This is a genomic window from Enterococcus rotai (assembly GCF_001465345.1).
Classification (GTDB): Bacteria; Bacillota; Bacilli; order Lactobacillales; family Enterococcaceae; genus Enterococcus_L; species Enterococcus_L rotai.
In genome coordinates this window covers 973,791-1,031,461 of sequence record NZ_CP013655.1, presented here as the reverse complement: position 1 = coordinate 1,031,461, position 57,671 = coordinate 973,791, and the positions used below count along the sequence as shown (strand labels likewise).

At 36.3% G+C, this 57,671-nt stretch carries 53 protein-coding genes, 1 pseudogene and 1 other annotated feature (1 of these 55 only partly in view); of the genes and pseudogenes, 40 read left to right on the top strand and 14 right to left on the bottom strand.

Features of this window, described 5'->3' with window-relative positions; all coding sequences use genetic code 11:
* The 16 genes from ATZ35_RS04835 to ispE form a co-directional block, all read left to right on the top strand.
* Positions 1-796, top strand: the 3' portion of a protein-coding gene (locus ATZ35_RS04835; protein ID WP_208929743.1) for a hypothetical protein. 590 nt of this gene lie to the left of the window's left edge; the window shows 796 of its 1,386 coding nt (coding positions 591-1,386); the start codon falls outside the window, past its left edge; its stop codon occupies positions 794-796.
* 111 nt (positions 797-907) lie between these two features.
* On the top strand, positions 908-1,387 hold the full coding sequence (locus ATZ35_RS04830; RefSeq protein ID WP_208929742.1) for a dCTP deaminase/dUTPase family protein: 480 nt from the start codon (positions 908-910) through the stop codon (positions 1,385-1,387).
* 103 nt (positions 1,388-1,490) lie between these two features.
* Positions 1,491-2,861 carry a DNA repair protein RadA gene (radA, locus tag ATZ35_RS04825; protein WP_010761995.1) on the top strand — a complete coding sequence of 457 codons (1,371 nt, stop codon included), beginning with the start codon at positions 1,491-1,493 and terminating at the stop codon, positions 2,859-2,861.
* Between the two features lie 89 nt (positions 2,862-2,950).
* On the top strand, positions 2,951-4,093 hold the full coding sequence (locus ATZ35_RS04820) for a PIN/TRAM domain-containing protein (RefSeq protein WP_208929741.1): 1,143 nt from the start codon (positions 2,951-2,953) through the stop codon (positions 4,091-4,093).
* The gene (gene ispD / locus ATZ35_RS04815; RefSeq protein ID WP_208929740.1) at positions 4,080-4,802 is read left to right on the top strand and encodes a 2-C-methyl-D-erythritol 4-phosphate cytidylyltransferase; all 723 of its coding nucleotides are present in this window, start codon (positions 4,080-4,082) and stop codon (positions 4,800-4,802) included. The genes ATZ35_RS04820 and ispD overlap by 14 nt, the downstream gene beginning before the upstream one ends.
* Before the next feature lie 9 nt (positions 4,803-4,811).
* Positions 4,812-5,285 carry a 2-C-methyl-D-erythritol 2,4-cyclodiphosphate synthase gene (gene ispF / locus ATZ35_RS04810; protein WP_208929739.1) on the top strand — a complete coding sequence of 158 codons (474 nt, stop codon included), beginning with the start codon at positions 4,812-4,814 and terminating at the stop codon, positions 5,283-5,285.
* Between the two features lie 15 nt (positions 5,286-5,300).
* Complete coding sequence (gene gltX, locus ATZ35_RS04805) at positions 5,301-6,758, top strand: glutamate--tRNA ligase (RefSeq protein WP_208929738.1); 1,458 nt, start codon at positions 5,301-5,303, stop codon at positions 6,756-6,758.
* 1 nt (position 6,759) lies between these two features.
* Positions 6,760-6,960, top strand: a binding site (T-box leader).
* A 124-nt stretch (positions 6,961-7,084) separates the two neighbouring features.
* Positions 7,085-7,633: a serine O-acetyltransferase EpsC gene (epsC, locus tag ATZ35_RS04800; RefSeq protein WP_208929737.1), complete on the top strand. Its 549-nt coding sequence runs from the start codon at positions 7,085-7,087 to the stop codon at positions 7,631-7,633.
* Positions 7,617-9,029, top strand: coding sequence for a cysteine--tRNA ligase (gene cysS, locus ATZ35_RS04795; RefSeq protein ID WP_208929736.1), 1,413 nt, complete (start codon positions 7,617-7,619; stop codon positions 9,027-9,029). The genes epsC and cysS overlap by 17 nt, the downstream gene beginning before the upstream one ends.
* On the top strand, positions 9,026-9,424 hold the full coding sequence (locus ATZ35_RS04790; RefSeq protein ID WP_208929735.1) for a Mini-ribonuclease 3: 399 nt from the start codon (positions 9,026-9,028) through the stop codon (positions 9,422-9,424). The genes cysS and ATZ35_RS04790 overlap by 4 nt, the downstream gene beginning before the upstream one ends.
* Positions 9,414-10,253 (top strand): 23S rRNA (guanosine(2251)-2'-O)-methyltransferase RlmB, encoded by an 840-nt coding sequence (gene rlmB, locus ATZ35_RS04785; protein WP_208929734.1) that lies wholly within the window; start codon positions 9,414-9,416, stop codon positions 10,251-10,253. The genes ATZ35_RS04790 and rlmB overlap by 11 nt, the downstream gene beginning before the upstream one ends.
* Before the next feature lie 69 nt (positions 10,254-10,322).
* The gene (locus ATZ35_RS04780; protein WP_208929733.1) at positions 10,323-10,853 is read left to right on the top strand and encodes an NYN domain-containing protein; all 531 of its coding nucleotides are present in this window, start codon (positions 10,323-10,325) and stop codon (positions 10,851-10,853) included.
* An 87-nt stretch (positions 10,854-10,940) separates the two neighbouring features.
* Positions 10,941-11,501, top strand: a complete 561-nt coding sequence (locus ATZ35_RS04775) for a sigma-70 family RNA polymerase sigma factor (protein WP_208929732.1) — start codon at positions 10,941-10,943, stop codon at positions 11,499-11,501.
* A 133-nt stretch (positions 11,502-11,634) separates the two neighbouring features.
* Positions 11,635-11,880 carry a Veg family protein gene (locus ATZ35_RS04770; RefSeq protein ID WP_086277839.1) on the top strand — a complete coding sequence of 82 codons (246 nt, stop codon included), beginning with the start codon at positions 11,635-11,637 and terminating at the stop codon, positions 11,878-11,880.
* Between the two features lie 215 nt (positions 11,881-12,095).
* Positions 12,096-12,677 (top strand): ATP-dependent Clp protease proteolytic subunit, encoded by a 582-nt coding sequence (locus tag ATZ35_RS04765; RefSeq protein WP_208929731.1) that lies wholly within the window; start codon positions 12,096-12,098, stop codon positions 12,675-12,677.
* Positions 12,678-12,860: 183 nt separating this feature from the next.
* Complete coding sequence (ispE, locus tag ATZ35_RS04760; protein WP_208929730.1) at positions 12,861-13,712, top strand: 4-(cytidine 5'-diphospho)-2-C-methyl-D-erythritol kinase; 852 nt, start codon at positions 12,861-12,863, stop codon at positions 13,710-13,712.
* A 69-nt stretch (positions 13,713-13,781) separates the two neighbouring features.
* Here the strand turns inward: ispE and ATZ35_RS04755 are convergent, their stop codons facing one another.
* Both ATZ35_RS04755 and ATZ35_RS04750 read right to left on the bottom strand, forming a co-directional pair.
* Positions 13,782-14,099 (bottom strand): type II toxin-antitoxin system RelE/ParE family toxin, encoded by a 318-nt coding sequence (locus ATZ35_RS04755; RefSeq protein WP_208929729.1) that lies wholly within the window; start codon positions 14,097-14,099, stop codon positions 13,782-13,784.
* Complete coding sequence (locus ATZ35_RS04750; protein WP_208929728.1) at positions 14,096-14,353, bottom strand: AbrB/MazE/SpoVT family DNA-binding domain-containing protein; 258 nt, start codon at positions 14,351-14,353, stop codon at positions 14,096-14,098. Before ATZ35_RS04750 ends, ATZ35_RS04755 begins: the two co-directional genes overlap by 4 nt.
* Before the next feature lie 227 nt (positions 14,354-14,580).
* Between ATZ35_RS04750 and ATZ35_RS04745 the strand changes: the two genes are divergently transcribed.
* The 6 genes from ATZ35_RS04745 (at position 14,581) to ATZ35_RS04720 (ending at position 21,879) form a co-directional block, all read left to right on the top strand.
* A complete protein-coding gene (locus ATZ35_RS04745; RefSeq protein WP_208929727.1) occupies positions 14,581-15,549 on the top strand; it encodes a metal ABC transporter substrate-binding protein in 969 nt (322 codons plus the stop codon).
* Between the two features lie 80 nt (positions 15,550-15,629).
* Positions 15,630-16,319 (top strand): metal ABC transporter ATP-binding protein, encoded by a 690-nt coding sequence (locus tag ATZ35_RS04740; protein WP_208929726.1) that lies wholly within the window; start codon positions 15,630-15,632, stop codon positions 16,317-16,319.
* A 248-nt stretch (positions 16,320-16,567) separates the two neighbouring features.
* Complete coding sequence (locus tag ATZ35_RS04735) at positions 16,568-18,190, top strand: PTS transporter subunit EIIC (RefSeq protein ID WP_208929725.1); 1,623 nt, start codon at positions 16,568-16,570, stop codon at positions 18,188-18,190.
* Positions 18,190-19,521, top strand: coding sequence for a 6-phospho-alpha-glucosidase (locus ATZ35_RS04730; RefSeq protein WP_208929724.1), 1,332 nt, complete (start codon positions 18,190-18,192; stop codon positions 19,519-19,521). Before ATZ35_RS04735 ends, ATZ35_RS04730 begins: the two co-directional genes overlap by 1 nt.
* Positions 19,522-19,585: 64 nt before the next feature.
* The gene (gene gnd / locus ATZ35_RS04725; protein ID WP_208929723.1) at positions 19,586-20,488 is read left to right on the top strand and encodes a phosphogluconate dehydrogenase (NAD(+)-dependent, decarboxylating); all 903 of its coding nucleotides are present in this window, start codon (positions 19,586-19,588) and stop codon (positions 20,486-20,488) included.
* A 2-nt stretch (positions 20,489-20,490) separates the two neighbouring features.
* A complete protein-coding gene (locus ATZ35_RS04720; protein ID WP_208929722.1) occupies positions 20,491-21,879 on the top strand; it encodes a gluconokinase in 1,389 nt (462 codons plus the stop codon).
* Between the two features lie 91 nt (positions 21,880-21,970).
* On the opposite strand, the gene ATZ35_RS04715 is transcribed toward ATZ35_RS04720, so the two are convergent.
* On the bottom strand, positions 21,971-22,693 hold the full coding sequence (locus ATZ35_RS04715; protein WP_208929721.1) for a MurR/RpiR family transcriptional regulator: 723 nt from the start codon (positions 22,691-22,693) through the stop codon (positions 21,971-21,973).
* Positions 22,694-23,133: 440 nt separating this feature from the next.
* Between ATZ35_RS04715 and ATZ35_RS04710 the strand changes: the two genes are divergently transcribed.
* From ATZ35_RS04710 to ATZ35_RS04690, 5 genes are all read left to right on the top strand, one after another.
* The gene (locus ATZ35_RS04710) at positions 23,134-23,970 is read left to right on the top strand and encodes a metal ABC transporter permease (protein WP_208929720.1); all 837 of its coding nucleotides are present in this window, start codon (positions 23,134-23,136) and stop codon (positions 23,968-23,970) included.
* Between the two features lie 266 nt (positions 23,971-24,236).
* Positions 24,237-25,064, top strand: coding sequence for a pur operon repressor (gene purR / locus ATZ35_RS04705; protein WP_010770370.1), 828 nt, complete (start codon positions 24,237-24,239; stop codon positions 25,062-25,064).
* Positions 25,065-25,230: 166 nt separating this feature from the next.
* Complete coding sequence (locus tag ATZ35_RS04700) at positions 25,231-25,479, top strand: type II toxin-antitoxin system Phd/YefM family antitoxin (RefSeq protein WP_208929719.1); 249 nt, start codon at positions 25,231-25,233, stop codon at positions 25,477-25,479.
* 3 nt (positions 25,480-25,482) lie between these two features.
* A complete protein-coding gene (locus tag ATZ35_RS04695; RefSeq protein WP_208929718.1) occupies positions 25,483-25,770 on the top strand; it encodes a Txe/YoeB family addiction module toxin in 288 nt (95 codons plus the stop codon).
* A gap of 288 nt (positions 25,771-26,058) precedes the next feature.
* Positions 26,059-27,204 (top strand): ArgE/DapE family deacylase, encoded by a 1,146-nt coding sequence (locus tag ATZ35_RS04690; protein ID WP_208929717.1) that lies wholly within the window; start codon positions 26,059-26,061, stop codon positions 27,202-27,204.
* 271 nt (positions 27,205-27,475) lie between these two features.
* Here ATZ35_RS04690 and ATZ35_RS04685 read toward each other — a convergent pair whose 3' ends face one another.
* From ATZ35_RS04685 to amaP, 3 genes are read right to left on the bottom strand one after another with little or no spacing between them, the layout of a single operon-like run.
* A complete protein-coding gene (locus ATZ35_RS04685) occupies positions 27,476-28,012 on the bottom strand; it encodes an Asp23/Gls24 family envelope stress response protein (protein ID WP_208929716.1) in 537 nt (178 codons plus the stop codon).
* A gap of 38 nt (positions 28,013-28,050) precedes the next feature.
* A complete protein-coding gene (locus ATZ35_RS04680; protein ID WP_086282445.1) occupies positions 28,051-28,248 on the bottom strand; it encodes a DUF2273 domain-containing protein in 198 nt (65 codons plus the stop codon).
* Between the two features lie 10 nt (positions 28,249-28,258).
* Positions 28,259-28,810 (bottom strand): alkaline shock response membrane anchor protein AmaP, encoded by a 552-nt coding sequence (gene amaP, locus ATZ35_RS04675; protein ID WP_208929715.1) that lies wholly within the window; start codon positions 28,808-28,810, stop codon positions 28,259-28,261.
* Positions 28,811-29,298: 488 nt separating this feature from the next.
* Between amaP and ATZ35_RS16870 the strand changes: the two genes are divergently transcribed.
* Positions 29,299-34,551 carry a S8 family serine peptidase gene (locus ATZ35_RS16870; protein WP_208929714.1) on the top strand — a complete coding sequence of 1,751 codons (5,253 nt, stop codon included), beginning with the start codon at positions 29,299-29,301 and terminating at the stop codon, positions 34,549-34,551.
* A 1,540-nt stretch (positions 34,552-36,091) separates the two neighbouring features.
* Entirely contained in the window at positions 36,092-36,469 is a 378-nt protein-coding gene (locus ATZ35_RS04665; protein ID WP_208929713.1) for a YxeA family protein, read from the top strand.
* 926 nt (positions 36,470-37,395) lie between these two features.
* Here the strand turns inward: ATZ35_RS04665 and ATZ35_RS04660 are convergent.
* Positions 37,396-37,725: an IS3 family transposase gene (locus ATZ35_RS04660; RefSeq protein ID WP_208929712.1), complete on the bottom strand. Its 330-nt coding sequence runs from the start codon at positions 37,723-37,725 to the stop codon at positions 37,396-37,398.
* The gene (locus ATZ35_RS04655) at positions 37,722-38,030 is read right to left on the bottom strand and encodes a transposase (RefSeq protein ID WP_208929711.1); all 309 of its coding nucleotides are present in this window, start codon (positions 38,028-38,030) and stop codon (positions 37,722-37,724) included. Before ATZ35_RS04655 ends, ATZ35_RS04660 begins: the two co-directional genes overlap by 4 nt.
* A 219-nt stretch (positions 38,031-38,249) precedes the next feature.
* Between ATZ35_RS04655 and ATZ35_RS04650 the strand changes: the two genes are divergently transcribed.
* Together ATZ35_RS04650 and ATZ35_RS04645 are read left to right on the top strand one after the other, a co-directional pair.
* Positions 38,250-38,441, top strand: a complete 192-nt coding sequence (locus ATZ35_RS04650; protein ID WP_208929710.1) for a hypothetical protein — start codon at positions 38,250-38,252, stop codon at positions 38,439-38,441.
* A 327-nt stretch (positions 38,442-38,768) separates the two neighbouring features.
* A complete protein-coding gene (locus tag ATZ35_RS04645) occupies positions 38,769-39,023 on the top strand; it encodes a hypothetical protein (RefSeq protein ID WP_208929709.1) in 255 nt (84 codons plus the stop codon).
* Between the two features lie 101 nt (positions 39,024-39,124).
* Here ATZ35_RS04645 and ATZ35_RS16780 read toward each other — a convergent pair.
* Positions 39,125-39,438: pseudogene (locus ATZ35_RS16780) on the bottom strand (IS3 family transposase); the annotation flags it as partial.
* Between the two features lie 337 nt (positions 39,439-39,775).
* Between ATZ35_RS16780 and ATZ35_RS04635 the strand changes: the two are divergent.
* From ATZ35_RS04635 to ATZ35_RS04625, 3 genes are all read left to right on the top strand, one after another.
* A complete protein-coding gene (locus ATZ35_RS04635; RefSeq protein ID WP_208929707.1) occupies positions 39,776-40,768 on the top strand; it encodes a LacI family DNA-binding transcriptional regulator in 993 nt (330 codons plus the stop codon).
* A 117-nt stretch (positions 40,769-40,885) separates the two neighbouring features.
* Positions 40,886-42,322, top strand: a complete 1,437-nt coding sequence (locus ATZ35_RS04630) for a PTS transporter subunit EIIC (RefSeq protein WP_069638981.1) — start codon at positions 40,886-40,888, stop codon at positions 42,320-42,322.
* Between the two features lie 26 nt (positions 42,323-42,348).
* Positions 42,349-43,797: a glycoside hydrolase family 32 protein gene (locus ATZ35_RS04625; protein WP_208929706.1), complete on the top strand. Its 1,449-nt coding sequence runs from the start codon at positions 42,349-42,351 to the stop codon at positions 43,795-43,797.
* 626 nt (positions 43,798-44,423) lie between these two features.
* On the opposite strand, the gene ATZ35_RS04620 is transcribed toward ATZ35_RS04625, so the two are convergent.
* Positions 44,424-44,519 carry a type I toxin-antitoxin system Fst family toxin gene (locus ATZ35_RS04620; protein WP_208929705.1) on the bottom strand — a complete coding sequence of 32 codons (96 nt, stop codon included), beginning with the start codon at positions 44,517-44,519 and terminating at the stop codon, positions 44,424-44,426.
* On the opposite strand from ATZ35_RS04620, the gene ATZ35_RS04615 reads away from it, so the two are divergent.
* Together ATZ35_RS04615 and ATZ35_RS16920 are read left to right on the top strand one after the other, a co-directional pair.
* Complete coding sequence (locus tag ATZ35_RS04615) at positions 44,518-44,736, top strand: hypothetical protein (protein WP_208929704.1); 219 nt, start codon at positions 44,518-44,520, stop codon at positions 44,734-44,736. The two genes, ATZ35_RS04620 and ATZ35_RS04615, sit on opposite strands and share 2 nt — an antisense overlap.
* Positions 44,737-44,960: 224 nt before the next feature.
* Positions 44,961-45,125 (top strand): putative holin-like toxin, encoded by a 165-nt coding sequence (locus ATZ35_RS16920; RefSeq protein ID WP_208930427.1) that lies wholly within the window; start codon positions 44,961-44,963, stop codon positions 45,123-45,125.
* Between the two features lie 163 nt (positions 45,126-45,288).
* On the opposite strand, the gene ATZ35_RS04605 is transcribed toward ATZ35_RS16920, so the two are convergent.
* Entirely contained in the window at positions 45,289-45,936 is a 648-nt protein-coding gene (locus ATZ35_RS04605) for a FusB/FusC family EF-G-binding protein (protein ID WP_208929703.1), read from the bottom strand.
* A gap of 317 nt (positions 45,937-46,253) precedes the next feature.
* Between ATZ35_RS04605 and glmU the strand changes: the two genes are divergently transcribed.
* A complete protein-coding gene (gene glmU / locus ATZ35_RS04600; protein ID WP_208929702.1) occupies positions 46,254-47,636 on the top strand; it encodes a bifunctional UDP-N-acetylglucosamine diphosphorylase/glucosamine-1-phosphate N-acetyltransferase GlmU in 1,383 nt (460 codons plus the stop codon).
* A gap of 185 nt (positions 47,637-47,821) precedes the next feature.
* On the opposite strand, the gene ATZ35_RS04595 is transcribed toward glmU, so the two are convergent.
* Complete coding sequence (locus tag ATZ35_RS04595; protein WP_208929701.1) at positions 47,822-51,580, bottom strand: 5'-nucleotidase C-terminal domain-containing protein; 3,759 nt, start codon at positions 51,578-51,580, stop codon at positions 47,822-47,824.
* A 438-nt stretch (positions 51,581-52,018) separates the two neighbouring features.
* Here ATZ35_RS04595 and ATZ35_RS04590 point away from each other — a divergent pair, with 438 nt between their 5' ends.
* From ATZ35_RS04590 to ATZ35_RS04580, 3 genes are all read left to right on the top strand, one after another.
* The gene (locus tag ATZ35_RS04590) at positions 52,019-52,990 is read left to right on the top strand and encodes a ribose-phosphate diphosphokinase (RefSeq protein ID WP_086445462.1); all 972 of its coding nucleotides are present in this window, start codon (positions 52,019-52,021) and stop codon (positions 52,988-52,990) included.
* Positions 52,991-53,431: 441 nt separating this feature from the next.
* A complete protein-coding gene (rsxC, locus tag ATZ35_RS04585; protein WP_208929700.1) occupies positions 53,432-54,721 on the top strand; it encodes an electron transport complex subunit RsxC in 1,290 nt (429 codons plus the stop codon).
* The gene (locus ATZ35_RS04580) at positions 54,721-55,677 is read left to right on the top strand and encodes an RnfABCDGE type electron transport complex subunit D (RefSeq protein WP_244148214.1); all 957 of its coding nucleotides are present in this window, start codon (positions 54,721-54,723) and stop codon (positions 55,675-55,677) included. The genes rsxC and ATZ35_RS04580 overlap by 1 nt, the downstream gene beginning before the upstream one ends.
* A gap of 209 nt (positions 55,678-55,886) precedes the next feature.
* On the opposite strand, the gene ATZ35_RS04575 is transcribed toward ATZ35_RS04580, so the two are convergent.
* Positions 55,887-55,982, bottom strand: a complete 96-nt coding sequence (locus ATZ35_RS04575) for a type I toxin-antitoxin system Fst family toxin (protein ID WP_208929699.1) — start codon at positions 55,980-55,982, stop codon at positions 55,887-55,889.
* 182 nt (positions 55,983-56,164) lie between these two features.
* Positions 56,165-57,511 (bottom strand): PTS cellobiose transporter subunit IIC, encoded by a 1,347-nt coding sequence (gene celB, locus ATZ35_RS04570; RefSeq protein WP_208929698.1) that lies wholly within the window; start codon positions 57,509-57,511, stop codon positions 56,165-56,167.
* Positions 57,512-57,671: the final 160 nt, after the last annotated feature.

Genomic DNA, 57,671 nt, shown 5'->3' with positions numbered 1-57,671 from the left:
GTTCTTTTTATTTCTAGGATTTTTTGTTTTATTGTTATTTATTCGTTCGGCTCGACTTCTGTTTGATCCTCAGCTTTTAGATGCTGGCATTATTGGTTTTTCTGGTTTATTTTTGATCACAGCTTGGTATTTGAACCGACAAAGAAAAATGTGGAAACTACCGATATGGCTAAACTTACTAACATTTGCTAATGGAATGTGTATGAACTTTTTGCTCCTTTTTGGCACGTTCTATGTTTCACTACGCTTAGGGATCGATCGCCTGACTGTTAATTTATACGTTCCATATATTTTGGGGATCATTGCTTCAGCGATCGTTATTAAATTTTTATATCGTTTATTGCCTAATGTCGATCCGAGAATCATCCATCTTGGTGGATTTATCTTTTCGCTATTTCTGTTACTATTTCGGCCGCTTTTTCCGCTTGGAATTTTCCTGCTAAGCTGTTTTATCAGTGCAACTGGAAACTTTTTAAATCGAGAATATTATCAGAATGAAAGTTTACCGCAGGATACACGGATTATCACTAAATATAGTACACAAACCAAAGGTAGTGTAACCCATCAGTTACTATTGATGAGTGTTTTGTGGTTATTAGCAAAGCAAGCGCACCTACCAGTTAAAACTGTTTTACAGATTACTGCACACCGGACTCATAACCCTGCTGCCCTTCAGGTAGTTGAATATGTTCATGTAATAAGTATCATTGGGCTGATGTTATTTTTTGCTTTTACTTTTTATGAGGTGTTAAAAGAGAATAAACATCAATCTCATGAACAAAATGAGTCCAAATGATGTGAAAACATTAAAAAAGCACAAGAGAATAGTAAAGATACTATAAAACTAAACAGGGAATCAGTGTAGTATGTTAAAATAGAAATAGTTTACAAGTAGAGGAGATTTTTGATGAAACAACGAGGATTTGAAATTATTACGGATTATTCAGACCAAGGGATCACGATTCCACAACGTGCGACAAAAGGTGCCGCAGGTTATGACTTTGAAGCAGCTGAAAGGGTTGTTGTACCAAGTATTTGGCAGCAGCAAGCACAAGGCGTTGCACCAAAGCCAGTTTTAGTTAAAACAGGGATCAAGGCCTATATGGCTGAAAATGAATATTTAGAATTAGTTAGTCGTTCATCAAATCCATTGAAACGTTTTTTAATGTTAGCGAATGGTGTGGGTGTGATCGATCGTGATTATTATAATAACGAAGGCAATGAAGGGCATATCATGTTCCAGTTTTTAAATTTTGGCTATGAAGAAATGATCATCGAAAAGGGTGAAAGAATCGGTCAAGGGATCTTTAAGCCATTTCTTTTAGCAGATATTGATGACGTAGAAAACGAACGTACAGGCGGTTTTGGCTCTTCGGGTAAAAACTAAGCTAAATTCACTGGAAAACTGCGTATTTTACAGTGGGAAGTCTTAGTCTAAGCGGCCTAAACTATGGTAAAATAAAGAATACATCAAAATGAGGGGATAGCATATGGCAAAAAAAGCAAAAGTTCAATTTGAATGTCAAACGTGCGGGTATATTTCCCCCAAATATTTAGGACGCTGTCCAAATTGCGGACAGTGGAACACGATGACAGAAGAGATCATTCAAGATACGACAGATCGTCGTGCTAGAGTGAGTTTGACTGGTAAAAAAACACAACCGCAACGTCTAGCGGAAGTAGTACCTAAGAAAGAGCCAAGAGTTAAAACGAAGCTGGTAGAACTGAATCGTGTGCTAGGTGGCGGTGTAGTGCCAGGCTCACTTGTTTTGATCGGCGGTGATCCGGGGATTGGAAAATCAACGCTACTTTTACAAGTATCACAACAACTTGCAGAAATTGGCGGCAAAGTCTTATATGTTTCCGGAGAAGAGAGCGCCGAACAAATCAAAATGCGTGCGGAACGTTTAAGTTCGATCGATACGGAATTTTACTTATACGCTGAAACAGATATGAATGAAATCTCTCGTGCAATCGAGAAATTAGAACCAGATTATGTGATTATTGACTCTATTCAGACGATGACGCAGCCAGATGTAACGAGTGTGGCTGGTAGTGTGAGCCAAGTCCGTGAGACAACCGCTGAATTATTGAAAATCGCCAAAACCAATGGTATTGCGATTTTTATCGTCGGTCATGTGACCAAAGAAGGTTCCATCGCAGGTCCTCGTATGCTTGAGCATATGGTAGATACAGTTTTATATTTTGAAGGTGATAAACATCATACGTTCAGAATCTTAAGAGCAGTCAAAAATCGTTTTGGGTCGACTAATGAGATCGGTATTTTTGAAATGCGAGAACATGGATTGGAAGAAGTTGCCAATCCATCGCAAGTCTTTTTAGAGGAACGACTGGCGGATGCCACAGGTTCAGCAATCGTTGTAGCAATGGAAGGAACGCGGCCGATTTTGGTTGAAGTACAGGCTTTAGTTACACCAACTATGTTTGGAAATGCTAAACGAACAACCACAGGGCTAGATTTCAATCGAGTTTCATTGATCATGGCAGTTCTAGAAAAGCGGGCTGGCTTACTCTTGCAAAATCAAGATGCCTATTTGAAAGCAGCTGGCGGTGTCAAAATCAATGAACCAGCAATCGATTTAGCTGTAGCGGTCAGTATTGCTTCTAGTTATAAAGAAAATGGGACCAAACCAACAGAATGTTTTATTGGTGAAATCGGTTTAACTGGCGAAATACGTCGTGTGAACAGTATTGAGCAACGAGTACGTGAGGCACAAAAGCTAGGGTTTACCAAGATTTATTTGCCGAAAAACAATTTAGGTGGTTGGACGCCACCTGAAGGAATCGAGATTGTCGGCGTTGCTACAATTGGAGAAACCTTAAGAAAAGTATTCAAGTAGAATGAGAGACAGAGATCGTGGCAACAAATTAAAGGCGGTCTCTCCTGTCATTCTTTAAAATAAGTATGACTATATTGGAGGATGAATCTATGCAAAAACGTGTCATCACACTGCTGATGGTCGTTGCCGGTGCAAGTTTAGGTATTTCATTATTACCGATGGCTTGGGACATGGCAAAGCAGGCAGATAACACATGGCTGAACAATAACTTTACTAACAGTTTGATTGGTGCACTTATTTTCTTCATTTTATCGTTAGGGTTAGCAAAGTATATTGTTTCAGGTGTGAAAAAAGTAGAAGCAGCATTAAATGAAATGAGCTTGACCTATTTATTATTTGGGAGTGTGGGCGCAATCATTGGGTTGATCATCGGAGCGATCATTTCGATTCCTATGTACAACTTGAATATTCCGTTTGTAAATAGCGTTTTACCAATATTAGTGATGATCATTTTTGGTTATTTAGGCTTTCGTATGGGTACGACCCGTATCGATGAATGGCGTAAAATTTTTACCCCTAAGCAAAAGAAAGTTCCGGCCGAAAGTGAAGGTGAAGTGCTAGATCGCAGAATAGAAGATCATTTTCATAAGTATAAAATTTTGGATACAAGTGTGATTATTGATGGTAGGATCTATGACATTGCTAAGTCTGGCTTTTTAGAAGGGGTTATTTTGATTCCTAATTTTGTATTATATGAATTACAATATATTGCAGATTCTGGTGATAGCTTAAAACGTGTTCGTGGTCGCCGTGGATTGGATATTTTAAATGCATTGCAAAAAGAAGATGGCATCTCGGTTGAAATGTATGAGGGTGATTTTGAAGATATTTCAGAAGTAGATAGTAAATTGATCAAATTAGCAAAACTGTTGGATGGTGTAGTCGTAACCAATGACTATAACTTAAATAAAGTTTCAGAATTTCAAAATGTTCCTGTCTTGAATATCAATGCTTTAGCCAATGCAGTTAAACCAGTCGTGATTCCAGGAGAAACGATGAACGTAATGGTTGTCAAAGCTGGAACAGAGCGCCAACAAGGTGTGGCCTATTTAGATGACGGCACAATGGTTGTAGTTGAAGATGGACAACATTACATGAATGAACATATTCAAGTTGTTGTGACTAGTGCCTTACAGACGGCGGCTGGTCGGATGATTTTTGCAAAACCTGCACATTCAGGTCGCGGAATCGATGATCGTAAAGAAGAACACAGAGCCAATGAAAAGAGCTGAAAATAGAAATAAAACACTGGATTATGAGGTCATTTTGTTGGGGGCAGGGCAAGGGAAACGAATGGGTGCCAGCCGTAATAAAATTTTATTGCATTTGATCGGTAAACCAGTTATTTCTTATTCGTTAAATACCTTTTTAAATGACCCTGCATGTAAACATATTATTTTAGTGACACAAGAAGATGAACAAGATTTATTGGCAGCAGTAGTCAAGAAGGAGAACAAGAAAAAGCATCCTATAACGATCGTCTCTGGCGGATCGGAGCGACAATACAGTGTTTTTAATGGATTAAAGGCATTACTTGACCCTAAAAACATTGTGATGGTTCATGACGGAGCCCGACCTTTTGTAAGCTTAGCGCAATTAAAATTACTACATCGTAAAGTTCAAGAAACGAGAGCTGCTATTTTAGGTGTGCCCGTCAAAGATACAATCAAGCGTGTCGTTGATGGGATCGTTGAAGAAACAGTTCCACGTGAAACATTATGGCAAGTTCAAACGCCGCAAGCCTTTTATGGAGCGGATTTGCTGGCTGTGCATGTTCGGGCACAACAAGAACATTATTTAGGCACAGATGATGCTTCCCTCATTGAAAAATATAGTGATTTACCTGTCTCAATGGTGTTGGGAAGTTACGAAAATATTAAATTGACGACACCAGAAGATATGTTGATTGGTGAAGCCATCGTCAAACGAAGAAGAAACTAGGTGGAAAATATGATACGTATTGGACAAGGCTTTGATGTTCATCAATTAGTAGCAGGACGTAAGCTGATCATTGGCGGCGTGGAGCTACCTTTTGAAAAAGGATTATTAGGACACTCAGATGCAGATGTATTACTGCACGCAATTACTGATGCAATATTAGGCGCTGCAGGGCTTGGCGATATCGGTCATTTGTTTCCCGATACAGATCCAGAATTTAAAGATGCCGATTCGATCAAGTTATTACAAGTAGCAAATCAAAAAGTTTTAACTACTGGCTTTACTATTGGCAATATTGATTGTACAATTTTAGCAGAACAACCAAAAATGAAGCCTTATTTAGAACAAATGAAAGAAAACATCGCTAAAGCGTGTCAGATTGAGCTAAATCAAATCAATTTAAAAGCCACAACGATGGAAAAAATGGGCTTTATTGGTCAAGAAGAAGGAATGGGAGCGATCGCGGTCGCTTTACTTGATAAATAGAAAGAGGAATGCACAATGACAAAAGTACGTGTACGTTACGCACCAAGTCCAACTGGACACTTGCACATCGGAAATGCAAGAACTGCTTTATTCAATTATTTATTTGCCCGCCACAACGATGGTGACTTTATTATTCGTATTGAAGATACCGATCAAAAGAGAAACATCGAAGATGGCGAAAAAAGCCAGTTGGAAAACTTAGCATGGTTAGGCATGGATTGGGATGAATCTCCTGAAAAACCAGGTGAATACGGTCCTTATCGTCAGTCAGAACGTGGCGAAATTTATCAACCTTTGATCGATCAACTGTTGGTAAGCAATCGCGCATATAAATGTTATTGTACAGAAGACGAATTAGAAGCTGAAAGAGATGCACAACGTGCTCGTAGCGAAATGCCGCATTACTCTGGTAAATGTGCGAATTTGACACCTTCTGAGCAAGCAGAAAAAGAAGCACAAGGACTTGTTCCTGTTATTCGTTTCCGTGTACCACGAAACACTTCTTTTACATTTGAAGATATGGTCAAAGGCGAAATCGTTTTTGAATCAGACAATATCGGCGGCGACTTCGTTATTCAAAAACGTGATGGTATGCCAACGTATAACTTTGCTGTAGCAGTAGATGATCACATGATGAAAATCACTCATGTTCTACGTGGAGACGATCATATTGCCAATACACCAAAGCAATTGATGGTTTATGAAGCATTTGGTTGGAAAGCACCAGAATTCGGACATATGACGTTGATCATCAACTCTGAAACAGGTAAAAAATTAAGTAAACGTGATGAATCGATTTTACAATTTATCGAACAATACCGTGAACTTGGCTATTTACCAGAAGCAATGTTCAACTTTACGGCTTTATTAGGCTGGTCACCAGTTGGGGAAGAAGAAATCTTCTCACAAGATGAATTGATCAAAATCTTTGATCCAGAACGTTTAAGTAAATCACCAGCTGCATTTGATGGGAAAAAACTTGAATGGGTCAATAACCAATACATGAAACAATTAGATTTAGATGTTTTAACAGATATGTGTCTTCCGTATTTAGTAGCAGAAGGCAAAGTCGAAGCACAACCAAGCAGTGAAAAATTAGAATGGTTGAAAAAAGTTGTTAGCTTATACCAACCACAAATGAGTTATGCTGCTGAAATCGTCAATGTATCTGAATTGTTCTTCAATGAACACCCAGTTTTAGATGATGCTGCCAAAGAAGTTCTAGCTGGAGAAACAGTTCCAGAAGTTCTAGCTGCTTTCAAAGCACAATTAGAAGCAATGGATGTTGTTGATGTACCAAGTATCAAAGCGGGAATCAAAGCAGTCCAAAAAGAAACAGGCGTAAAAGGTAAAAATCTATTTATGCCGATCCGTGTAGCTGTTTCAGGACAAATGCATGGCCCAGAATTAGGCGATACGATCGAACTTTTAGGAAAAGAAAAAGCTTTAGATCATTTAAATAACGTTTTATAATCGAAATATGTAGAGAAGAAGAAGTAAAAAAGAGCGTGTCTTTAGAGAGACTGTGGATGGTGAAAACAGTTGTCAGCACTTTTTGAAATGCATCTTTGAATAGTTTCAGCGATATGTAGCTGAAAACGGCCAACAACCGTTATCTGTTTTGAGGCAGGGAAACCTGTGAAAAAAAGTGGAACCACGCGGAAGCGTCTTTTAAGCGAAGTTAATTCGTTTAAAAGACGCTTTTTTTGTTTATTATCTAGCTGTGCAGGCTAGAGCTTCGAAAAAAGACGAGTTTGTGAAGCTTTTTTGTTTAAAATAAAATGAAAGGAGTAAAAAATATGAGTTGGTTAAAGAGAGCTGTTAAAGCAGTCAAAAACAACGATCCAGCAGCACGTTCAACATTGGAAGCCTTGCTGACTTATCCAGGATTGCATGCATTGTTTTGGCATCGCTTTTCTCATTTTTTATACAGACATCGCTTGTTTTTATTGGCAAAAATCCATGCACAATTTTGGCGATTTATAACTGGAATCGAGATTCATCCCGGTGCGACGATTGCGCCAGGTGTTTTTATCGATCACGGTATGGGTGTCGTAATCGGTCAAACAGCTGAAATTGAAGAGGATGTTGTCTTATTTCACGGTGTAACATTAGGTGGAACCGGAAAAGACACAGGAAAACGTCATCCAACAGTCAAAAAAGGGGCCATGATCCATGCACATGCACAAATATTAGGGCCCGTTACAATTGGCGAACGAGCTAAAATCGGAGCTTCTGCTGTTGTTTTAACAGATATTCCTGATGATGCAACAGCGGTAGGGATCCCAGCAAAAGTTGTTAGAATCAAAGGAGAAAAATTGGAGGTAGCGTATGATTCAAATTTATAATACATTAACAAGAGAAAAAGAAATTTTTCAACCAATCGAAGCAGGGAAAGTCCGGATGTATGTTTGCGGACCCACCGTGTACAACTATATTCATATCGGTAATGCCCGCAGCTCAATGGCGTTTGATACGATTAGACGTTATTTAGAGTACCGCGGCTATGAGGTGAATTATGTCTCGAACTTTACTGATGTAGATGATAAAATCATTCGAGCAGCCAAGGATCTGGGAATCACAGCGCCAGAAGTTGCAGATAGATTTATCCATGCTTTTGAAGAAGATACCAATATGTTGAATGTTAAACCAGCAACGCTTCATCCTCGTGTGATGGATCATATGCCAGACATCTTAACATTTATTCAAACATTGATTGATAAAGGGTATGCTTATACATCACAAGGTGATGTCTATTATCGGACACGTAAGTTTGAAGGGTATGGTAAACTTAGCCATCAATCGATCGATGAATTAGAAGTTGGAGCAAGTCAACGGACTGGCGTAGAAAAGGAATTGAAAGAAGATCCTTTGGATTTTGCTTTATGGAAAGGGGCAAAAGAAGGAGAAATTTCTTGGGATTCACCGTGGGGAGCGGGACGTCCCGGCTGGCATATCGAGTGCTCGGTCATGGCAACGAAACATTTAGGTGATACAATTGATATTCATGGGGGCGGCCAAGATTTAGAGTTTCCTCACCACGAAAATGAAATTGCCCAAAGTGAAGCAAAAACGGGTCAAAAATTTGCCAATTATTGGATGCATAATGGTTTTGTTACGATTGGTGAGGACGATGAAAAAATGAGTAAATCTTTGGGGAACTTTGTTACAGTTCACGAACTAGTCAAACAAGTTGACCCTCAAGTGTTGCGTTTCTTTATGGCAACAACTCAATATCGCCGCCCGATTCGCTATAGTGAAACCACAATGAAAGAGGCTGGCGTCAATTTACAAAAATTAAAAAATGCCTTTGAGAACTTGTCCTTTAGAAAAGCTGATGCTGCTATTCAACTGGATGAAGATAGTCAGAAATTACAAGAACTAGCAGATTTAGAAGCACGTTTCACCACTGAAATGGATGATGATTTTAATGCGGCAAATGGAATCACTGTCGTTTATGAATTGGCTAAATGGCTGAATCAGTACAGCGAGCAAGAAATCGTGTCTACGACCGTTACAGAAAAAGCACTAGAACAATTCTCTCAATGGTTAAGTATTTTCGGTATTTTCTTCTTATCAGAAGAATTGTTGGATGACGATATCGACCAATTGATCGAAGAGCGCAATCAAGCGCGTAAGAATCGCGATTTTGCTCGCAGTGATGAGATTCGTGATCTATTAAAAGATAGAGGAATAACCTTGGAAGATACAGCCCAAGGAACTAGATGGAGAAGAAGTGAATGAGAGATTACACACAATTAAATGGTTTGGCTTTGGCTTATGTAGGCGATGCGATCTATGAGATTTATATTCGTGATTACCTAGTCGAGCAAGGACAAACAAAACCCAATATTTTACACCGTCAGGCAACACATTACGTTTCAGCGAAGGCACAAGCCTTTTTGATCCAAGCAATGCTGGAAGAGAAATTACTGTCAGAAAATGAAGAGTTAATGTACAAACGCGGCCGTAATGCGAAAAGCCATACTTCTGCTAAAAATGCAGATATCACAACGTATCGTATTGCCACAGGCTTTGAATCCCTGATGGGGTATCTACATTTAACGAAACAAACAGAACGTTTGGAAGAATTGATTAACTGGTGTATAAAAAAAGTAGGTGAAAAGAATGAGAAATGATAAAAAACGTCCTTTCAAAGGGAATAAGCCACAAAAAAATCAGCCGTTTAAAAAAGAAGCAGTTAGAAAAGAGCGGGAAGTTTCGCAAGAAGAGATCGAAGATAACTTTGTCTTTGGCAATCACGCTACGATTGAAGCGATCCAGCAAGGTCGAGGAAACAAACTGTTTCTTCAAGAAGATAGTAAAAGTGAAAAAGTTGAACACTTAAAATTACTGGCAAAAGAAAATGCTGTGCCTGTTAAATGGGTACCAAAACAAAAATTGGATACAATGACAAATCATGGTGTTCATCAGGGGATCGTATTGGCGATTACAGCCTATGAATACCTAACATTGGATGAATTAATCGATCAGACGAAAAAAAAGACAGAGACCCCCTTTTTCTTGATTTTAGACAGTTTAGAAGATCCTCATAACTTTGGTTCGATCTTGAGAACAGCAGATGCAACAGGTGTAGATGGGATCATTATTCCGAAGCATCGTGCAGTGGGCATCACTCCTGTGGTAACGAAAGCATCGACTGGTGCAGTAGAGTATATTCCGGTTGCTCGTGTCACAAATTTAGCCCAAAGTATTGCCACTTTGAAAGAGAATAACTTCTGGATTTTTGGAACAGATATGAAAGGCACGGATTATCGCCAATGGAATACCCAAGGCTCAATTGCATTGATTATCGGCAATGAAGGTCGGGGCATGAGTCAAGGATTGCACAAAGAAGTGGATGAGTTATTAACAATTCCGATGACGGGACATGTTCAAAGTTTGAATGCAGGTGTTGCAGCAGGATTATTGATGTATGAAGTTTATCGTGGGCGCAACTCTCTTTAGAATTTGAATTTAAGGCGAGAAGGAAAATATTTTTTCTCGACCTCTTACATAAAGAAGGTGACAGAGCAAATGAAAAAACAGTTACTGATCGTTGATGGCTATAATATGATTGGTTCTTGGCCAGAATTGGTTCAATTGAAGAATCAAAATAAGCTTGAGGATGCAAGGGAAGTTTTGCTCCAGCGTTTATCCAATTATGCAAAATATGAGGATTTAGAAGTAATGGTTGTTTTTGATGCACAGTTGGTTCCAGGAATTCAGCAAACATATAAAAAATATCGTTTAACGGTGATTTTTACAAAAGAAGATGAGACGGCCGATAGTTATATCGAACGAGTTGCTGGTGAGCGAAATGATCGACTGACTCAAGTAACTGTGGCAACGAGCGATTTAGCTGAACAATGGCTAGTTTTTTCAAAAGGAGCATTACGGACCTCTGCCAATGAGCTATACAAAGATGTTCAAAAAACAGAACGCACGATTGCTGTGCATGCAACCGATATCCATTTTCAAGATTTTCGACGAAATTCTCCGTGGAATATCGAGCAATTGTCAAAGTTGTCCGAAAAACTGGACGAATTGTCTGGTAAAAAAGATTAATTCTTTATTTTATTCAACTTATATAGGAGAAAATGGTACGCTTTTTCCAAGCATTTTGGTAGAATGCTTGGAAGGAGAAGGGTATTTATGAATAAGTACAATGATATCTTAAAAGGGGACACCGCGGGATTTGATCGTTTGTATCGAAAATATCATCCAGTGGTGTACAAGTTTCGGAAAAAGTATTATCTGAAAGATTTTGATCGGGAAGATTGGCTGCAAGAAGGGCGTATTATCTTTTATCGATCGCTTGAAAAATATGAAGAAGCACATAATGTTTCTATCGGGAAGTTTTTCAAGTCAAATTTTGAAAATCATGTTCGCAGTTTGATCAGAAAGCAATGCGCTCTTAAACGAACGATCGATACACAATCAGTCTCACTTGATCAAAAAATAGAACATCAGGGCGAATCATTTTTTGACTATATCGAGACGGAAGAGCCTGATGTTTTAGAACAAATGATCATTAGGGAAAAGCTGGAACAACTGCCGACAGCCTTATCGCCGTTTGAACGAATTACATTTGAAGAATATATAAACGGCAAAGAACTAGATGAAATTGCAAAAGATACCGACAGTCGTGAAGTTACGGTTAGAAGTGCATACGACCGGGCAAAAAAGAAGCTGAAAGCGATTATTTATGATTAAATGAGAAAGTTGTTATTTTTCACATTAAATAATTATCCATTTATAAATTATAATTAGTTGCATTTCATTTTCTGCTATGGTAAACTTGATATTTTTATCGTTCTGTGGTACAATGGAAAATGAGGTGAATGCAATGCCAACAACTTTAGCTTCCATTAAAAAAGATCTAGAATGTCGTATCGGCAGCAAAATCACATTAGTTGCTCAGACCGGCAGAAAGCGCCAAACAGAACGTAACGGTATTTTGACAGAAACGTATCCATCTGTCTTCGTCGTAGATTTAGATCCAGATGAAAACTCATTTGAACGAGTTTCTTATAGTTATTCTGATGTGCTAACACGCACAGTAGAGATTGAATTTGTCGGTGAAGCAGTTTAACAATGAGTCGATTTTAAAAGCAGAGCTAAAGCGTTTCCGCTTTAGCTCTGCTTTTTTGACTGTTTCTACTTAAATCAGGATAATTTACTATCATTGCGGGCTTTAAACGATACTCTGATTTTGTCGGTAGCACACGGTAGGCAAGTAAAACTATTCCGTGATTTTTCAAAAAAGCTATGCTAGACTTTCAGTAGATTCAAAAAGGAGGATATGTAATGAGTGAACAAGAAAAGGTCAAAGAAGAACAAAAACAACCGGATTTACTGGCTGAGAAAATGATAGGAACTAGGACGATCATTATTTCAGGTGAAATCAATGAGCAAATGGCAAAAGAAATTTGTACACAGCTACTGTTATTAGAATCAATCAATGATGAGCCAATCAATTTGTTTATTAGCAGTAATGGTGGTCATGTAGATTCAGGTTACTTAATTTTTGATATGATCAACTTTATCAAACCTAAAGTGAATATCATTGGGTCAGGTTGGGTTGTCAGTGCAGGGGCACTTATTTACTTATCTAGTGAAAAAGAACGCCGCTATTGTTTGCCAAATACACGGTTTATGATCCACGAACCCTCTGGTGGCACTCAAGGTCAATCCAGCGACATGGAGATCACCGCGAAAGAAATCATCCGCACAAGAGAAAAAATTAACCAGTTGATTGCTAAAGAAACTGGCAAAGATATTGAACAAGTCAAGAATGATACAGCTAGAGACTATTGGTTGAGTGCTGAAGAAGCACTAGATTATGGGATCGTTAATAAAATCATCAAGAATAGAAGCGAGATTGTTTGATCGCAAAAATAAGAAATAATCAAAAAGTGTGTATTCCAAGCTAATAGAGGGATACATGTTTTTTTTACGCACTATTTGAAAACCATATCAATTTTTATACAAATATATACTTCTCTAACAACATATGTTAGAATTTAAAAGGTTGTGAAGATGGTTAGGTAAGAGATTAGATAGGTGAAAAAAATGGAAATCATAGAAAAAGCGCCCGCAAAAATCAACTTGGGGTTGGATGCTCTCTATAAAAGACAAGATGGTTATCATGAATTAGAGATGATCATGGCTAGTGTAGACTTAGCTGATCGGCTGACATTTGAGTTGTTGCCGAAAAATGAAATAGTAATCGAAACAGATAGCTCCTTTTTACCAGTAGATAGAAGGAATCATGTGTATCAAGCGGCAGAATTGCTTAAAGATACTTTTCAACTTACTCAAGGAGTCAAAATATACATAGAAAAAAGAATCCCTGTTGCAGCAGGACTAGCTGGCGGTAGTAGTGACTGTGCCGCTGCCTTACGAGGCTTGAATCGTTTATGGAACTTAGGGTTATCTCTAGCAGAACTTGCAGAATTAGGCAGTAAGATTGGCTCTGACGTTCCATATTGCATTCACGGAGGGACAGCGTTTGTCACAGGACGTGGAGAAAAGATCGACTTCTTACCTTCGATGCCTCAGTGTTGGGTCGTTTTGGTGAAGCCTAAAATGAGCGTTTCAACGAGTTCGATTTTTGGCAGTCTATCATTTAATAGTATTCAACATCCTGATATTCGTGGGTTGAAACAAGCGATTGAAGCGGATGATTATTTATTGATGACAGAAAAAATTGGGAATGCGTTAGAAAGTGTGACGATCAAACGCCATCCAGTAGTCCAACAAATCAAAGATCGAATGATGAAGTATGGTGCAGATGCAGCGCTTATGAGCGGTAGTGGGCCAACGGTTTTTGCGTTATGTGAGAAGAAAACCCGAGCCCAACGGATTTATAATGGCTTAAAAGGCTTTTGTGATGAAGTATATATTGTAAGAACGTTAAAATGAAAATGTTAAAATTTGAATATAACTTAAAAAACCACTCAATCGAGTGGTTTTTTAGTTACTATAAGTGATTTAAAAGGAAACATGTAGCTGTCGTTGGTGGTACATGTTTCCTATCATAATTTTTTTAGTAGAATGATCGATACGATAAAAAATCGCATAGTTTTTTCCAATTAAAATTCTATAGGTTGGACTATTAAAATTGTAAATAGCTGAGATTTCTTCATGCATTTCGGGAACTATTTTTGTTAGCTCAATGGACTTGTAAATAGATTGAACAAAAGTTGTGATCTTTTCATCAGTAAAAAAATATTCTTCTGACCACTCCTGAATATGTTTTCTAAGGCTTAAACGAAAGCTCTCAGTATACTCAGCAGAAAAAGCTGTCATGATTGATCTCCCCAACCATAATGTTGGAATTCTTCCATAATTTTAGCTTCTGTCACAATATTGCCTTTTTCAAAGTCTGCAAAGCCTTCTTCAATTAAACATCGGTCATACTCTTTTTGCGCCTCAGATAGATCTAATTGGATAATATTCCCAATTTTTTGATAAACTAACGATTCGCCTTCAATGATCCCACTATCTTTTGGCAAAATAATCCCAAGAGAATTCCCGATTTTTCTAACTTTGATTTTGTGCATAACCATCACTCCATTTCAATCGAAGTATAACATAGTTATAACTTTTTTAAGAAGAAATAAAATTATTTCAACGATATGATTATCTAAACTTGACCGTTTCTTATATAGGAATAAATTATTTTTCGGTTTTCTCTTGACGTTCTCTTTTTCATCTGGTAAATTAGTTCTTGCTAATAAATCGTAAATATTACGATTTGAATAAGACAAATCGTAATGGGGAAAGATAGATGAGAAAAAATAGCTGGAAATATCTGGTAGGATTGTTATTAATGGCGGTAATTTTTACATTAACAGCCTGCGGTCAAACAAATAAACAAGAAGAGTCTGGAAAAAGTGATACAATAAGAGTTGTGACCACATTTTACCCAATGTACGATTTTGCGAAAAATGTAGTGGGAGATGCAGGCGATGTTCAATTATTGATCCCAGCTGGAACTGAGCCCCATGACTATGAACCAAGTGCCAAAGATATTGCAAAGATCACAGATGCGGATGTGTTTGTCTATAACAGCCATGAATTAGAAACTTGGGTCAAGGATGTTTTGGAAAACGTTGATGAGAAAAAAGTCGGTGTTGTTGAAGCGGCTGGTTCAATCGATTTAATGGCAGGTGCCGCTCATGACCACGATCATGATGAAGAAGAAGCAGATCACGAGGAACATGATCACGATCATGAGTTAGACCCACACGTTTGGTTAGATCCAGTCTTAGCACAAAAAGAGGTTGAAGCAATTCGTGATGCGTTAGTGAAAAAATACCCAGAACAAAAAGCAATATTTGAGAAAAATGCTGCAGCTTATATTGAAAAATTAAAAGCCCTAGATACTGAATACCAAGAAGCTTTTAAAGACGCTAAAAACAAAACATTTGTAACGCAACATGCTGCATTTGGCTATTTAGCAAAACAATATGGTTTGACACAAGAATCAATTGCTGGAATCTCTCCAGATCAAGAACCTTCACCAAGCCGTTTAGCAGAGTTGAAAAAATATATCAAAGAGCACAACGTATCAGTGATTTATTTTGAAACATCGGCATCATCAAAAGTCGCTGAAACATTAGCTCGTGAAACGGATGTGGAACTAGCCGTTCTTAACCCGCTAGAAAGTATCACTCAAAAAGAACAAGATAAAGGTGAAGATTATATCTCTGTAATGAAAGCTAATCTAGAAGCTTTAAAGAAAAGTATTAAGTAAACAAATAAAGGCGGGATAATAAGCATGATGCTGTTATTCCCGCTTTCAATTGTGTAGTAGTCAAAAGAAGGAGAATGGACATGCATTATCTAGAAGTCAAAGACCTCACATTTTATTATGATGATGAGCCAGTCTTAGAAGATGTTTCCTATTATGTTGATCCAGGTGAATTTGTGATTCTCACTGGTGAAAATGGGGCAGCAAAATCAACATTGATCAAAAGTACGCTGGGCTTATTAAAACCAACCAAAGGTGCAATTACGATTGCCAAGGAAAACAAAGCAGGCGAAAAATTGAGCATCGGCTATATTCCCCAACAAGTAGCCTCATTTAATGCGGGATTCCCAAGTACGGTGATCGAATTGGTTCGTTCAGGACGTTTTCCCCGTAATCGCTGGTTTAAACCTCTTACGAAAAGAGATCATCAACATGTAGAAAAAGCCTTGAAAGCAGTTGGTATGTGGGAGATGCGGCATAAACGAATCGGTGAACTTTCAGGTGGGCAGAAACAACGCATTAGTTTGGCTCGTATTTTCGCGACTGACCCGGATTTATTTATTTTAGATGAACCAACAACTGGGATGGATGAAACGTCTAGAAATGAGTTTTATCGCCTATTACGGCATAATGCGCATGATCATGGCAAAGCGATTTTGATGATCACTCACGACCATGAAGATATCAAATCGTATGCCGATCGACAAATTCGTCTGGTTCGGAAGGAGGATTCACAATGGAGATGCTTTCATATGAGTTCAGATATAGCCTAAAGTGTACTAGTATACTATTGAAATGAATTATGCAGAGGTATTTAAATTCTATACTTCTGAAAAAATAGCGTCCTAAAAGCTTGTGGAAATTTCCACAAGTTTTTTATTTTACATAATTAAAAACCGACTATGCTTCATGAAATATGTTTCAACTTTTGAAATACGTTTATAAGTAAGCGCATACTATATATCTTTTGAAAGAGGTTTCATATAATAGGGTTACAAAATTAAAAAAAGGAGATTACAAAATGAAAGCAAAAATCATGGATTCAATGCAGAAATTTTCAAAAGCAATGTTTGTACCGGTATTGATCTTGCCAATCGCTGGGATTTTAATTGCAATTGGAAATGTTTTTACCAATCCACGGTTAATTGAGCGGTTATCATTTTTGGATAATCCAATCACTATGGGTTTTGGTAGTATTTTATCCGCATCATTATTACCAATTTTAACGAATTTAGGCATTATTTTTTGTGTGGGGATTGCTTTAGGTCTTGCAAATAAAAAAAAGGCTGAAGCAGCATTTACTTCTTTATTAGGGTATTTAGTTTTTCTTTATGCAATGAATAAGTTTATGGAACTGCGTGGCATGTTGGTTGATCCAACTGAACTTCAAGGCTCTGGACAAACATTGGTTTTAGGGATTCAAGTTTTGGATATGGGGGTATTTTTAGGGATTATTTTAGGGTTGGTTGTGGCTTTAGTCCATAATCGATTTATTGATACAGTCTTTAATAATGCGTTTCAAGTATATGGCGGTGCTCGGTTTGTTTTTATTATCTTAATTCCATTATTAGTAGCTTTAGCAATTGTTTTTTCCTTTGTTTGGCCGATCGTTCAAACTGGCATCGATAATTTAGGCGGTGTAATCAAGGAAACAGGGAACTTTGGGATTTTTATTTATGGTACTTTGGAGCGTTTGTTGATTCCAACAGGCTTGCATCATTTAGTCTATACACCATTTTTATACACATCTCTTGGTGGAGTGGCAGATATTGGTGGTCAGGTGTTTGAAGGGGCACGGAATATTTATTTTGCGGAAACCGCGGATCCAGCAATCAAAGTATTATCGTCAAGTGTTATCTGGGATGCACGTGGTATTTCTAAGATGTTTGGATTGGTGGGCGCTTGTTTGGCAATGTATCAGACAGCAAAGCCTGAAAATAAATTTAAAGTAAAAGCAATCTTGATTCCAGCAGTAGTGACCTCATTTATTGCGGGAGTGACTGAACCAATTGAATTTTCATTTATGTTTGTAGCACCGATGCTCTTTGTTATTCATTCTGCTTTAAGTGGGTTGAGTATGGTCGCTTTAAATATGTTGGGTTCAAGAGCAATTGGTCCGAATGGTTTTATTGATTTTGTTTTATATAATTTGCCTTTAGGAATTGAAAAGACCAGATGGCCTGTCTACATTGCTGTAGGGATTTGTTTCTTTTTCATCTATTATTTCACGTTTAAGCTGCTGATCACTAAGTTCAACTTGAAAACGGTTGGTAGAGAAGATTCAGGACAGGAAACTAAATTATTTACTAAAAAAGAATATAAACAAAAGCAGCAATCGCAACCTGTCCCAAGTAATACAGAAGGCTCAAGCGGGCAAATAAAACTAGATCCAGACCAGTTGTCAGCTGTGATCGTTAAGGGCTTAGGTGGAGATGAGAATATTAAATCGATTGATAATTGCTATACTCGTTTACGTTTAAAAGTCGCAGATCCAGCGTTAGTCGATGAAGAATTGTTGAAGGTAGAAACAGAGGCGAAAGGAGTCATTAAGAATGGTGAAAGTGTTCATGTAGTTTATGGCTTAACCGTTCCGCAAATTCGTGAAAATCTAGAAAAATATTTAGGTAGAGAGGAAGAAGAATAATGAAGAAATTTTCAGTAGTAATAGCCGGTGGAGGAAGTACGTTTACACCTGGAATCGTCATGATGCTTTTGGATAATCAAGACCGTTTTCCGCTAAGAACCTTAAAACTATACGATAATGATGAAGAACGTCAAAAAACCTTGGGGGATGCTTTAGCGATTTTACTCAGAGAACAAGCACCTGAGATTGATTTTTCTTATACGACAGATCCTGAAGCAGCCTTTTCTGATGTGGATTTTTGTATGGCGCATATTCGTGTTGGAAAGTATGCGATGCGTGAAAAAGACGAAAAAGTACCTTTACGTCATGGTGTTTTCGGACAAGAGACTTGTGGCCCTGGCGGAATTGCCTATGGAATGCGTAGCATTACTGGGATGTTGGAAATTATTGATTACATGGAAAAATATTCTCCAGAGTGTTGGATGTTGAATTATTCTAACCCAGCAGCAATTGTTGCAGAAGCTTGCCGCGTATTACGTCCGGATTCTAAAGTTTTAAATATTTGTGATATGCCTGTAGGAACTTTACGTCGTATGTCTCAAATCGTTGGAAAAACACCAGCAGAACTAGAAGTTCGTTATTTTGGTTTAAATCATTTTGGCTGGTGGACAAGCGTGAAAGATAAATCAGGACATGAATATATCGATCAAATTCGCGATTATGTCGCAGAAAATGGCTATTTAACACAAGTAGAAGTTGATACCCAGCATACTGATCCAAGCTGGCAGGAAACGCATAGAAAAGCAAAAGATCTATTAGCTGTAGCGCCAGATTATTTACCGAATACGTATTTAAAGTATTATTTATACCCAGATTATGTGCTAGATCACATGATGGAGCATCCTGAATATACTCGTTCAAATGAAGTAATGGAAAATCGGGAGAAACATGTATTTGATCACGCCAAAAAAATTACTGCTCAAGGTTCAGCTGAAGGAATTGCTTTTGAGATCGATGCGCATGCGTCATTTATTGTAGATTTAGCAAGAGCCATTGCTTTTAACACGCATGAGCGTATGGTAATGATCGTGGAAAATAATGGTGCAATTGCTAACTTTCCTGATGATGCAATGGTAGAAGTTCCTTGTATTGTAGGAAATGATGGACCAGAAGCATTGACGCAAGGGATCATTCCGCAATTCCAGCAAGCATTGATGTTCCAACAAGTAACAGTAGAAAAATTGGTTGTTGAAGCCTATGCTGAAAATAGCTATCAAAAGATGTGGCAAGCGTTGACATTATCTAAAACCGTTCCAAGTGCTCAAGTAGCGAAAGAATTATTGGATGATTTAATTAGTGAAAATGGTGACTATTGGCCAGAATTACACTAAATTTTAAAGCGAAGGGTACTTCTGGTTTTCCTGAGGTACCCTTTTAAAATGAGGAGGATTTCGTATGGATGTAGCATTAATTGGTTTAGGTAAAATGGGGTTAGGTATTGCTGAAAATTTGAGCCAAAAAGAAGGGTATCAGCTTTCTGGTATGGATCTAAACCAGAAAGTGAAATCAGAATTTGAGAAGCAGCATGGGGCATTTTATTCAAATGTAGATGCATTATTTTCAGAAAAAAAGAGTCGCAGAATTGTTTGGATTATGTTGCCAGCTGGTGAAACGACGAATAACATGATCAAGGCATGCTGTGAGAAATTGGTAATGGGCGATATTATCATAGACGCAGGGAATTCAAAGTACCTAGACAGCAAGCTGAATTTTGATTATTGTCAGACACAAGGGATTCATTTTTTAGATGTGGGTACTTCAGGAGGAATGGAAGGTGCACGAAATGGCGCTTGTATGATGGTTGGCGGAGAAGAGTTGATCTTTAAAGAGCTTGAGGGTTTATTTGCTGATTTATGTGTAGAGAATGGCTACCTCTATTGTGGCTCAGCTGGTAGTGGTCATTACTTAAAAATGGTGCATAATGGCATCGAATATGGCATCATGCAGTCGATCGGTGAAGGATTTAACGTGTTATATCACAGCCCTTATGACTACCAATTAGGAGAAGTAGCCAAAGTGTTTAATCATGGTTCAGTCATTCGTTCTTGGCTGATGGAATTGACCGAAAATCTATTTAAGGAAACGGCTGACTTTTCAGCGATTGCAGGAGTCATTCCATCTTCTGGTGAAGGAAAATGGACGGTGGAAGAAGCCCTACGCTTAAATTTAGCAATCCCAGTCATTACGCAATCGTTAATGACACGCTATTCATCAAGTGACAATGAGAAAATAAATGAAAAAGTGATTGCTTTATTGAGAAATCAGTTTGGTGGTCATGCATTTGTGAAGGAAGAGTAAGGATGAACGATGGTTTGTTAGCTATTGATATCGGTACAACTGCAATTAAAATAGGGATTATTAAACAGCATAAATTGCTGTATCAAAAGGCTTATGGGATTAAAACATACAACGACAGCGATGGCTCAAACTACCAGCGCTCAGGTGAAATTATCAATATAATTTATCTAGCCATCAAAGAAATTTCTCCAAAGTTTTTGCAGCAGATACGAAAAATTAGTTTTAGCGTTGCTATGCATAGCTTAATGCCAGTAACGGATCAGCTAACGCTTCATGAGAAAATATTTATTTGGTCTGATTCACAGGCTGAACCAACAATTGAAGCATTTAAAACAAGTACGCTAGCTCAGAAGTTCTATTTAAAAACGGGAACACCGATTCATTTTATGTCACCGTTTGCGAAATTACTTCATTTTCGACAACAAGGCTTGTACTCAAGTACGACGAAGTGGTATGGATTGAAGGAGCTAGTTATGCAGATTTTTACAGGAAATTACTTGATTGATTATGCAACAGCATCCGCCACAGGGTTATTAAATTTGAGTGAATTAAACTGGGACAAAGAAATTTTAAATTACTTGGGCGTTCATGAAAATCAATTGGGCGGATTGGCTGATACAACGACTTCTTTACCAATCTTAAAAGATGTTGCAGAAAATCTCAAACTATCGGAAGAGACTGAGGTAGTTATTGGCGCAAGTGATGGTTGTTTAGCGGCTTATGCGGGCTATATGGCGACTGGGATACCAAATAGTTTAACAATCGGTACTAGTGCCGCCGTTCGGAAAATCACTAGTGAAAAGCTTTTTGATGTAAACAAGCAAAATTTTTGTTATTACCTAAATGAGAATTACTATGTGATTGGTGCACCCTCAAATAATGGTGGATGCGTATTGGAGTGGGCAAGTAAAACTCTGACAGATGATTCAAAAGCCTTCTATGAAAACTTAACTACTAAACTACAGACTTCCCCTATTGGTGCTAAAGGCTTACGTTTTTTTCCTTATATAAATGGAGAACGAGCTCCTTTTTGGGCATCAAATAAGCGGGCGATTTTTAAAGATTTTTCAATTACTCATACTCAGGCAGACGTTTCTAGAGCAGTTGTAGAAGGCGTATTGATGAACCTGAAAATTTTAAAAGAAATGGTTGGGGAAGTAGGTGAGCTTTCGTTGAGTGGCGGCTTTTTTAAAACGGATATCTTATGTGAAATGACAGCCAATATAATTGACGCTAAGTGCTGGTTATCATCATTAAATGAACCAATTTTTGGTTTATATTATTTAATTTATGGATCGGAGCAGGAACGGAAAGCCTCTATTACAGAAATTAATAGTGATAAAAAACAGCAATCAGAGTATAACAGGTTGTTTGAACATTACTTCGACTAGTCAATTTCAAACTACTAATTTGCCGATAAAAATGGGGAAACTATTTTTATCGGCATTATTTGAGGTGTAATAAACTAAAAAACAAAACGGCTTAATCTTGGACAAATTCTTCTACGATATATTCCAATAGTAATAGTAATTTCCCAAAAAAACTATTATAGTGGGTATTTTGACTATCTAGTGGTCGTTCATCCTCTACTTCAAAAACAAGTGATGCAAGGGTATTTGCGCGGTGTTGTCCATTTCCAGTAAACAAAATAATTGGAATGTTATTTTCTTTTGAATGAGTCATCTTCTCAATAACTTTTTGGGTCTCACCTGATTTAGAAATAGTTATTAACATACTTATGTTATCAATATTATTATTGATGATTCCAGAAGAATCTGAAGCGCTGACAAATAAGGTCTTAATCCCATTGACTAATAATTTTTTATAGAGGTATTCAGCTATGATACTAGAAAAACCAGTTGCATAAATCGTGATGAATTTATCTTTATTTTTCACGTAAATCGTTTTCATCTCTTTAATTGAGGTTTCAATTTTCTGTGTATCAATGTGATAATCAATCGTAGCTTTTGAGGTCATATGGTTATTAGGTTGGCTATTTTTTAAATAATAAAAAAGCTCAGTATAGCCTGAAAATTCTAATTTTTGAGCCAAACGAACAATAGTTGCAGGCGATGTATAGGTGTTTGTAGCGATTACTCGTAGAGATACACCATCTAGCAACTGGATATTTGTAATCAAATAAGAAAGGATTTGCTTTTCATTTTCAGAAAGTTGTTTTCCCTTAGTAATAATTTCTAGATCCACAAAAGTACCTCCTGAGTTTAAGATAGTATAATCATACAACTTTTTTGTGTTCTTTTGTTAATAAAGACTATTTTTATCTGGGGTTTTAATGAAAGAGAGAGGAAAATCACTCTTTTTATAAGTATTTAAAACTTCGTGTAAGACTATTACTATTTTGAATTCAATAGGCTTAGTGAACTTAATAGGATCAATGTATTGTTTACGAGTATCTTTTCTTTCAAAAGCTGAACAAAATAATCGTTAAAAGTTGCTTGGTTGAATAATTCTCTTGACTAGTTGTTTTTATAATGCTAAAGTATATCTTGCGCTTTAATCGTAATTCTTACGATTTGAGTTTTTAAAGCGTAATAGGTATGGTAAGAGAACTTAGTGTTCTCACAACTGTTCCCACTAAATAAAATAGGCTTCTAAAGCCTTATGTAACAAGGAGGAATAAGATTTTGGAGATGCTTTCATATGAGTTCATGAGAAAAGCCTTTTTAGCAGCAACGTTTATTTCGGTAATTGCACCAATGCTAGGTGTATTTTTGGTAATCAGAAGACAATCTTTAATGGCGGATACTCTTTCTCATGTCTCTTTAGCAGGGGTAGCCTTAGGGTTTTTCTTAAATTGGAATCCAGATATCATGACGTTGGTTGTCGTGATTATTGCGGCAATTATTTTAGAATATCTACGAATGATTTATAGTACGTACTCGGAAATTTCGATTGCGATTTTAATGTCTGGTGGTTTAGCACTGGCTTTGGTTTTGATGAACCTTAGCGGAGGTAATTCTGCGGCAAGTATTCAGTCATATCTATTCGGTTCGATCGTGACGATCACTTGGCAACAGGTCGTTATTTTGGCGGTGTTGTTTGTCGTATTAGTGATTTTGTTTGTTTTATTTAAACGACCAATGTATGTTTTGACGTTTGATGAAGATACGGCACATGTGGATGGTTTACCAATCCATTGGATGTCGATGTTGTTTAACGTGATTACAGGTGTAGCAATCGCAGTTATGATCCCTATTGCAGGGGCCTTATTGATATCCGCGATCATGGTCTTACCTGCTGCGATCGGGATGCGGATTGGCAAGGGATTTAACACGGTTATTATCATCAGTGTTATTATGGGATTGATTGGCATGCTAACAGGATTGACGGGTTCTTATTATTTAGAAACACCGCCAAGTGCCAGCATTACCTTGATTTTTATCGGGTTATTTATTCTTGTCAGCATCGTCCGTAAAGGGATTGTAACGATGCAACGAAATAAGAAGATGAGTCAGAGATAAATCAATTTAAATGAAAAGAAGATAAGGAGAAAAACGAAAGTTCTCTCTTTTATCTTCTTTTTTGTTTCTCAAATTGCGAACTATTTTTCGATTTTTACAAAAAATGCTCGATTTTTTTTGCAAAACACCCTATAATAGGAACGATAGATTATGAGGAAGTATCATTTATTTTACTTGTTGAAAAATAATGAATAACGAACCTATAAAAAATAAGGGATAGTCATTATTCAAACGAATAATAAACCTTAAAGGAAAGAGGAGAAGAAGTGACAGATTCTAAAATTCGGAGAAGCGAACGATTGATTGATATGACACAGTACTTACTGGATCATCCCCATACATTAGTTTCTTTGACCCATTTTGCACAGCGCTATAAATCAGCTAAATCATCGATCAGTGAAGATTTAGCGATCATCAAAAAGACATTTAAACAAAGAGGCACAGGAATTCTTGAAACAATTCCAGGGGCGGCTGGTGGTGTACGATTCATCCCAGAAATTCCATATGAGGAATCAAAAGAATTAGTGATGGCTTTGTGTGAACGTTTGTCAGAACAAGATCGTCTGTTGCCAGGAGGATATGTGTATCTTTCTGATTTATTAGGACAGCCGGAATTATTGCGCCAAGTTGGGAGAATCATTGCTTCTAAATATTTAGGTGAACAAATCGATGCTGTTATGACCGTAGCAACTAAAGGGGTACCGATTGCTCAAGCTGTTTCTTATTATTTAAATGTTCCGTTTGTAATCGTTCGTCGTGATTCAAAAATCACGGAAGGTTCAACGGTTAGCGTGAATTACGTTTCGGGATCATCTGAACGTATCGAAAAAATGGAACTGTCAAAACGTAGCTTAAAACGTGGATCGAGAGTTTTAGTAGTAGATGATTTCATGAAAGGCGGCGGAACCGTTAACGGGATGAAGAGCTTGATCGAAGAGTTTGAAGCGGAACTTGTCGGGATTACTGTTTTTGCTGAGTCTAAATTTAAAGGACAACGCGCGATTGAAGATTATACGTCATTGCTTTATGTAGAAGATGTAGATACACGGACTAAAACGATTAATGTAGTTCCAGGAAATTATTTTGATGAATAGAGTTGAAACCAGCTATCAGAAATGATGAGCTGGTTTTTTTATTGAGAAAAGTGGCAAGTGATATCCTTTTTAATCAGTCAAAAATACACAAAATCGTTATAGTTATGAGAGAAAGCTTGCAAAACAAATCGGCGTACGTTAAAATGTACGTATGGAGGTGTTAAAAATGGAAGTAATTACCCCTACGAATTTTAGAAAAGATATGTTTAATGTTTTAAAAGATATTGCGGCTTCCAACAAAGAATTGGAAGTAACACTTAATTCCCAAATTGGTGCTAATGATGGTGTTGTTATGATTTCTAAAAGAGAATGGCAGGCAATACAAGAAGAATTATATTTACAAAGAACTGGAACATTAGATTATGTATTCAATCTAATGGAGAATGAGTCGGAAGATGATTTCGAGGACGCCTAATTTATGAGTGATGAATGGGTTGTCCGAGTACATAAAGAGGTTAAGAAAAAGCATATACCATTACTAGAAAAGGTTAATTTATTAACTGATTACGATGAAGTTATAGAAATCTTAAAGAGAAATCCGTTTACTCGTGTGAGAAATTTTGAAAAATTAAATCCTAAACACAAAGAAATTTTTTCAATGAGAATCAACAGTAAGCATAGAGTAGTGTATACAGTTGATAAAAAAAGCAAGATCGTTAAGGTATGGGCTGCCTGGTCTCACTATGAAAATAATGTACCTAGGTAGTTGCTAATACAATACAAAAAATAGAATCGACCTATATCAGATATTCTGTCATGTTGAATGATGGTAACTGGTGTTAGGTTGATTTTTTTCTTCCAGTTTCATTAGAAAGAGCTTGTGGAGTCGCTCTTTGACTAGATTACAAATCTGCAGTAAATTCTTCCGCTATCAATAACCAATTTTATTTAACGAAATCCAAAATTAGGTGTATAGTAAACCTGTAAGCAAATTTATCCATTTTTTCACACACGATGAGAAACTGAATGAATCAAATGAAAGAAGGCCAACACAATGGAAAATCAAGAAAAAGTTCAAATTTTAAAAGACATCGTCGCAATCAAATCAGTCAACGGCAATGAAAAAGAAGTCGCTGAGTACCTAAGTAAGCTTTTCAAAAAACACGGGATCGACTCAAGCTTTTTAGAATATGACAAAGATCGTGATAACCTAATTGTTGAAATCGGTAATAAAAATAGTGAAAAAGTCTTAGCCTTTTCAGGACATATGGATGTGGTATCAGCAGGGAATGAAGCTGACTGGACTTCTGATCCGTTCAAACCTGAAATTCGTGATGGCAAAATGTACGGCCGCGGCACTTGTGATATGAAGAGTGGGTTAGCCGCTATGGCAATTGCAATGATTGAATTAAAAGAAGAAAAAGCAGATTTTAACGGACGTTTACGTTTAATCGCCACAGTGGGTGAAGAAGTCGGCGAATTAGGAGCCGAACAATTAACCAAAGAAGGCTACGTGGATGATGTAACTTCAATGGTGATCGGTGAACCTTCTGGTTATGCAGGTATCGTTTATGCCCACAAAGGATCAATCAATTTTAAAGTAGCCAGTCAAGGCAAAAATGCCCACAGCTCAATGCCTCAACTAGGTGTAAATGCCATTGATCATTTGAATGACTTTTACTCAAGAGCCAATCAATTATTCCGTAGTGAAACCCATACAGATGAAGTCTTAGGCGATTTTATTTATAATGTTACGATGATTTCCGGTGGAGAACAAATTAACAGTATTCCAAGTGAAGCAAGTCTTCAAGGGAATATCAGAACGATTCCTGGCTATGATAATGATATTGTGATCAAAAAAATGAACGAACTGATCGATGAATTAAACCAAAAAGATACCTATCATTTAACCTTGAGTATCGAAGCAAATAAAATTTCAGTGAAAAGCGAAAAAGATTCTGATATCGCGAAAATCGCTCAACAAGTAGCAAAAAAACAAGTCAATGTCGATATTCCAATGGTTGGCGTGTCTGGAACGACGGATGCTGCTGAATTTACCAAAGGCAAACAAGTCTTTCCTGTGATTATTTTTGGTCCAGGTAATGAAACACCACACCAAGTGGACGAATATGTGGATGTGGATAACTATTTGGAAATGGTCGATATTTATAAAGAAATAGCTACGAGTTATTTAGTGTAACGGATATTTGAATCATATTAAAAGTATCATAGTTACCCTTTTTCAAGTGGTAAATTGAATTTTAAAAATCAGAAATTAACTAACGTTGTATTAATAAATATAAATTTCTTGAGTTTTTAAATGAATTAGATGATAGAACGTTTTTGCTTTGGAATCAAGTAATTAGACTAAAACCCGTACAGTGCATAAAATGCATTGTACGGGTTTTAAAAATTTATCAAAGGCTCTGCCTTTTTATACTGATTAGTAGTATTATTTAAATTTTGTAAACTTATTGAACTCTTGACTCTGTGGCATCTTTTGCTTTTGCTACACCGTTGCTTGCCACTTTTTTTGCTTTTTCTGTTTGTTCACTTGTGAAATTACTTACAGATTCTGTCGCATCACTTAGACGATCTTGAACAGTTGTTGAATCTTCTTCATATTGTTCTTTTGATTTTACATCTGTTACAGTTACATTCACTTCTACTACTTTAAGAGAAGTCATTTTTTCCACTTCTCTAGAAATAACCTCTTTAATTTTTTCATACAACGCTGCAATATCTCTACCATATTCAGTTACAACATCTAAATCAACTGCCACTTGTTTTTTCCCTACTTCAACATCGATCCCAGTAGTGACGTCTTCTCTATTAACAAGCTTGTTAGCAACGTTTGAGAAAAAACCGCCCTCCACTGTTAATAATCCATCGACTGATTCTAACGCAATCCCGATTATTTTTTGAATTACTTTATCATCATAAGTAAGTTCACCCTTAATACCATTTACACTTGCTTCTTCTTTTTTTGGTAGATTTTTGTTATCCATATCTTCAAATCCCTTCTTTTAGTTAATTATTTATAGTTTTACTTTCTTTTATTAGAAAGAAAGATATCTATCCATCCATGCGCAGTAGCATACCATCCCACAAAACCGCCAAGAATAACAAACACGATAATTAGAACGGTTTTAAAGAAACCTAAAGTCAACATTAATAGTGCAATCAATAAACCTGCTAGTGCACCGATTATAGGTCCTTTATGTGTTTCCCATACCTCATTCATATATTTCCTCCTATTTTACACGTTGATCATTTTCTGCTCGAGGCTTTTCAAATTTAATTTTGATTGAAATTTTTACGCCTGGTCCAATCAAATCATGTAGTTGATTTTCTAACTTTTTACTCCATTCGTCAGTTTTACCATATAAATCTGAAACTATTTGAAAATCACCTTTAATTTTTATCTTTATCTTTTTTTGACTCATTGTTGCTTTCACATTTGGATTTTTCATCAATTTCTCTGCTGTCAATGACTCAGAGACGAATCCTTCTACCGCTTTTTTACTGATTTTTAAATGACCATCTGATTTTGTAAATGAAAATTGACTCATTCTTTTTGGATAAAATAGTGTAATTAATACTAAAACGAAAAAGATAATCAAAGTAATTACTGCAAGATAGAATGCAATTATAGGTAACCAAGTACCAACTAATGGGTAGTCATTCAGACTTAAAAAGTAAAATGGTATAGATATATATGTTTGATAAGAAACGACGGCTGAAAAAGATAAATACATAAGTAGCAAAAGTAAAAACGTAATAAATGTTTTTTTTAATTTACTCAAAGTGAACCTCCTGTCAGTTATTGTATGAATCCAACTATACATTTAAATTAACAGCTTTGTTTCTATTTTGTCAAAGACTATGCACTTAAGTTACCATACATCTAATTAGTCTAGTTAAGTTAGATGTATCAATAAATTAGATTAGCTTAGGTTAAATAAGCAAACTTATGATGAAGGTCCATATTTAATTTGATAATAAGATAAGATGTTCATAATAGATTTATCATTTCAATCATAGTTCAATCATCAATTTTGTCTAGTTACATGAAAATATTGATTTTACGTTGTAAGCAATAATAGTTCGTTACGAATGTAGCAGTGTACTCTGGAAACAGGAATGTCTTTTTTATTTCTCCTAAAAACTGCTGAATAAAATGAAGTTTCAAGTTTTTATAAAAAAAGTCTTTATAAAGTTGAAAATAAATGACATTTGAATTAGAATTGAATTGTATTATTATTTGAAAATGATGAAAAAGGAGGGGTTAGGAATGATGAAGTTTGGTTATGTTAGAAAAAGGAAAAGTAGTAGCCTGTTTTTACTAACTATTTTATTATTATCTATCGGTCTGAATATCTATGGAACAATTGCTTTTGCTGATAAAGATACACCCGTACAGCAAAATATTGGTTATGATAAGTTAATAGAGGCTCATAAAAAAAGTGAAGCGACTGTAAATGATCTAAGTAAAAAAGCGTTTGAAGAGAATGTCAAAGCCCAATTAACAAGTAGAGGATTTGATACAACTGGATTTGAAGAAAATACTTTTGACGGAAATCAAGAAATTCGGTTAATTGTGCAACTTGAAAAAGCTGCAGCAGTTGAAGAACTACCTGATCCCACAGGAAGCAAAGCGTCCGTTCAATCAATTGAACAAGCGACAGAGGATGTTATTGAAAATCAATCGACAGTAAAAAAGAAAATCGAAGCTTTAACGGGGAATAAAAGCGATCGAGCTTTTGGTTACTTGATCAATGGTTTTTCAATTGATGCGAAATATAAAGATGTTGATGCGATAAAATCTATTCATGGAGTTACCTCTGTTTCGGCTGCAAAGGTCTACCATCCAACCTCAATCGATTCAAATCAGCTGGCAAACGTTCAGCAAGTATGGGAAAACTACAAATTAAAAGGGGAAGGAATGGTTATCTCTATCATTGACTCAGGTGTTGATCCTACACATAAAGACTTACGTTTATCCGAAGAAACTAAAGAAAAAATTTCCCTACAAGTAGGAGGACAAAGCGCAAAGAATTTGGGGTATGGACAAGCCTTTACTAGAAAAGTTCCTTATGGTCACAATTATGCCGATAATAATGAGGATATTATTGACACAAATCCTGGAACGGGCATGCATGGGATGCACGTTGCAGGGATTGTTGCCGCAAATGGTATTGGAGATGATCCTGCTAAAGCAGTATTAGGTGTTGCACCAGAAGCACAAATACTTGCAATGAAAGTCTTTCCAAATAATACGAGGCTTGCAACAGCCTTAGACGATGATGTAATTGCGGCGATTGAGGATTCAGTAAAACTAGGAGCTGATGTCTTAAACATGAGTTTAGGTTCTGTTTCAGGTGCCGTGGACCCGGATTCTCCAGAACAATTAGTCATACGACAGGCTGCTGAAGCAGGTGTGTTGTCTGTGATTTCGGCAGGTAATAGTAGTATTAGTACTACGGACAATACGAATGTTGATCCACAAAATAAATTAGGAACAATAGACACAGGAACACTTGGCTCACCAGGTGTTACGAAAGAAGCTTTAACTGTTGCTTCTGCAGAAAATACGTATATTACAAGTGGTGGCTTGCTGGTTCAACTAGTTGATACAAACGGGACGAAGCAACCCTATCACATGGAAACCTCAACATCACCTTCTGGTGCAATCGTCTTTTCTAATCCAACAACTGAAAGTACAGACCTACTAAAACAAACAACCGACTTAATCGATGTTGGAATCGGAGCAGAAAGTGACTATCAATCGAAAGATGTTCAAGGAAAAATAGCATTAATTCAACGTGGGGCAATCAATTTTTCAGAAAAACAACGTAATGCCAAGGAACATGGAGCAATTGCTGCATTTATTTATAACAACGTTTCAAATAGTCCTCCTATGGGAATGCAAGTCGAGAATCTTAACTATTTAACTTTAAGTTTAACAAAAGAAGATGGGGAAGCACTTGTTAAACTAGCGAAAGATAATAAGAATCAACGATTCAGTTTTGATAGCGGTGAGTTTCAATTTGCAAATCCTAAAACAGGTAAAATGTCTGATTTTTCTTCATGGGGATTAACACCCAATTTGGAATTTAAGCCGGAAATATCAGCTCCTGGAGGGAATATTTACTCGACAGTTAATAACAATCAATATAAAACGATGAGTGGAACGTCAATGTCTGCTCCATTTGTTGCTGGTTCCCAAGCACTTATTTATCAGGCCTTGAAAAATGGAAAAACCTCGCTGTCTGGAACAGATTTAACCCGTTTTGCAAAATTATCTGTGATGAATACTGCATTACCAATGTTGGATAAAAATCATAATGAAGTGATTATTTCACCACGTCGCCAAGGTGCTGGGCAAATAAAAGTGGACAAAGCAATCGAAAATACGACGTCCTTGACTGATGCAGTTGATGGTGATGGTGCACTGGCACTAAAACAAGTTGGTCAGGAAACCACGATTTCTGTTAAACTGAAAAATAATGGGAATAAAGAAGCGACGTACCAATTTACTGACTTTGGCGGTGTTTATACAGAAGCACAAACCAGTACTGCTGAGGTCTATGAAACCAAAATAAAAGATGCGAAAATGCTAGCGAGTCAGAATAAAGTAACGATACAACCAGGTCAAACACAAACGATTCAGCTCAAATTAAGCTTACCCAATTCGTTGTCGAAACAACAATTTGTAGAAGGCTACATCGGATTTACAAGTGACACTCAACCAGATTTAACCATGCCATTTGTTGGATTTTATGGGGATTATAGTTTAGCATCTGTGATTGATGCACCAATCTATGACGCAGCGTCAATTCAAGGATTTGGTTTTTTTACAGATAAGAACAATACTTTCTTAGGTTTGAAAAATAATACGATTGATCCTGATTTAGTTGCTATTTCTCCAAATAAAGATGGTCGTAAAGATGAAGCAAAACCAACCTTAAACTTTTTACGAAATGCTAAAAGTGTTACGTATGAAATTGTAGATTCCGATAAAAAAGTAATTCGACGTTTGGCTGAGGAAAAAGGAATTCGTAAAGACACATTTAATTCTAGCATGGGGCGCTTTACGTCTCATACGATTACAAGTGCTAATTGGGATGGCACCACATTTAATTTGAAAACTGGAAAAAATGAAGTCGTACCAGATGGACAATATCAAATGAAAGTAGTCGCTAAGGCCGATATTGCTGATGCGAAACCTCAAGAAATGTATCTGCCAATAAAAGTCGATACTGTCGAACCAACGATTGAGCAAATAGGCTTCGATAATGCTAATCCAACAGCAAAATTAAATGTAAATCTGACTGATGAATTAAGTGGTGTAGATTTAAGAGCAGTCACTGTTTCTGTTAACGGAAGAATCGAAACGTATGATCTTAGCAATCAAACATCAGGACCTGTTTCGATTCCGCTCGTCGCATCTCAGCAACCGAGCGAAGGTCAGAATCAAGTAGAACTGCTGATTACGGATTATGCAGGAAATTATGCTTATCGAAATCAGTTGATACAACAAGGGACAAAGGCTGGGTTAGTCCTTTTCAATCTAGTTGAAGATCAAGTGATTACAAGCAATACCGCTAATTTTTCAATCACGAATCAAACATTGTTGATCAATGGTTCATATCCTCAGGAATTATTCGTTAACGGAGTTAAAGCGACAAAAAATGAACAGTTATTTGAAGTGGCTGTTCCTGTGACAAATGACACTAAAACGATTGTCTTTTCTACGGATAGTGAGGATCAAACTATTATTAAAGAAGTTCCGATCACTGTATATAGCAAATTGCCTGAGTTATCCATTACGGATCCCGTAGAAGAAAATAGTATAACGAATCAATCGACATATACCTTGAATGGAACAACAGGCAAAACAACGAAAAAACTAGAAATAGAGCAGACAAGTAGCAGTCAAAAAGTTGATTTGACATCTCTAATTCAAGCAGATGGTCACTTTAAAACAGATATAGAATTGGTTCATGGTCAAAATTTAATTTCGATTTATGCGACAGATGAGCACGGGAATCAAACCGTAGAAAAACGAATTATTACAACCTCAAGCTACCAGCAAAGAGAGATTCTTGTATTAGAAAATATTAATGTAAGTAATATCACTATCGTTGGTGTGGGCAACTCTGATTATGATTCAGCGGCAGAAACTTATACAATCAAAGGACGTTTGCGTGAAAAGGTCGATCATTTTACAATCAACAAACAAGAGGTTTCTTATGATCCCGATACATTGACCTTTAGTTTCCCTATTAAGCTAAAACAAGGAAAACAAAGCCTAGCATTTTATATCCAATCGGACCAAAAAAATAATGGAAATCCTTTTGTCAATGAAGGATACTATGTAGTCGTTGATACTGTTTTGCCGACCTTGCAAATGGATAACTTGACAATAGATGAAAAAGGAAATTATTCAGTCTATACGAATGTAAATCCGTTTCATTTAAAAGGCTCAATTTCAGATAATTTTTCAGGGTACAAACTCTTTGTAAATAACGAAAACATTTATTCGGATGTCAATTATGATACGTTTGATGAGAAATTTTTTGAGGGCAAACCAGCAGCTGCATTTGATTATGAAGTTCCTGTAATCGAAGGAGAGAATCATCTACAAGTTGGATTAACAGATAGTATTGGAAATACAACAAGTAAAGCTGTTTCAGTCTTTTATAGCAATCAAGCACCAAAAGTACCCATTGTCACGGCAAATAATAAAACCGTAACAAATCAAGCCGTTAAACTAAAAGCTACTGCCGAACCGAAGACCACAATCTATTATAGTTTTGATACTGAACGTTATGACCGTTATACAGATGAAATAGCTGTTGTAACAAATCAAAAAGTATACTTTTATGCAGTAGACCAGTATGGCAACAAGTCCGACATAACAACTTATGAAGTGAATAATATTCAAAGTAACATTGCGGCGAAACCGATTATAACCATTAATGCTAAAACGCGGAGCCAGAACGCGACACTTCCTGTACAAGTTGTAATTACGTATGACAAAGAATTAACAGAAGAACAAAATCGTTATACCCATCTTCGTTATAGTCTGGATAAGGGCGTCAGTTATCAACCGTATACAGTGCCATTTGAGCAAGCAAAAGCAACCGAAATCTGGGCTCAAAGCTACGATGCTGCTGGGAATGAGAGCGAGATTGTCAAAGCAGTTATATCATTACCAAAACCAGAAAAACCGACCGATTCTACAGAGAATACTCAATCAGATAAGTCGTCGACAGAGACATCGGGTAGTACGAAGCAATCTGATGGAAGTAACAGTTCGGAGCAAGTACAACAAACGGGAACATCATCAGCGAATCCGTCAGCTGTTCAAGGTGCGACAAACTCTTCAGTTAAAAGCTATGGAATAACAGATCAAACTAAAAAAGAACGTAGTACTTATCCGAAAACAGGAGAAGCTCAGAAGAATGCAATAAGGCTCATTGGCGTTGCTCTTATTCTTCTAGTATGTGGATATTACTTCAGAAGAAGACAGAAAGAATAACAAAATTTAGTAAGAGTACAAGAGGGTTAATCAAAAACTTGAAACGGGGAATAAAGTAACAATTTTAGTGCTTATATATCACAGGGACTAAAACGTTATTTATTTTATAAACAAGTAAAAAACAAACAGCTGTTTATCATGTGATAGTAGAAAAATGGTTGGATGTTTCTGAACGATAAACAGCTATTTGAAATTCGCAGGTTCTGCAGGCCTGCGGATTTTTTACTTAACGACCCATCATCCGCCAGGCAGATCGTTAAGACTACGGATAGACTAAAAATCAATCGTTACATTGCACCATTCAATCGGGTAAATGAATAAATCTTATTTTCTGATTCTTACTTAATTGTACGCATTGACTTGGCTGCCTTTTTAGATCGAATGGTGAAAAGCATGGTAGTGATCGATTTTAGAAATATCCGCTCGCAAGCACCAATTGGTAGAATGCCAATACGAAAATATCGTATTGAAAAAGGAGAGAGCGGTGCTTGCTATTTATAAAAAGAGCGAAAAAAATACGGCATTAGCTACCAACTAATACCGTGCAAAAGTGCAACAAATAACCACCAACTGCTTCAACCTACTCAAATCTGTAAAAAGTACTAGTATTTCTTACAAAAATTGAGTAAAATGGAAGAGTCGATATGAAAATATTGACTTGGGCAACTTATATTATTAGTTTTGGCTGATAATATGAGGCTCTGTAAGAGGATGTCCGTCCTTTTGCAGAGTGCCTTTTTATTTTGTTTTTCGCTCTAATTACCTGATATTAAACACAAAAAAATGATATTAGTCAGCTACTAATACCATGAAGCGATCGTTAAATAACCATTCACTAACGTTATGAAGTAAGCAAAAAAGATTGGAAATCCGTTCTTACTTTTAGTACAATAAGGTTAGTCAATAAGAGATTATTGGCGAGGCAACTTGTATTATTAGTTTTGGCTGATAATACAGGGCTCTGTTTAGAAGATGTCCGTCTTCTGACAGGGCGCCTTTTTTATTTTATGTTGTAAATTTATTCTAACGTAAAGGGATTGGAATAGTCAATAGAATTTTTTCGAACAATTTAAAGAGTCAAATTTTGGCCGGAAAAATGGACAAGTTTGACAAATGAAGGAGAATTCTTTGGATTTTGCTTGCGTTGGAGATTGAATGTGATTTCTACTAAATTATATGCATAAAATAATTGGAAAAACGGAGATTCTTTATAATCAATAATGTTATCCAAGTAAAAAAGTGTTTTTATTATAGGCGATAGTAATACTCCAAGCTGAAAAAGCGATTACTTTAACTATTAAAAATAAAGGAACTAAAGATACAATTTCTTCAACAACTTATTAAAATAGTAAAAATGAAAGAAAAGATATTGAGAATTCTATTTAGGTTTTTAGCCAACACCATTATATAACAATTTTTTGTAGTTAAATGAATCACTGGACCATTGTCACAAATAAGTGACAATAATGTTAGATATTTAAATGGCAATAAGGTATTAATAAATGTTAGAGTAAATAAAAAATATAGGAAGGTGAAATTTATGAGTAAAATTTTAGGATTAATAAGCATTATTCTACTAGGTATAGTGTCTTATTTTGGTTTTAACTATTATAATGACACATATAAGACTTCTACAGCCTACGCTATCACACCATTAGAAATTCCTGTTAAGGAGCCAACAAAAGATGATAAAGGAACTGAAATAGGAGATAGCTATTCTTATAATTATACGGTTACTTTTGTAAAAGCAAACGGTGATAAACAAAAATTGGATTTTGAGATAGCGGGTAAAGACCCTAAATCATTTGAACCTGGAACGTATATAAAAGCAGAAATAAGTAAAAAAAGGGTGAATGCTCCTACCCAAATCACAGAAAATGAAGTTCCAAGTGACGTGAAAGCAGAAATAGAAAAATAAAAATTAAAAGCACAATGGTCTAGTGTTATTGCAAAAATTTTCTAATAAGTTTGTTTTAGTACAAAATATTGAGAAAGATAGCTTGGAGCAATGAAAATAGAGTATTTTAAAGAAAAGAATTCAAAAAAATAGGATTATTATGGACAGTGAATAAATCCTATATTAAACGAATCGAGAAACAACATTATCTGTATCGTACCATTGATGTAGACGGTTTAGCATTACAAAAAGAGTAATACTCAATCAATGTATACTTTATTAAGACAATGAACGAAACAATTTGGTGGACCAAAAATTCTGGTAACCGACAGGTTTTGATCAGATGATACTTTTTAGCTTTGTATAAAATAAAAAAATGAAATACTTCAATTTTAAAGGGTGGTGAATTAATATGAACAATGGATATACAACAAACCCTCTTGTTATAGCGGGTGTAATTCTCTTTATAATAGGATTGTTTATTTTTATCTTTGGAAAAAAATTTATTTTACTTCGAGCATATTTTGGGGATAGAAGCATGTTCTCTCAAATTCTTTGGGGAACTGTTATTATGTTAGTCGGTTTCGGACTACTATTTATTAGTAATGTTTTTTCATAAAAAAGTAGCTTATGTTCGTTCATATGGATTTTATCAACCAGAATCTGTAACGGATATCTTTAAGAAGGAATAAGAATATTGAAAGAAATCGCACCTAAAAAAAGAAATTCGACGAACATCAAAACATATTAGCTGATACCTTAGTCCTTCCTTGCATTCTCGTCCTCTGTTTTGAGTACAAATTAAAATATCAAAACATAAATATCATTGAATCTTTAAGTTTACTTATCTTATTAATTTAATAGTATTTACGAACTTATTATTTAATTAAATTAGTTAGAAGTGAGCGAAAAGTCCATGATTAATTTTATAGATTAAGAATTTAATTTTAAAAGGTTTTACAATCACATATGGTAAAAATATGATTGCAGCCACTTATATGTCCTGCCTTTCGCATATAACCCATTTCATGGAGAAGTTTTCCCACGCATTTTCTGTAAACAATTAGCCCTCTTTCTTTTAAGACTTTAACGATTCGAATGGTTCCATATCGTCCATGATGTTCATGAAAAATAACACCAATCTCTTCTTTAAGCAGTTGATTTTCCCGTTTTCTTTTTGAGGGTTTTCTTTTGAGAAATTCATAAAAACCAGATTTTGAAACATTGAGTGTTTGACAAGCCCGTTGAATGTTTACTGTCTCTTTATTGTCTTTCAAGAATTGAAATCGTATTTCTTGCTTGGCTTCAAGAATACCCTGAACTTTTTTAACAGTTCAAGCTCCTCCCCTAAATAACGATTTTCTTGTTCCAGCTTTTTTATTTCATACTGAGCATCAAAAAGCGCGCTTCCTTTCCCGGGAAACACACTATCTCCATATTTTTCGTATTCTTGAACCCAACGGTACAAACTATTGGCGTGGAGACCTAATTGAACACTCACTTCATTAACTGAAAAACTTTCTTCAATAATTAATTTTACTGCAGCTGTTTTGAATGCTTTATCAAATGAACGTCTGGACATAGGAATTTTCCTCGCTTTCTCTTTTCTCTCTGTCCAGTTTATTATACCAGTTCCAATATTTCAGAGACTACTTTACTGGGACACATTGATGCTATCAATAGTGCACTAGAACTTGTAAAATCTTCGTCCTTAGGCGGAAACGAGTCTTCAAGTACAGAGTCAACAAGCTTTAGTTCTTCAGAAGAACTTAAACCGACTATTAATGTTTCATATAAAACAATGTACGTTGGTGACAAATTAACCGAAGAAGATATTTTAAACTGGGCAACATTTGAAAATGCTGATGGGTTAAAAGCTGGCTTCGAAGTTATCGGAGATCCTATTCAAGTATACCAATTAAGCAGTACTTTAGCTGAACCAGGTGTTCATCAAATTAGATATTGTCTAGAAGCAACAACACGTACTAGTTAAAAACGTTATTTAGCAGAAAAAACGATTGTTTTAACTATTAAAACTAAAGGAACTATAGTTCTAATTCTACAGGGAACACAAATACGACTAATTCATCTGGAACATATATATATAACCAATAGGTAAAACAAACCTAATTAGTTCAGCTTCTACAACAGCAGGCTTGCCATACATGGGTGAAAAGCATTCACCATTGTTAACAGTAATTGGTCTAGTTTCCCCTTATGAGAGTGATCCATTTGATACAATGTACTGATATTAATTACTAACATAAAATCTAGAAATGTGATAATATTGACTTAATTAAAGAAAGGTAGGTAGTTTAATATGACAGATTACGAAAAAAAAGAAGATAAAGTTCTTGAAAAAATTGTGGTGACTGTAGAAAAGCTTGATACTGATCTTGAAAAAATCGACACATTAGATGAAGACGTGGACAAAAAACATGAAATGAAAAAATGGTTTGCAGAGAAAAAAGCAATTCATGAAATCAAAAAGATTCTTCACGAAGCGAAGAAATATGAAAAGTATGATGATAAAGAATTAGAAAAGGCTGGAGAATATTTTAATTCCTTTGAATAATAAAGAGTTACTGGCATGTATAGTGACCATAAAAAGTTAGACCTTTTTCGGAGTAGAGAAATCTACTCCGTTTTTTTGTTATTAAACTGCTTTATTTTCGGTTATTCGAAACTATACAGGCTTTTCCAGTCTGATTTCTGTTTCATTCGTTCATTGTGGTAATAATAGATATAAGTGTCCATTCCCGTTTTTAGTTCTTCAAAACTAGAATAGGTTTTCCCGTGATAAATTTCTTGTTTTAGAAGACTAAAGAAGTTCTCCATGATTGAATTATCTAGACTGTTGTCCTTTCGAGACAGACTTTGAAAAATGTTCTGTTTCTTCAGTTTATGACATAAGTTTTTATCTGATACACCCAACCTTGACCTGAGTGTAAAGCGAGCGGATACGGACAATCATTTTTTAGATTCATTGCAATGCGCCAAGTATAATTGGTTTGTTTAACTCAGCTTTTGGTTAGATAGAAATTAGCTATCCTATTGGTTTTCAAGAAACATATCCTAAAAGATATCAAATAAGTAAACTTCCGCAATAGTCTATTAAATTAGATAAATACGCCTTTTTTAATTGCCTGAATAAGCAAGTATTTCATAACGACAGCTTCTAAAGTTTAAACAAGTTCCAATTTTCACTATTACCTGGCAAGCTTCAGTAAAATACCAAAAAAACTAAACAAATGAATATGAATAGCAGCTTAAAATAATTATGCCACATTTTTTATTATGATATACTATCTAGTGAGGTGAAGGTAAATGGTCAATATGAATGATGTTGCAAAAAAAGCAAACGTCTCTAGAGGGACTGTATCCAATTATGTCAATCACGTAAAAATCAAGCCAGAATTAGCTGCTAGAGTAGAAAAAGCAATTGAAGAGTTGAATTATATACCAAATCAAGCGGCTAGATCATTAAAAAAACAAGAAAGTGACATCATTGTATTTATATTACCAACGATATGGACGCCATTTTTTTCTGAATTGGCCTATTATATCCAGTTAGAATTGCAAATTCAAAATTTTAAAATGTTATTATGTAATTCTCAAAATGATTATAATTTAGAGTTAGACTATATAAAAATGGCGCAAGAACAGAAAGTCAAAGGAATTTTGACTATTTCCTACAGTGATATAGAACCCTATCTTATTTCAAACATACCGATTGTTTCAATTGAGCGTTATTTTAATAGTGCTATTCCATTTATAACAAGTGACAATTTTGGTGGGGCTAGACAAGCAGCAGAAGAATTGCATAAACGAGGATCAAAACGACTGCTGTTAATTTTAAGAGAGTTACCCAATAATTTAGGTATTTTTGAACGAATGAATGGTTTTATTGATTATTGTACTCATAATGAATTGGAATATGAAGTTTATTTAGATAAAGGAAACTCAATTGATTTTCCCAAAAGACTAGATCTATTTCTAACTGAAAAATTTTCAGAGAATTGTCCTTTTGATGGGATTTTTACTGTAACAGATCGATATGCAGAATTTGTTTTTAATACATTTGCACATTTACCGTGGTCGATTCCAGAAGATGTACAATTAGTTGGTTTCGATGGTGCTAGAAGCTTTTCTAATCAGTCATTGACTATTTCAACAATGTCTCAGGATGTGCGTGAGATTGCTCGTTTAAGTGTGAAAGAGTTAGTGGAATTTGATGATAGCTTAGCTATACAAAAGAAACATATATTACCAGTGAAGTTTACAGAATTTAAGACGACTAGAAAATTGGATGAAAAATAAATCCAATTTTTTTGTTTGAAAGCCCTTGCTTTTTTGGAACGTTCCAAGTATTATAATAATTATATATGGAACGTTCCAAAAATGGTTTTTTCTAAAACAATCAAGGAGATGAATAGTTTGGATTATAAAAAAATTGCTGAAGAAGTATTAGAAGGTGTCGGGGGAAAAGAAAATATAGCGAATGCTGCTCATTGCGTTACGCGTTTACGCTTAGTATTGAATGATAGTAATAATTATAATAAAGAAACATTAGAAAATATCGAAGGCGTTAAAGGAGTATTTTTTAATAGTGGACAATTACAAATTATTTTTGGTACAGGAACAGTAGAAAAGGTTTTTGCTGCATTTCAAGAAGTTTCAGGGATAAAGGAAGCTTCATTGCAAGATGTAAAAGCCTCTGGAACGAAGCAACAGAATAAATTACAACAAGCATTTAAAGTATTCTCTGATATATTCATTCCAATCATTCCAGCTTTTGTTGGGGCGGCGATGATTTTAGGATTGAAGTCACTATTAACGACACAATTTGGCTTTTTAGGCGGATCAATGGCGGAGGAATGGCTTTGGGCGCAAGATTTAGCTAGTTTTCTAGGCGTTATTGCGACAACATTTGCTTATCTTCCTGTCTTAGTCATGTATTCAGCAACCAAACGATTTGGTGGAAATCCGATCTTGGGTTTAGTGTTAGGTTTTGTGATGATTACACCAGATTTGATGAATCGTAATGACTTTGTCTTGGGCAATTATGATACCCTATCCTCTTGGCATGTATTTGGATTATCCATCCCACAAGTTGGGTTCCAAGGCGGCGTGTTTCCAGCAATTTTAACGGCATGGTTCTTATCAAAAACAGAAGCATTTGCGAAGAAAAAAACACCACAAGCGTTGAGTTTTATTTTGGTACCGACAGTTACGATTTTATTCTCTGCTCTTGCTTTATTCTTAGTATTTGGTCCAATCGGTAATGCAATCGGCACGGGATTAGGATGGATCATTGATATTCTATATAACAAAACAGGATTTGTGGGTGCCTTTGTTTTTGCAGCATTGCTTCAGCCACTTGTTGTAACGGGCACGCAACACGCGATCCAGGCCATTGAAGCGCAATTAGTTGTGGCCACAGGATTCAACTACATTCAACCATTATGGTCCGTTTCAATCATCGCACAAGGTGGAGCAGCATTGGGCATGTTTTTCCTTGCAAAGAAAAATTCTAAGCGTCGTGAAACAGCAATGTCTAGCTTTGTTCCAACATTATTTGGTATTTCAGAACCAGCAATTTTTGCAGTCAATTTACGTGACTCGATCATTCCATTTCTTGCTGCTTCATTTTCAGCAGGGATCGGTGGTGCTTTTATGAAAATATTTGATGTCAAAGCAACAAGTTTTGCTTTAACAGGTCTACCAGGTTTGACGATCGTATACCCACCTAGATTGATCTTTTATATCATCGGAAATTTAATGGCATTTATTTTACCGATTATTATTTTGATTGTTTGGAATCGAGTTAAAGGGGTAAAAGGAGCAGAAATAGGGAAAGGTAGTACCTTATAAAAAGAAGGGACGTCTGAGAGCAATTGATGAGTAAAAAAATTGAAAAATATACATTTTATACGACGGAATGGCAAGAATATTTAAGTCAATTAGAAGAAAAAATAAACGAGAGCGCCTATCTCCCAAAGTATCATTTATACCCCAAGACAGGCTTGATGAATGATCCAAATGGTTTGAGCTATTTTAATGGCAAGTATCAAGTATTTTATCAATGGTTTCCATTTGATTCTTTTCATGGAATGAAACATTGGGGCCATGCTACTTCTGAAGACTTGGTTAAATTCAAAGATGAAGGTTTTGCTCTTATTCCTGATGAAGAATATGAAAAAAATGGTGCTTATTCTGGTAATGCATTTGAATACAATGACGAACTCTATTTGTTTTATACAGCGAACTATAAAACAGATACAGGGAAGTTAGCGAAGCAAGCTTTGGCGATCATGGATAAAAAAGGAACTATTACTAAATATCCGAAGAATCCAATCATTGATGGTGCACCGAAAGGATTTAGTCAAGAATTAAGAGATCCTTTTGTTTTTGAGCGTAACGGTTCTTTTTATATGTTACTTGGTGGAGGTCGTTTTGTGGAGGGAGAACAAACGGGTTTTGGCGACATTGGTGAATTGCTTTTGTATAAGAGTACTAATTTATTGGATTGGACGTATCAAGGAACGATTGATTTACCGATCGATAAAGGTTATATGTTAGAATGTCCGAGCCTTGTAACGATTGATGGAAAAGATGTTTTATTTTTATCACCGATGGGCTATGAGAAAGAAACGTATCGTTACCAAAATCGTTTTTCCTCAATTTATTTAGTAGGACAATTGGATGTTGAAAAAAGAACGTTTGAATTAGAGCACGTGGATGAGTTGGATGCTGGTTTTGATTATTATGCCCCACAATCATTTTATGGAAAGAATCAGTTGCCGTTAACTTTTGGCTGGTTTGGTTGTGGTGAGCAAGTGTATCCAATTGATACTGAGGGTTGGAAACATGGATTGACAACTGCACAAGAGATGAAATTAATAAATGGAAAATTTAGGCGTTTTCCGTCACAAGAATTACAAAAACAGTTTACCAATAAACAAACAATGGTCACTGAACTACTTAATTTAGAATCCCCGTATTATCATCTTCAATTTGAATTGAACAAAGAACAAGATTCGACTATTTACTTTGGTACAAAAGATGATTTTTGGCAATTGAATTTAGATGAAAAAAAAGAAACAGTAACGATTGATCGTAGCCATTTAGCTAAAAAAATTGATACCGAATATGGTATGAAACGAACATGTGAAATTGCTGAATTAGCAAATAACATCACAGTGGATGTGTTTGTTGATAATAGTTTTATAGAACTGTATTTAAACGAAGGAGAACGTGTTTTTAGTTTTAGGGTATTCTTAGAATCAGAACAAACCACTATTTTGTTTTCGAAAGAAACGGAAGCTACGTGGGCATATTTTGAATAATATAGATCTCTATACGCATCTTGATAGATTTAGTCAAGATGCGTATAGATTTTTTTGTGCGATTTTTTATATACGTAACATTTTTATACTCTGTTCTTGTTTTCAGCAGAAATTAAATTTGTCTAGGAGGTATATAAGAAGGATGGGAGTATCTGCTTATTTCGGTAAAGAATTGCAAAAAAAATGAATTTATTTGATTAACAACTTAATTCAAGGCGCGCAAAATAGTCTTATGAGAAGCGTTGACTGACTAACAAGATAATAAGGAAGAAAAAATAATTAAATAATGGGAATAGGTTCTTAATAACAATCAAAAGGAATGATCAATCTTGTTAAAAACTGAAATCTATCTTTTCAACAGGAAGAACAATTAATTCTAAACGATATCACTACATCATTTGAAAAAAGCAGATATACAACAATCACTGGACCATCTGGAGTGGAGAAAGTGCCTTTCTTAAATTGTTGGTTTCTTTACTGACATCAACGGAAGGGTCAATTATTTTCAATGATCAAAATTGTGCCAATTTAATACCTGAAAATTAGCACATGCAAGTCTCCTATAGCGAGGTAGGATCTTTCTTGTACACTGGATGGACGGCTAGTACGTTTAGTAGGCAACCGCTTTAATTACCAACCTGATCAGATAACCAATGATCGACTAGTTTTGTTACCAGAGCCACAAAAAGTGGTGCAGTAATCAACATAAAAATTTCGTACATGAGAGCAGTTATCACATTTCTGTCAGTTGCCACATGTAATTGTACGTCTAATTTAAAGAAAGAAAAATACATTTTAAGTGGTCAGGGAAACTCTGAAGAAAATACTGAAGTGGTTATCAGATATGATAAAGATAATGAACGAACCTCAATAAGAATTGAAGCAGAAGGCATTGATGGAAATGTGATTTCATATATAGTCAACTACTGGACAAACTAAATTTAACAGATTTCAAAGAAATACTTAATTTGTAAAAAGTGCCTAATATAACTACAAAAGATATACATGAGCTCGTGTTAGTTCAATATAGTGATGAATATACGTGGAGTAGTATACCGATTTAAAAACAAAATGGTACAGTTGTCAAAAATGTTTAGTAACCGAAGGAGAAGGTAGTATGTAATTCATGAAGAAAAATGTATTGAATCAAGTGGTACTAATAAATTAGTAAAGGAGAAAGCCTCTTATCAGCATTAGACACAATTCAATTGATTATAAATTTTAGTATTTTTATCATTGCTTTGATTAGTTTGATTATAGATAGCTTACAAACGACAACAAAAGTAACCGCTCATATCTTTGGCGAAATAACGGTTACTAATTTGTAATTAAAATCGCTACCCTCTTAAACGGTTCTACACGAGAGATACACTAAGATATATTTCTCTTTTCATTATTATTGTACATGAAAAGTATATTAAAACAAAAGTACTTAAGTATAAATAGGTGCTTGCTTCATCTTTCAATAAAACTATGTTTATCTGCATTTTTTTATTTCATAAACTTCACATTCTGAACGAACGCTTCTAACTCTTCTCTACGCTCAATATTATGGTTACATTTCTCACTATCATAGCAAATATAATTCCCACGCTTTGTGTACATACCATCACCAGATTCTTTCACCTTAGACAGAAACATCGCAACTTCTGACGTTTCATGACAAATAGGGCAGATGCCTTTTTGAGTCGTAGGAGCAATCGTTCCGGAAACGCCGACTAGTTGCCCATCGATTGAAGCGATAATAAATTTTTGTTGTTTTCCACTATCATTCCAACTGTAAAAGGTATAATCTCTCAAATCCATTGTTTCCCATTCTGGAATTTTCAATTTCTTGGTCTTTTTAAAGAGCTTTGTCAGCCGTTGTTTTGAAGGCGGATCAAACGGAATAACCGCTTCTTTTAACCCTTCCAAATAGTGTTCCAGTCTAGGCTTAGAAGTCGCAGCTTCTAAAAATCCTTCTAATAAAGGCTGTAACTGATCTTTATCTGCGCCAAACTGTTCATTGATTTTCTCAAGAACGATCGCTTGCAGTGTTTTGATTGTATTTTTATCATTTACAGATAAATGAGCTTGTAGCAAAATATTGGCTTGCTTTCTAATAAAATTAAATTGATATGGTTGTATTTGTTTATTCATAATGGATTTCCTCTCTATCATTCAAGTGATAAAGTACTTTGCGTAAAGGCAATCCTTCAACAACCAAAGCACTTTATTATGTCAAACCTGAATGGGCTTTTGATCGAGATACGTGTTTTTGAATTGGTATCATATTATCACCCCGCTAACATAATTTTCCTTTATTATAACGCAAATCCTCAAATTTATAAATTGGTATAGCAAAAAAGCAATTGGTTCAGTTGAAAAACCATAAAGAGTAAGCTAAACTAAAACATGGCGCTATTTTAATTCGAAATAAACTATTGAAAATAAAACAAATCTTAGGAGTGAAGCAATTGGAAAACAGATATGTCATCATCCTCGCTGCCGGTAAAGGAACACGTATGAAATCAAAACTTTATAAAGTGTTGCACCCTGTCGCTGGAAAACCAATGGTAGAGCACATCATGGATCAAGTGGAAAAAACGAATCCAAGTGAAGTTGTCACGGTCGTAGGTCATGGTGCAGAAGCAATCAAAAGCCATTTAGGTGAGCGTAGCCAATATGCTTTACAAGCAGAACAATTAGGAACAGGACACGCTGTGTTGCAAGCAGAATCGCATTTGGCAGGCAAAAAAGGAACGACTCTTGTTATCACAGGAGATACACCGCTTTTGACTTCTGAAACATTAGCGAACCTTTTTGATTACCACCAAGGTAAAAACGCCAGTGCGACGATTTTAACAGCGCATGCGGAAGATCCAACTGGATACGGTCGTATCATTCGTGATCATGTGGGCATCGTTGAAAAAATCGTGGAGCAAAAAGATGCATCTGAACAAGAAGCTCGTGTTCAAGAAATCAATACTGGGACATTTTGTTTTGATAACGAGGCGTTATTCAATGCTTTATCTAAAATCAATACCAACAATGCCCAAGGCGAATATTATTTAACAGATATTATTGAGATCCTTAAAAAAGAAGGTAAAACTGTCGCGGCCTATCAAATGGCTGACTTTGAAGAAGCGATGGGAATCAATGATCGTGTGGCCTTAGCTGAGGCGAATAAAATCATGCACCGTCGTTTAAATACGATGCATATGAAAAATGGTGTCTCATTCGTTGATTCTGATTCAACGTATATTGACGAAGGCGTTGTGATTGGTTCAGATACAGTGATTGAAGCCGGTGTTCATTTAAAAGGGAAAACAGTCATCGGGGCTGATTGTTTCATCGGTGCCCATTCTGAAATCGTTGATAGTGTAATTGAAGATAATGTGAAAATCACCCAATCTGTTGTCGAAGAAAGTATTATTCGCAAAGATGCAGACGTAGGCCCATTTGCTCATATTCGTCCAAAAGCTGAAATCGGCGAACGTGTTCACGTTGGTAACTTTGTGGAAATCAAAAATGCAACGGTGGCAGAAGATACTAAAGTTGGTCATCTGACTTATGTTGGGGACGCTGACTTAGGTAAAAATATCAATGTTGGCTGCGGTGTAGTTTTTGTGAACTATGATGGTAAAGACAAACATCGGACGAGCATTGGCGATCACGCGTTTATTGGATCAGCGACAAACTTGATCGCCCCTGTGAATGTTGCCGCGAATTCAGTTATCGCAGCAGGTTCAACCATTACAGATGATGTAGCAGAGTTTGACTTAGCGATTGCTCGTGCAAGACAAGTGAATAAAGAAGGCTATGGGAAAAACATGCCTTATATGAATAACGAGAAATAAGAAAAAAGAGGCCGAGACAAAAGCGTTTAGCTCCGAGAAATAAGAGGGAATTCACGGAAATTGCTTTTCAAATTTTTGTGAATTTCAGCTTATTTCCGAAGGAGCTGCTTTTTTCTCGCCGTTTATTCGGATTTAGAGCGCGAAACAAAACTTTTTTTAAGTTTTGTCCCACGCTCTTTTTTTAGTTATCCTATTTTCCGTTTACGATTATATTCATAGAAACTGTAACCAGAAAGACCAATGATAAGGATACCTAAACCACCGTAGGTAACAATTTTTTCACCCATTTTCGGGTAATTCACTGTTTTATCACTAGGTTTTGCTGGTTTTAACTCATTCGGTTTTGTTTTATCTGGATCTTTTGGATCAGGATTTGGTACAGGTTCGGGTTTGTTTTTCTTATTGAACTCAGCTTCTGAAATGGAAACGATCCGTTCGCCTGGAAAGGCTTCTTTGTATTGTGATAAGTCAATATTTGTAGCAGCATCATATAAGCGAAGGTTTGTACCTTGTTTTAGATGATTGATCAAGACTGTGTCTAAAGAAGGGCCTTCTTCACGCTCGCCGCCTAGCATATCGTAGCCATCGCCGCCAGCTGCCAAGAAGTCGTTTGTCGCCATATAATAGGTTGCTTTTTCATCGATTGGCGCGAATTTTCCAGTTGTGCGGTCTTGAACTTCAATTTGCAGTACTCGTTCTCCAACGATGGTTTTATCTGTCCCATTGCCTTCGTCTGCTGGCAGTAAAGACCCTTTTTTAGTTGAATCATAGTGTACACGAATCGTGCTGGAAACATGAAGGAAACCGCCATTTGCACCAAGTTTAGGCTGATTAAAGTCATCTAATATGATCTTGCCATTTTCGTCTTTTTGAGCCATAGAGCGAAGGGATAATTCAAACATATCCTTGACTTGGCTACCTGTAACACTGATTTGAGAGATACTATTTCCGAATGGCATGACGGCAATAACATCACCTAACGTTACTTTGCCAGGTTCAATATTTGCTCGGATACCCCCACCATTTGTAACAGCGAAATCAGTTTGGTTTTTAAAGCCGTGTTGTCCATAAGTCCACATGGCATCTCCAATCAAATTCCCTAAATTGGTTTCTCTCGTTCGTACATTATCGCGTTCTCCATTGAATTGATAAGGATTGTTTTCAATCACAACCTCTGATCCCCACTCTTCAAAATTAGCTTTAGCTTGATCAACTAATGCTTTGACTGCAGGATTTTCCTCTAAGCTAGCTAAAGATTCTGCTGGTGTTAAGGAAGCTGTTTTTTTGCTAAGGTCTGTTAAGTCAACATCTACTAAACCGACATTATTCAAGTAATTCCCTGTTTGGGTATACATGACGTTTCCAAACTGTTTGCCGCCATCTACAGCTGTATGTGAATGGCCATCTAGAACAGTGATATTCAAATCAGGATATTCTTTACTTAATGTTTCAGCCAATGTATCGCCACGCCATTCATGTGGTGTGGTTTCGTCGATGCCTAAATGACCTGTTACAACATAAGCAGTAACCGCTTCACCAGAATCTTTGATTGTGTTGATTGCTTTTTTCGTTTCAGCGATTGGATCGGCAAACGTCACACCTTTTACATTGTTTGGGTGAGTTTTAGTTGCTGTTTCTGGTGTCGTTACCCCAATAATTGCGTATTTCTTCCCAGTTTTTTCAACGATTGTGTAAGGTTCAAAGACCAATTTTCCATCTTTAAATGTGTTGTTGGATAAGATTGGAAAGTTTAGTTTGTTCTTATATTCCATGGCCGTATCAAATCCAAAGTCAAATTCATGGTTGCCAACAGCCATCGCATCGTAGCCCACTTCATTCATGACAGCTGCCATATCCATTCCTTTAGAGAAATTGGAAATCGGCAAACCTTGGAAAACATCTCCTGCATCAATCAAAAGGTCAGGTTGTACTAAATCTTTGTACGTTTTTAATCGAGCCATGCCTAAAACATCCTTGCCGTTGCCTTCTAAGCGGCCGTGAACATCGTTTGTATGCATGATCGTAATGGATTCTGGTGAGAAGCGAGCATCGAGAACATCTTGTTTCGTGATTGGTTTGACGTTAGGTGTCCGACCATCTGCAGCAGGTTGTGTTTGTAAGGTACCATCATTCACTAGTTTAACAGCGAGATCACGCCAGTTTTTATTGAAATGATAGCCAATCACTTCCCAGTTATTTTCAATTTCTACTGTTGGGTCAATGGTTTGTTTTTCACGGATATAATCAGCGATCAAACCGCGAAGTGTTTCTGGATCAGTGGATTTGATGGGTTCTTCCGTCACGAGACCTTGTGTTAATAATCCTTCATAACGATAATTGTTCATAGCAATGCTATAATTTGCAGTTGGGTCAACTGGTTTTCCGTCGATCGTTGGATTGATTATACGTTGCCCATGTGGTTTAGAGATATCGATTTTGTAAGAAATCCCAGAAAAGATATCATAGTTGTACACACGGATTTTTTCGTTAAAGCTGATGGTTAAGTCATCTGGACTAGGTGTGTTGTAATAATCCGCTTGATTTTCCATGTACGTTAAAAGGTTTTCCCCGGTGATATTGACACTGACTAGTGTATTAGGGTATTTATAAATATCAAAGATGTTTGAGTATGAGATATCTCCTGCGTTTAATTTACTATCTGCTTTAAAGAGAGCAGAGGCCGCAAGCTGTGCACCTGTTGCTTTTCGTTGAACATTGTTGATCAGAGAAATCATCGCAGTCGGACGCAGTTGCGCTTCAGGAATTCCTTTTACTTCTTCAGGCGGTAAAAAGTCACCAGTCGCTGTTCCAATTTTTTCTGAGATAAATTCTCTCGTTTTATCATGGTATTCTTTTGTTTCAGCTTTTAATGTTTCATCTGCTGGGACAGTTTTAGTACTTATGATGGCGGGAACACTGTTTTTGACGTGCCATTTGTCTCCAGTTTTTTCGAGATCAAGGTCGATTTTGATCATTTCTGTTCCAGTATCTTTAGGTCCAGCTACTGGAACAAGCCCATTTGGTCCTTGGATTTTTTCTGCGAAAGAACGGTGATCATGGCCTAAAATATACGCATCGATACCAGCGACATTCGTGATGACTTGATCAGCACTTGCAGCTGGATCAGAGTTTTCACGCCCCGCATGGATCGAAGCAACAATGATATCCGCATCGTCTTTTAGCTCTGCAACGGCTTTTTCTGCTTCTTCTTTCAAAGGAATAAAGGAAAGACTGTCAACTTTTGCACCATCCCATAAAGGAATTTGTGGTGTGGTTAAACCGATGATACCGACAGTTAAATCAGTCTCGCCATCGTTATCTAGATCAATCGCTTTTTTTGTGGTTCCGCCAACAAAGCGGCTTCCGGAGTCTTTAACATAAGTGTTTGCAGATAAGATTGGAAATGCGGCTTCAGTATCAAGTTTTTTGATTAAATCCAAGCCAAAATTGAATTCATGGTTCCCCAAAACCATGGCATCATATTTCATGTAGTTCATTGCTTTGATCATTGGATTTGGTTTCTCGATCAAAGGTGCTTTGTTGTAAAGGTCATCCGTTAAAATCGTTCCTTGGTTCATATCGCCATTATCGATTAGAATCGTGCCATTAGGATTTTCTGCACGAATGTTATTCACGACAGAGCTGACCTGAGACAATCCAACGGGAGTTTGTTTATCATCCTCATATGACCAGTTCCATAGCTGACCGTGGACATCTGAGGTTCCTAAAATGGTAAGTCGCTGTGCAGTTTCTTCTTTATTGATTGGAGTAGTGGTCTTTTGTTCATCCGGTGTTGCGCTTGAAACAGTAGATTCTGGTTGTGTTGTTTCTGAGGTTTGTTGCTCGATTGCGAATGCAGTTGCGGCGCTAGTGCTTGCTAATAAGGTGGAAACCATCAATACTTGTAACCCAAGTTGTACTTTTTTCAAAACAGACTTTTTCACAAAATTCCTCCTCAAATTATAAGCTGAATGAGCTGTTTAGTATCGGTGGAAAATAATGGAAACTGATTGAAGTGTGTTTTGTTCAGTCAGTTTTTATCTTTTCCATGAGACCGACGCTCATGAAGCTAGATAATACGTACTTTTTAGTTCCTTAGCGGTTCGTAAAAGAATAATAATGCGCTTTCATTTTTATTAACCTCCTAAATAGTAATATATATTTTTAACCTTGTCATTAGAAAATACGCTATTTTTTAAAAAGAAAATGACAAAATCACCATATTTTAATGTTACTCGTTTTTTTCGTGTCCAGAGTTGTGCATTTTTATTAGAAAATTGTATTATTTTGGAGGAATGCCCCAAAATCACTTGATTTATTTTGAAAAAGTGACTACTATTTATAAGGAAACTATTGTTCAGTACAAGAAAGTGGAGGTCCTCATGTCAAAACATTATTTTGATCCTAGATTGAAAATCTTTTCTCTTAACTCGAATCGTCCATTAGCAGAAAAAATCGCTGCAGCTGTCGGTGTCGAATTAGGAAAATCTTCTGTCACTCAATTCAGTGATGGTGAAATTCAAGTAAATATTGAAGAAAGTATTCGTGGTTCTCACGTCTATGTCATCCAATCAACAAGCAGTCCAGTCAATGATAATTTGATGGAATTATTGATCATGATCGATGCCTTAAAACGTGCTAGTGCAAAAACAATCAACGTTGTAATGCCTTATTACGGTTATGCACGTCAAGACCGTAAAGCCCGTGCTCGTGAACCGATCACAGCGAAACTTGTAGCAAATATGCTTGAAAAAGCAGGAGCAACTAGAATGTTGACATTAGATCTACATGCCGTTCAAATTCAAGGATTCTTCGATATTCCAGTCGATCACTTGATGGGCGCTCCATTGATTGCAGATTACTTTATGGAACATGGCATTCAAGGCGATGACGTTGTCGTTGTTTCTCCTGACCATGGTGGTGTGACACGTGCCCGTAAACTTGCGGAATACTTGAAATCACCTATCGCAATCATCGACAAACGCCGTCCAAAAGCAAATGTTGCAGAAGTGATGAATATTATTGGGCACGTAGAAGGCAAAATCTGTGTCTTGATCGATGACATGATCGATACAGCAGGAACAATTTCATTAGCAGCTAATGCGTTACAAGAAGCGGGTGCAAAAGAAGTTTATGCGTCATGTACACACCCAGTTTTATCAGGACCTGCATTACAACGTATTGAAGACTCTGCTATCAAACGTTTAGTTGTGACAGATTCTATCTATCTATCTGATGATCGTAAAATCGATAAAATAGATGAAATCAGTGTTGGCGAATTAATCGGTGATGCCATCAAACGTATTCATGAAAATAAACCAGTTAGTCCATTGTTTGAAACAAAACGCAAATAAGCTGGAGTGACAATTAAAAAAACAAACATTATTTTTGTTTATCAAAATAGTGTTTGTTTTTTTTCGTCTATAAGTTGCCAAAATAGGAAGTTAACAGGAAAATATTGGTTTTGATTTTAAGTGAACGAATACATGGAATAATAAATAGAATAAGAAAACGGTTCACTCTATTTATTTATTGAGAGAAACAGAAATCATTGATTTGTCTGAGCAATAGCAAGTTCAATTTTCGTCATTTAGTGGAAAAAAATAGCAGATCAAAAGAAAAGCAACTTGATACACTGAATTTAATCATAAAAATAGTTAGGAGATAAGATGAGAAGAGAAAGATATGAACTTTGGGGGTTAACACTTCAATTAGTTGTAGTCGCAATTGCATTAGTCTATTACTTTTTTATATACAGGTAGGCAAAAAAAGTAGAGTAGAAAGTAGGAAAATAGATGATCTTAAGAATCAAAAAAAAACTCGGCGGTGTTATGGTTCCCAAAAACAAATGGCTGACCAAGTTGGAAACAATCAGTGTCCTAAGTGCGCCTAAACAGATTATTTTACCAATGAATATGCACATCGGTAAACCAGCAAAAATCGTTGTATCCACTGGGCAAAAAGTGAAAATTGGAACACTGATCGGAGAAAAAGACGGCTTGATTTCAGCCAATATACATAGTTCAGTTTCTGGAACCGTTGAAAAAATCGAAGAAAGAACCATTGGAAATAGCGAAGTATCCGTTGTGATCATCAAAAATGATTTTCAAGATACATATGAAGTACCTCATTTAATTAGCGAAAACATAGTAGAAACAATTAAAAATAACGGAATCGTTGGCATGGGCGGAGCTGGTTTTCCGACAGATGTAAAATTTCTTTTAAAAGAACACCAACAAATAGAAACCTTAATCATAAATGCAGCGGAGTGCGAACCTTTTGTCACGGCTGATCGACGAATCATTATCGAAGAACTCAATGAGTTTATCGAAGGAATCCGCCTCATTCAAACAAGCTGTTCCATCAAGCAATGTGTGATAGCAATCGAACGTTCATCAGAAGAGGCGATTCAAAAACTAAAAGAAAAAATCGATGACAAGCACATCAAATTAGCTATTTTACCGAATCATTACCCTCAAGGAGGGGAAAAGATCGTGATCAAAGCTGTCTTGGGCAGAGAATTGCCAGTTGGGAAATTACCGATTGATTTAAATACAGGGATCATGAATGTTTCTACGGTGTTAGCAACGTTTCATGCATTGAAAGAAAATCGCCCATTAATCGATCGTGTAGTAACGGTTTCTGGTACCCCAATCAAGCACCCTCAAAATCTACGTGTCAGAATTGGTACGCCAATCGAGCACGTAATTGAAGCGTGTGGCGGTTTTATTGAAAGCCCGATGAAAATGATCAATGGCGGTCCAATGATGGGAAAAGTGATCCAAAGTCTAGATGAACCAGTAACCAAAACAACTTCTTTGATCCTTGGATTGACTCGAGAAGAAGCGAAAATACCTGAAGAGCAAAATTGTATTCGCTGTTCAGAATGTGTCAACGCTTGCCCCGTTAATTTACAGCCTATTTCGATCAGTAACGCTTATCGAGCAGGAGATATCGAGGAAACGAACCGCTTGGGCGTACTGAATTGTATCGATTGTGGTGCCTGTTCGTATATTTGTCCGTCAAAAATCGATATTTTAGGTGATATTCGAGCAGCAAAGCAGAGAGTATTGGGGAGTCGCTGATGATAAACACAGAATATACAAGTACAGGGCCATTTATGGGGCCTCATATTAGAGAAAAATGGACATCTCAGTGGATCATGCAACAAGTGATGATTGCATTGGTATTTCCAACGGTTGCCGCAACTTACTTTTTTGGTTGGTGGTCGCTCGTCATGGTGTTGGTGAGCATCATTGCATGTATCAGCCTTGAGTTTATTTTTCAAAAAATCGTTTGGAAGAAAGGAACGATCAATGATTATAGTGCCGTGATCACAGGTTGGCTATTAGCGTTGACATTACCTGTTACTGCACCTTTATGGACGTTACTTATTGGTGATTTCATTGCGATCATTGTAGTAAAACAACTGACAGGTGGAATTGGTCGAAACTGGTTGAATCCAGCTGTAGCAGCTCGAGTGTTGTTAAAATTATTCTTTTCACCGTGGATCACGAATTGGGTCACACCGCAACCGGATGCTGTGGCAACCGCGACACCATTAGTTGATTTAGGGAACTTTGCAAGAGAAATTTCACCAACAACACCTGATTTCGTTGAGTTGTTTATGGGGTTTGGGTTAGGTGGCCCAATTGGTGAGACGTGCAAGTTTGCTTTGCTTTTATCAGCGAGTTATTTGATTGCGCGAAAGATTATCAATCCGTTGGTGCCAGTTATTACAATGGCTTCATTTTATGGGGCAATTTTATTATATAGTTCATTTAATTTTGCCTTTGCGAGTGCTCATTTGTTAAGTGGAGCGTTGATTTTTGCGGCGGTCTTTATGGTGACGGATTATACGACTTCACCGTTGACGGATAAAGGGAAGTATATATTTGCGCTTGGCTGCGGTGTACTAGCAGCAACTTTGCGGATTAGTATGGATTTACCTGGAGGAATCGGGGTCGCGATTTTAGTAATGAATTTGTTGGTACCTGTGATCAATAAGTACACGGTGTCACGGATTTATGGTGAAAGCTAGTAAAATAAGATATGACATATGATAGCCCTGCTTATAAATAAATCTTATATCCAATCAGATTGATTTTTACGATGATTTTTGCTATAATTATGTTACAAAACGATACCAGTTTTTCCAACGATACACAAAAACCACTCTATTCTTGGTAGAGTGGTTTTTCTTTACATTTGTTATGATTTCAAATGTGTGGGTTAGATAGGCAACTTGTTTTAGTCATTGTCTTTTTCATCTAACCAATGAGAAATTAGTTGAATCACTAAACCTACAAAAATAGGCGCAATAACTAATGATACCAATTTATCCAACAACCCTCACCCCCTTTTGGGGCAAGTTGCCGACAAAATTATAGCATGTGAAGTAAAAACTACGGAATAGACTTATGTTTTTTTAGAAAGTAAATTCGATTATTGTCCATCTTACTGGAACAATTTGAACGTACAGAAAAAAAGCTAGTAGATCACTTGACAGATCCACTAGCTTTTTTCTATTAATCCTTCTCCAATGCGGCCATCTGTTCACCGTACAATTTTCCATCATACATCTTGAAAAATGGATAGTAACAAATAATCGAAACCGCTAAATTAATCAGGGCAATCAATACAGCTTTAAAATCGCCACCAGTTCCAAGAAACGCTCCAATTCCCACAGGTGAAATCCAAGGAATTCCAGTAATCACCTTATTCACTAATCCAAGAGAAGAAGCAAAATAAGCAATCGTCACATTGATCAAAGGCGTTACAATAAACGGAATGATCAAATAAGGATTATAAACGATCGGTGCTCCGAAAATCACAGGCTCATTAATATTAAACAAACCAGGTAAGATAGCTGCTTTACCCAGAACTTTTAGCTGATCAGATTTTGCCACAAAAATCATCAACAAAACCAACCCCAACGTACTGCCTGCACCACCAATAAAGATATACATATTGACAAAATCGCCAGCGAAAATATTTGATCCGCCATCAATATTTTCTGTCAAAGCTACTAATAAAATTGGATTGATAAAACTATTCTTGATCACGGCTGTTCCATGAACCCCAACAGCCCATAGCAGATGGATCAATAGCATAATCACAATGATTCCCAACCAAGAACCCGTTAAATCTTTAACGAACTCAAATGGTTTTGATAATAATCCATGTAAATCGGTATGGAATACCGCTAAAATTGTATTGATAAATAACATCACAAAGGCGATAAAAATAGCAGGAATCAATGAAGCAAAAGCTTTACTTACACCATCAGGAACCCCTTCAGGCATTCGGATCGTAATATTTTTTTTCACACACCAACGGTAAATTTGAGTAGCAATCACAGCTGTAATGATCCCAATAAAAATCCCTACACCACTAAAGCGAGTCACCCAACCACCAAGTGCGATTCCATTATAAACAATCGATGTTTCACTTTCCGATTGAAGCAGCTGGGCACCGCCATCGACGATATCTGTTTGCACAATGGTCATTAAAAAGGCAAACAACCCTAAAATCGCTCCAACAAAACTACTTAGCCCATCACTTTCTTCTTTTCGGTAAATATCGGTTAAATAATAAGCCGTTGCTAAACAGTAAAAAATGGCGATCGACCCAATCGACATCGTGGTAGCCACACTATAAATCGGTGCAAATTTCAAAATCGTATTCTCAAAAAAAGGTGCTAATGGTGGAATGATTTGCGGCAAATTATTGATGATCAGAAAAATCGAGCCAACAATTGTAAAAGGCACCGTAACGATCCCAGCCTGCATAATCGCTCGAATAAAGCGCAAATTCGCAACTTTATTCAAAGGCGGCATTAATTTTGTTTCTAAAAATGTAAATACTTTATTCACTTAGTTCTCCTTGTATATTATATTTAAGGTTTTAATCTTCCGATTTTAGTGGATAACCTTATGAACCATTGTTATTTTTCATTAGGTATTAACTCAATAAATTTGAGATAATATAATTACTGGATTGAGAGGCTATGTCGTTTTCTCCTTGAGTCTATGA

Coding starts and splice junctions, on each gene's coding strand:
- ATZ35_RS04830 (WP_208929742.1), top strand. CDS start 908: ATGAAACAACGAGGATTTGAAATTATTACGGATTATTCAGACCAAGGG.
- radA (WP_010761995.1), top strand. CDS start 1,491: ATGGCAAAAAAAGCAAAAGTTCAATTTGAATGTCAAACGTGCGGGTAT.
- ATZ35_RS04820 (WP_208929741.1), top strand. CDS start 2,951: ATGCAAAAACGTGTCATCACACTGCTGATGGTCGTTGCCGGTGCAAGT.
- ispD (WP_208929740.1), top strand. CDS start 4,080: ATGAAAAGAGCTGAAAATAGAAATAAAACACTGGATTATGAGGTCATT.
- ispF (WP_208929739.1), top strand. CDS start 4,812: ATGATACGTATTGGACAAGGCTTTGATGTTCATCAATTAGTAGCAGGA.
- gltX (WP_208929738.1), top strand. CDS start 5,301: ATGACAAAAGTACGTGTACGTTACGCACCAAGTCCAACTGGACACTTG.
- epsC (WP_208929737.1), top strand. CDS start 7,085: ATGAGTTGGTTAAAGAGAGCTGTTAAAGCAGTCAAAAACAACGATCCA.
- cysS (WP_208929736.1), top strand. CDS start 7,617: ATGATTCAAATTTATAATACATTAACAAGAGAAAAAGAAATTTTTCAA.
- ATZ35_RS04790 (WP_208929735.1), top strand. CDS start 9,026: ATGAGAGATTACACACAATTAAATGGTTTGGCTTTGGCTTATGTAGGC.
- rlmB (WP_208929734.1), top strand. CDS start 9,414: ATGAGAAATGATAAAAAACGTCCTTTCAAAGGGAATAAGCCACAAAAA.
- ATZ35_RS04780 (WP_208929733.1), top strand. CDS start 10,323: ATGAAAAAACAGTTACTGATCGTTGATGGCTATAATATGATTGGTTCT.
- ATZ35_RS04775 (WP_208929732.1), top strand. CDS start 10,941: ATGAATAAGTACAATGATATCTTAAAAGGGGACACCGCGGGATTTGAT.
- ATZ35_RS04770 (WP_086277839.1), top strand. CDS start 11,635: ATGCCAACAACTTTAGCTTCCATTAAAAAAGATCTAGAATGTCGTATC.
- ATZ35_RS04765 (WP_208929731.1), top strand. CDS start 12,096: ATGAGTGAACAAGAAAAGGTCAAAGAAGAACAAAAACAACCGGATTTA.
- ispE (WP_208929730.1), top strand. CDS start 12,861: ATGGAAATCATAGAAAAAGCGCCCGCAAAAATCAACTTGGGGTTGGAT.
- ATZ35_RS04755 (WP_208929729.1), bottom strand. CDS start 14,099: ATGACAGCTTTTTCTGCTGAGTATACTGAGAGCTTTCGTTTAAGCCTT.
- ATZ35_RS04750 (WP_208929728.1), bottom strand. CDS start 14,353: ATGCACAAAATCAAAGTTAGAAAAATCGGGAATTCTCTTGGGATTATT.
- ATZ35_RS04745 (WP_208929727.1), top strand. CDS start 14,581: ATGAGAAAAAATAGCTGGAAATATCTGGTAGGATTGTTATTAATGGCG.
- ATZ35_RS04740 (WP_208929726.1), top strand. CDS start 15,630: ATGCATTATCTAGAAGTCAAAGACCTCACATTTTATTATGATGATGAG.
- ATZ35_RS04735 (WP_208929725.1), top strand. CDS start 16,568: ATGAAAGCAAAAATCATGGATTCAATGCAGAAATTTTCAAAAGCAATG.
- ATZ35_RS04730 (WP_208929724.1), top strand. CDS start 18,190: ATGAAGAAATTTTCAGTAGTAATAGCCGGTGGAGGAAGTACGTTTACA.
- gnd (WP_208929723.1), top strand. CDS start 19,586: ATGGATGTAGCATTAATTGGTTTAGGTAAAATGGGGTTAGGTATTGCT.
- ATZ35_RS04720 (WP_208929722.1), top strand. CDS start 20,491: ATGAACGATGGTTTGTTAGCTATTGATATCGGTACAACTGCAATTAAA.
- ATZ35_RS04700 (WP_208929719.1), top strand. CDS start 25,231: ATGGAAGTAATTACCCCTACGAATTTTAGAAAAGATATGTTTAATGTT.
- ATZ35_RS04695 (WP_208929718.1), top strand. CDS start 25,483: ATGAGTGATGAATGGGTTGTCCGAGTACATAAAGAGGTTAAGAAAAAG.
- ATZ35_RS04690 (WP_208929717.1), top strand. CDS start 26,059: ATGGAAAATCAAGAAAAAGTTCAAATTTTAAAAGACATCGTCGCAATC.
- ATZ35_RS04685 (WP_208929716.1), bottom strand. CDS start 28,012: ATGGATAACAAAAATCTACCAAAAAAAGAAGAAGCAAGTGTAAATGGT.
- ATZ35_RS04680 (WP_086282445.1), bottom strand. CDS start 28,248: ATGAATGAGGTATGGGAAACACATAAAGGACCTATAATCGGTGCACTA.
- ATZ35_RS16870 (WP_208929714.1), top strand. CDS start 29,299: ATGATGAAGTTTGGTTATGTTAGAAAAAGGAAAAGTAGTAGCCTGTTT.
- ATZ35_RS04665 (WP_208929713.1), top strand. CDS start 36,092: ATGAGTAAAATTTTAGGATTAATAAGCATTATTCTACTAGGTATAGTG.
- ATZ35_RS04655 (WP_208929711.1), bottom strand. CDS start 38,030: ATGTCCAGACGTTCATTTGATAAAGCATTCAAAACAGCTGCAGTAAAA.
- ATZ35_RS04650 (WP_208929710.1), top strand. CDS start 38,250: ATGTACGTTGGTGACAAATTAACCGAAGAAGATATTTTAAACTGGGCA.
- ATZ35_RS04645 (WP_208929709.1), top strand. CDS start 38,769: ATGACAGATTACGAAAAAAAAGAAGATAAAGTTCTTGAAAAAATTGTG.
- ATZ35_RS04635 (WP_208929707.1), top strand. CDS start 39,776: ATGGTCAATATGAATGATGTTGCAAAAAAAGCAAACGTCTCTAGAGGG.
- ATZ35_RS04625 (WP_208929706.1), top strand. CDS start 42,349: ATGAGTAAAAAAATTGAAAAATATACATTTTATACGACGGAATGGCAA.
- ATZ35_RS04615 (WP_208929704.1), top strand. CDS start 44,518: ATGAGAGCAGTTATCACATTTCTGTCAGTTGCCACATGTAATTGTACG.
- ATZ35_RS04620 (WP_208929705.1), bottom strand. CDS start 44,519: ATGTACGAAATTTTTATGTTGATTACTGCACCACTTTTTGTGGCTCTG.
- ATZ35_RS04605 (WP_208929703.1), bottom strand. CDS start 45,936: ATGAATAAACAAATACAACCATATCAATTTAATTTTATTAGAAAGCAA.
- ATZ35_RS04590 (WP_086445462.1), top strand. CDS start 52,019: ATGTCAAAACATTATTTTGATCCTAGATTGAAAATCTTTTCTCTTAAC.
- rsxC (WP_208929700.1), top strand. CDS start 53,432: ATGATCTTAAGAATCAAAAAAAAACTCGGCGGTGTTATGGTTCCCAAA.
- ATZ35_RS04580 (WP_244148214.1), top strand. CDS start 54,721: ATGATAAACACAGAATATACAAGTACAGGGCCATTTATGGGGCCTCAT.